At 46.5% G+C, this 57671-nt stretch carries 39 protein-coding genes, 3 rRNA genes and 2 riboswitches (2 of these 44 cut by a window edge); of the genes, 28 read left to right on the forward strand and 14 right to left on the reverse strand.

The genetic code is table 11. The annotated features are described in order from the left end of the window. The 3 genes from ACETMN_RS04540 to licT all read right to left on the reverse strand — a co-directional run. Positions 1-171: the 5' portion of a glycoside hydrolase family 1 protein gene (locus ACETMN_RS04540; RefSeq protein WP_091019625.1), read on the reverse strand. 1239 nt of this gene lie to the left of the window's left edge; 171 of the gene's 1410 nt are visible here — the first part of the coding sequence; it begins with the start codon at positions 169-171; the stop codon falls past the left edge of the window. 42 nt (positions 172-213) lie between these two features. Next, complete coding sequence (locus tag ACETMN_RS04545) at positions 214-2112, reverse strand: beta-glucoside-specific PTS transporter subunit IIABC (protein WP_091019623.1); 1899 nt, start codon at positions 2110-2112, stop codon at positions 214-216. Between the two features lie 184 nt (positions 2113-2296). Then, positions 2297-3157: a BglG family transcription antiterminator LicT gene (licT, locus tag ACETMN_RS04550; RefSeq protein ID WP_091019621.1), complete on the reverse strand. Its 861-nt coding sequence runs from the start codon at positions 3155-3157 to the stop codon at positions 2297-2299. 312 nt (positions 3158-3469) lie between these two features. On the opposite strand from licT, the gene ACETMN_RS04555 reads away from it, so the two are divergent. The 9 genes from ACETMN_RS04555 to ACETMN_RS04595 all read left to right on the forward strand — a co-directional run bounded on the left by ACETMN_RS04555 (position 3470) and on the right by ACETMN_RS04595 (position 13485). Next, positions 3470-3637 (forward strand): DUF3934 family protein, encoded by a 168-nt coding sequence (locus ACETMN_RS04555; RefSeq protein WP_074093608.1) that lies wholly within the window; start codon positions 3470-3472, stop codon positions 3635-3637. A 160-nt stretch (positions 3638-3797) separates the two neighbouring features. After that, positions 3798-4229 carry a MarR family winged helix-turn-helix transcriptional regulator gene (locus ACETMN_RS04560; RefSeq protein WP_179198640.1) on the forward strand — a complete coding sequence of 144 codons (432 nt, stop codon included), beginning with the start codon at positions 3798-3800 and terminating at the stop codon, positions 4227-4229. An 82-nt stretch (positions 4230-4311) separates the two neighbouring features. Further along, positions 4312-5487, forward strand: coding sequence for a YhgE/Pip domain-containing protein (locus ACETMN_RS04565; RefSeq protein WP_091019617.1), 1176 nt, complete (start codon positions 4312-4314; stop codon positions 5485-5487). Between the two features lie 700 nt (positions 5488-6187). After that, a 16S ribosomal RNA gene (locus tag ACETMN_RS04570) occupies positions 6188-7740 on the forward strand. A 343-nt stretch (positions 7741-8083) separates the two neighbouring features. Continuing rightward, positions 8084-11011 (forward strand): 23S ribosomal RNA (locus ACETMN_RS04575). An 81-nt stretch (positions 11012-11092) separates the two neighbouring features. Then, positions 11093-11209: ribosomal RNA gene (gene rrf, locus ACETMN_RS04580) — 5S ribosomal RNA — on the forward strand. The 16S, 23S and 5S rRNA genes sit together here, the layout of an rRNA operon. A gap of 188 nt (positions 11210-11397) precedes the next feature. Next, positions 11398-12021: a deoxynucleoside kinase gene (locus ACETMN_RS04585; protein ID WP_091016113.1), complete on the forward strand. Its 624-nt coding sequence runs from the start codon at positions 11398-11400 to the stop codon at positions 12019-12021. Further along, entirely contained in the window at positions 12018-12674 is a 657-nt protein-coding gene (locus ACETMN_RS04590; protein ID WP_091016111.1) for a deoxynucleoside kinase, read from the forward strand. Before ACETMN_RS04585 ends, ACETMN_RS04590 begins: the two co-directional genes overlap by 4 nt. Before the next feature lie 328 nt (positions 12675-13002). Then, entirely contained in the window at positions 13003-13485 is a 483-nt protein-coding gene (locus ACETMN_RS04595) for a hypothetical protein (protein WP_256975112.1), read from the forward strand. Between the two features lie 558 nt (positions 13486-14043). On the opposite strand, the gene ACETMN_RS04600 is transcribed toward ACETMN_RS04595, so the two are convergent. The 7 genes from ACETMN_RS04600 to ACETMN_RS04630 form a co-directional block, all read right to left on the reverse strand. Beyond that, positions 14044-14787 (reverse strand): MerR family transcriptional regulator, encoded by a 744-nt coding sequence (locus ACETMN_RS04600; protein ID WP_091016107.1) that lies wholly within the window; start codon positions 14785-14787, stop codon positions 14044-14046. Positions 14788-15111: 324 nt separating this feature from the next. Further along, a complete protein-coding gene (gene thiE, locus ACETMN_RS04605) occupies positions 15112-15777 on the reverse strand; it encodes a thiamine phosphate synthase (protein WP_411735831.1) in 666 nt (221 codons plus the stop codon). Continuing rightward, complete coding sequence (gene thiD, locus ACETMN_RS04610) at positions 15777-16589, reverse strand: bifunctional hydroxymethylpyrimidine kinase/phosphomethylpyrimidine kinase (RefSeq protein ID WP_411735832.1); 813 nt, start codon at positions 16587-16589, stop codon at positions 15777-15779. The genes thiE and thiD overlap by 1 nt, the downstream gene beginning before the upstream one ends. After that, on the reverse strand, positions 16586-17398 hold the full coding sequence (gene thiM / locus ACETMN_RS04615) for a hydroxyethylthiazole kinase (protein WP_411735833.1): 813 nt from the start codon (positions 17396-17398) through the stop codon (positions 16586-16588). Before thiM ends, thiD begins: the two co-directional genes overlap by 4 nt. A gap of 1088 nt (positions 17399-18486) precedes the next feature. Then, a complete protein-coding gene (locus ACETMN_RS04620; RefSeq protein ID WP_192132582.1) occupies positions 18487-19560 on the reverse strand; it encodes an ABC transporter substrate-binding protein in 1074 nt (357 codons plus the stop codon). 154 nt (positions 19561-19714) lie between these two features. Beyond that, the gene (locus tag ACETMN_RS04625) at positions 19715-20527 is read right to left on the reverse strand and encodes an ABC transporter permease (protein WP_411735834.1); all 813 of its coding nucleotides are present in this window, start codon (positions 20525-20527) and stop codon (positions 19715-19717) included. Next, positions 20514-21281: an ABC transporter ATP-binding protein gene (locus ACETMN_RS04630; RefSeq protein WP_411735835.1), complete on the reverse strand. Its 768-nt coding sequence runs from the start codon at positions 21279-21281 to the stop codon at positions 20514-20516. The genes ACETMN_RS04625 and ACETMN_RS04630 overlap by 14 nt, the downstream gene beginning before the upstream one ends. Positions 21282-21457: 176 nt before the next feature. Next, a riboswitch (TPP riboswitch) is annotated at positions 21458-21560 on the reverse strand. Between the two features lie 285 nt (positions 21561-21845). On the opposite strand from ACETMN_RS04630, the gene ACETMN_RS04635 reads away from it, so the two are divergent. The 4 genes from ACETMN_RS04635 (at position 21846) to ACETMN_RS04650 (ending at position 27659) form a co-directional block, all read left to right on the forward strand. Next, positions 21846-22544 (forward strand): aspartate/glutamate racemase family protein, encoded by a 699-nt coding sequence (locus tag ACETMN_RS04635; RefSeq protein ID WP_091016098.1) that lies wholly within the window; start codon positions 21846-21848, stop codon positions 22542-22544. Positions 22545-22675: 131 nt separating this feature from the next. After that, entirely contained in the window at positions 22676-23551 is an 876-nt protein-coding gene (locus tag ACETMN_RS04640; protein WP_091016096.1) for a radical SAM/SPASM domain-containing protein, read from the forward strand. A 265-nt stretch (positions 23552-23816) separates the two neighbouring features. Further along, on the forward strand, positions 23817-26651 hold the full coding sequence (locus ACETMN_RS04645; RefSeq protein ID WP_091016094.1) for an S-layer homology domain-containing protein: 2835 nt from the start codon (positions 23817-23819) through the stop codon (positions 26649-26651). A 339-nt stretch (positions 26652-26990) separates the two neighbouring features. Further along, positions 26991-27659: a pectate lyase gene (locus ACETMN_RS04650; protein ID WP_091016092.1), complete on the forward strand. Its 669-nt coding sequence runs from the start codon at positions 26991-26993 to the stop codon at positions 27657-27659. Between the two features lie 178 nt (positions 27660-27837). Here ACETMN_RS04650 and ACETMN_RS04655 read toward each other — a convergent pair whose 3' ends face one another. Continuing rightward, entirely contained in the window at positions 27838-28785 is a 948-nt protein-coding gene (locus tag ACETMN_RS04655; RefSeq protein WP_091016090.1) for a copper amine oxidase N-terminal domain-containing protein, read from the reverse strand. Positions 28786-28950: 165 nt separating this feature from the next. Continuing rightward, positions 28951-29061, forward strand: a riboswitch (TPP riboswitch). A gap of 267 nt (positions 29062-29328) precedes the next feature. Between ACETMN_RS04655 and ACETMN_RS04660 the strand changes: the two genes are divergently transcribed. The 10 genes from ACETMN_RS04660 to ACETMN_RS04705 all read left to right on the forward strand — a co-directional run bounded on the left by ACETMN_RS04660 (position 29329) and on the right by ACETMN_RS04705 (position 43462). Beyond that, entirely contained in the window at positions 29329-29922 is a 594-nt protein-coding gene (locus tag ACETMN_RS04660) for an ECF transporter S component (protein ID WP_091016088.1), read from the forward strand. Next, positions 29923-31500 (forward strand): ABC transporter ATP-binding protein, encoded by a 1578-nt coding sequence (locus tag ACETMN_RS04665; protein WP_091016087.1) that lies wholly within the window; start codon positions 29923-29925, stop codon positions 31498-31500. Continuing rightward, positions 31475-32269 carry an energy-coupling factor transporter transmembrane component T family protein gene (locus ACETMN_RS04670; RefSeq protein ID WP_091016085.1) on the forward strand — a complete coding sequence of 265 codons (795 nt, stop codon included), beginning with the start codon at positions 31475-31477 and terminating at the stop codon, positions 32267-32269. Before ACETMN_RS04665 ends, ACETMN_RS04670 begins: the two co-directional genes overlap by 26 nt. A gap of 101 nt (positions 32270-32370) precedes the next feature. After that, on the forward strand, positions 32371-34674 hold the full coding sequence (locus ACETMN_RS04675; RefSeq protein WP_091016084.1) for a PQQ-binding-like beta-propeller repeat protein: 2304 nt from the start codon (positions 32371-32373) through the stop codon (positions 34672-34674). A 131-nt stretch (positions 34675-34805) separates the two neighbouring features. Continuing rightward, positions 34806-35615, forward strand: a complete 810-nt coding sequence (locus tag ACETMN_RS04680) for a methionine ABC transporter ATP-binding protein (RefSeq protein WP_091016082.1) — start codon at positions 34806-34808, stop codon at positions 35613-35615. Next, positions 35612-36283 carry a methionine ABC transporter permease gene (locus ACETMN_RS04685; protein WP_091016081.1) on the forward strand — a complete coding sequence of 224 codons (672 nt, stop codon included), beginning with the start codon at positions 35612-35614 and terminating at the stop codon, positions 36281-36283. Before ACETMN_RS04680 ends, ACETMN_RS04685 begins: the two co-directional genes overlap by 4 nt. Before the next feature lie 46 nt (positions 36284-36329). Continuing rightward, on the forward strand, positions 36330-37187 hold the full coding sequence (locus ACETMN_RS04690; protein ID WP_091016079.1) for a MetQ/NlpA family ABC transporter substrate-binding protein: 858 nt from the start codon (positions 36330-36332) through the stop codon (positions 37185-37187). 517 nt (positions 37188-37704) lie between these two features. Beyond that, positions 37705-39663 carry a methyl-accepting chemotaxis protein gene (locus tag ACETMN_RS04695; RefSeq protein ID WP_411736399.1) on the forward strand — a complete coding sequence of 653 codons (1959 nt, stop codon included), beginning with the start codon at positions 37705-37707 and terminating at the stop codon, positions 39661-39663. A 71-nt stretch (positions 39664-39734) separates the two neighbouring features. Continuing rightward, positions 39735-40040 (forward strand): PAS domain-containing protein, encoded by a 306-nt coding sequence (locus tag ACETMN_RS04700; protein ID WP_036672654.1) that lies wholly within the window; start codon positions 39735-39737, stop codon positions 40038-40040. A gap of 194 nt (positions 40041-40234) precedes the next feature. Continuing rightward, the gene (locus tag ACETMN_RS04705; protein WP_411735836.1) at positions 40235-43462 is read left to right on the forward strand and encodes a response regulator; all 3228 of its coding nucleotides are present in this window, start codon (positions 40235-40237) and stop codon (positions 43460-43462) included. Positions 43463-43483: 21 nt separating this feature from the next. Here the strand turns inward: ACETMN_RS04705 and ACETMN_RS04710 are convergent, their stop codons facing one another. Together ACETMN_RS04710 and ACETMN_RS04715 are read right to left on the reverse strand one after the other, a co-directional pair. Further along, positions 43484-44158 (reverse strand): response regulator transcription factor, encoded by a 675-nt coding sequence (locus ACETMN_RS04710; RefSeq protein WP_091015985.1) that lies wholly within the window; start codon positions 44156-44158, stop codon positions 43484-43486. A 134-nt stretch (positions 44159-44292) separates the two neighbouring features. Beyond that, positions 44293-45156, reverse strand: coding sequence for a helix-turn-helix transcriptional regulator (locus ACETMN_RS04715; protein ID WP_091015984.1), 864 nt, complete (start codon positions 45154-45156; stop codon positions 44293-44295). A 138-nt stretch (positions 45157-45294) separates the two neighbouring features. On the opposite strand from ACETMN_RS04715, the gene fabF reads away from it, so the two are divergent. Further along, positions 45295-46533: a beta-ketoacyl-ACP synthase II gene (gene fabF / locus ACETMN_RS04720; RefSeq protein WP_091015982.1), complete on the forward strand. Its 1239-nt coding sequence runs from the start codon at positions 45295-45297 to the stop codon at positions 46531-46533. Positions 46534-46654: 121 nt separating this feature from the next. Here fabF and ACETMN_RS04725 read toward each other — a convergent pair whose 3' ends face one another. Continuing rightward, on the reverse strand, positions 46655-47884 hold the full coding sequence (locus ACETMN_RS04725; protein ID WP_133386829.1) for a nitrate/nitrite transporter: 1230 nt from the start codon (positions 47882-47884) through the stop codon (positions 46655-46657). Positions 47885-48308: 424 nt separating this feature from the next. Between ACETMN_RS04725 and nirB the strand changes: the two genes are divergently transcribed. From nirB to ACETMN_RS04745, 4 genes are all read left to right on the forward strand, one after another. After that, positions 48309-50486 carry a nitrite reductase large subunit NirB gene (gene nirB, locus ACETMN_RS04730; protein ID WP_091015981.1) on the forward strand — a complete coding sequence of 726 codons (2178 nt, stop codon included), beginning with the start codon at positions 48309-48311 and terminating at the stop codon, positions 50484-50486. A gap of 39 nt (positions 50487-50525) precedes the next feature. Further along, positions 50526-52658 carry an assimilatory nitrate reductase catalytic subunit NasC gene (gene nasC, locus ACETMN_RS04735; protein WP_091015980.1) on the forward strand — a complete coding sequence of 711 codons (2133 nt, stop codon included), beginning with the start codon at positions 50526-50528 and terminating at the stop codon, positions 52656-52658. 325 nt (positions 52659-52983) lie between these two features. Then, positions 52984-53409 carry a hypothetical protein gene (locus tag ACETMN_RS04740; protein WP_411735837.1) on the forward strand — a complete coding sequence of 142 codons (426 nt, stop codon included), beginning with the start codon at positions 52984-52986 and terminating at the stop codon, positions 53407-53409. Between the two features lie 24 nt (positions 53410-53433). Next, positions 53434-57671 carry the 5' portion of a DUF4132 domain-containing protein gene (locus ACETMN_RS04745; protein ID WP_411735838.1) on the forward strand. 733 nt of this gene lie beyond the right edge of the window, so only the first 4238 of its 4971 coding nucleotides appear in the window; its start codon is at positions 53434-53436; the stop codon falls past the right edge of the window.

Consider the following 57671-nt stretch of genomic DNA (forward strand, 5'->3'; position numbering starts at 1 on the left):
ATAGTGATCACTGGTTACCTTGAAGTCGGTTACACTTTCCACGTGATTGCCCATGTCGATGACAGAAGGGCCTTTGCCATCTTCATTCCAGGCTCCCTCAATCTGATAGGCAGAGGTTGAACCTCCCCAGAAGAAATCTTTAGGAAATGGTTTCAGTTGAGTATGTTTCATGGTTAGTTCCTCCTAAGTTGAATTCGTATAAGATAAGTTGTGTCAGACAACAAGAGTCAGCAGGACATCATTTTTCTGTACCTGCTCTTGATTCGTTTCGAACACATCCACTTCTTGCTGCGTTAGGGTTACAATGACAGGGGTTACGGTTTCGTATCCGGCTTCTTTGATCTTATCGATGTCAAACTGGATCAACAGATCGCCCTGTCTGACGATATCCCCTTCCTGAACGACAGGAGAGAAGTATTTTCCTTTCAGCGCTACTGTGTTGATGCCAATATGAATCAGAATCTCCGTACCTGCATTGGTTGTTAAACCAATGGCATGTCCAGTCGGGAAGAGGGAAGTGACAACACCGTCTACCGGAGCGACAACTTCACCAATCTCAGGGACAATCGCCAAACCTTTGCCCATAGCACCAGTCGAAAAGGCGGGGTCATTAATAGTACTCAGTGCTACGGCTTTACCTGTAAGTGGGCTATAAATTTGTTCTTTCTTGATCTCCGTTGTTTTGGTCTCAGGTATGACAGGAAGTTCTGCCGGCGTACTTTCAGCCGATGTGCTGGAGATAGATTCATTATTCTCGGAAGCTGTGTCTTTCGTTTTGCTTTCATAACCAAACATCACGGTTAATACCGCTGCTACCGCAAAGGAGCAGGCAATCGCAATTACGTAGACAACTGTTGGTGTATAGACGGGAATGGCAAATATATTATGGAACACATAAGCAGTCATTTTAACACCAAAGTGACCATTAATGGCACCGCCGATCGCACCTGCGATGACTACGATAGGAATTACACGTTTATAACGCAAGATCAGACCGTATACGATTGGTTCAGTTACTCCTGCAAGTAAACCGGTAAGGCTGGTCGAGCCAGCAAGGGTTCGCAGGGTTTTATTCTTTTTGGCTTTCAGGAAAATACCGAAGGCTACACCGATTTGTGCAAATACAGCTGCAGCAGCCATGGCTTCAATCGGATCGCCGCCAACCCCGATATTCTGTATCGTGATTGGAGTGAAGCCCCAGTGGAGTCCAAAGACAACCATGAAGGTCATGAATCCACCCAGTACAATGCCTGACAAAATGCCGCTGACGCCAATGAGCCAAGTTACGCCGGAGGAGATCCAGTCCCCTACCGTGGTGCCGAATGGTCCGAAGGCCATTGCAGACAAAGGAACCATAATCATCAAAGCAATCATCGGTACAAGGAACAATTGCAGGTCTTTCAAAATGATTTTTTTGAGTAACTTATCAAGAACAGCATAGATACTAATCGATATGAAGATTGGGAATACGCTGGCTGAATAATTCATCATGACAACCGGTATACCCAGGAACGATACATCTGAGCCCTTATCCATCAGCCCGGTGAAGCTCGGTTCCATCAGAGCGGCACCAATTACGCCAGCTACATAAGGATTGGCTTTCAGCTTCATACCCAGTGTGATGCCAAGGAAGATGGGCAAGAAATAAAATACAGCGTTGCCGGCAGCGGATAAAATCAAGTATGTGTCACTTGTATCCGACATCCATCCGAGCATGGTCAGGACAGTCAGCAAAGCTTTTAGCATACCTGATCCTGCCATAGCCGGGATTAACGGCGAGAAACTTCCGGATATAATTTCAAAAACTTTGGATAATAGCGAGGTTTTTTCCCCCGTGGACTCAGCCGATGAGGAGGAATCTCCTTCAAAATCCCGGTTTTTCATGATCTCCGCATATACATGAGCCACGTTACTACCGATGACCACCTGGAACTGGCCACCGCTTTCGACAACGGTAATAATACCATCGTGTTTTTCAAGCGTTTCGCGTTCGGCCTTTTTCGAATCTTTCAGGTCAAATCTCAGCCGGGTCGCACAGTGGACAAGACCATTGATATTGGCTTCTCCGCCGACGAGACGAACGATGTCATCTCCCATTTTTTTATGATCCATGTTCATTCTCCTTTGTTGTTAAGATTGCCTGAAAACAAAAAAATACCTAAACGAATGGCTATGATCATCGGAAAGATGACCTGTTGCCAATCATTTAGGTATCGCCTGCTTGAGCAGTAACAATCCTTGTCGTTAAGTTGTGAGACCTACTATATCTGACGCCGTAATCGTTTGCAAGCTTTTTTTATTCCGCGCCCAGCAACTCGTTACGAGAAGTGACACGTTGAATATGGATCGTCAAATACACCTTTTCATCAATGGACATGGCACTTTCAAACCTTTCTTCAAGGTACTGATTGATTAATTGGGTGCATTCAAATGCCTTGCTATATTTGTCCTTCACCTGCTCATACAGAAAGTTGTCTCCTGAAGCAAATTGCTCCTGTTCATTACTCAACATTCTCTGCACAAAATATTGAAGATGGGTAATAAACCGGGAATAATTAAATGAATTTTCATCCAGGGCGATGTGGTGATGGTTGGTCACAATGTTGAAGATATCATCAATAACTTCAGTGATTTCAACGGTTTGTTTCATGCCTTGAGCATCTTGACGAGCGTTTACAAAATGCATTGCAATAAAGCTGGCCTCATGTTCATCCATCTGGATGCCGAATTGTTCCTGGATCAGCTCCACAGCGTTCATGCCAATCCCAAATTCCTTCTTGTAAAACTTCTTGATCTGCCACAAAAGGGAATTCTTCAGCCCGACGGATTTACGGTACCGGGTAATGGCAAACTGAATATGATCGATCAATGATATATAGATATTATCACTAAAAATATCGCCCATTTCCTTTTTGGCATGGCCCACAATTTCGTCTGCTAACTTCAAATATTCAACCGATGTTTCCCCAATCAGATCAATGAGTTTTTGCGGTATTTTATCTGATTTCAGCACAAAGGTTTTTTCGATTTTATCCTCATCCACAGGCTGCCCGTTTTTCTTTTTGAAGCCAAGACCGTTGCCAATGACAACAAATTCGTGACCAACCTGGTTCTCAGCCCGGATGACATTGTTGTTAAAAATCTGACGGATGATCATATATGTGTTTCACCTCAATTGGTCGTAATAATAACAAAAAACCCAAACTAAGGCCTAATAGACAGCCTTGGTTTGGGTATCGCCTGCTTACCAGTAACAATCCCGAAGAAGACGCAGCTTCCTCTTTCAATTATGTCCACTATACCGCTTTCATAACAGAATAACAATACAATGATTTTTGGAAATGGACGTAAAGACGTGGATTTTTGGTATAATAAGAAATGCTGGAAGTGAATTAGATGGGCTGGGTTGCATAATAAGTTACCGAGGACGGTCATTTTTAAGCATATACAGGATTATTGGAGTGATAACATGAGCAATGCAAAAGGAAAAGGCGGCACCGGCCGTGGTACGGGTAAAAAAGGCTGGAACCGTTGGCAAGCCGCTGCAAACCGGGCAAAAAGTGCCCCGAAGCCTTATAAAAGTAAAGGTACAAAGAAGAAGGACGATACCGAAACTTCAAGTGGCAAGCCCGAGTAAGTATGGTTTGACGATGCCAGAGGAGAGAGCTGCCTGACTAACGGGTGGGTCTCTTTTTGCTTGGAAAAAAATTAAATTGACAGTATTGTAAATATGGTAATAATATAGAGCTTACGCAAATTAGATGGTAGTGCTACTATATAGAGAAAGGAGCAACAGCATGCCTGTTAATATGGATGAAAATCCACTTGGACTGATTCTGTCACGGACGTATCTGGCATACAAAAAAACAACAACCAGAAATCTGAGCAAACAGGATATTACTCCGGAACAATTTGCAGTTCTGAATGAATTGAGCAAGGCTGGAAGCCATATATCACAGAAAAAACTGGCTGAATTAACAGTGCGGGACCAGACAACGGTAGGCAAAATTATAGACAAGTTGATTCGCAAAGGTCTGGTGACAAGAGAAGAAGATCCACAGGACCGCAGAGCGGTTTTGCTTTGTTTGACGGCGGAAGGACTGGAAATGAATAACGTTCTTACACCAAAGGCAAAACAGCAAGAGCAAGAGGCACTCGCCGAATGTTCTCCTGAAGAGCTTGAAGCATTCATGAATGTGATGAATCGCATCTATGAAAAGATGAAATAAATTTTTTTGACCAAATATGTGCATGTGCATATATATATGTAGTGCAATTATTTTAATTTTAACTAACGGGAGTCGTGAACGAATGAAAAGCTTCAAAGATTTTCTTAAAGTGCCACAGACAAAAATAGGGTTGGTTTTTGCATTGATTGTTCCGCTGTTATTTGTTGTGATCTGGATGACAGGTTATCATCAAGCCACGGAGAGAGTGGATCAACTTCAAGTTGCTCTCGTGAACGAAGATGGGACACAGGGAACAGAGGTGCAGAAGCAGATTGAAACGCTAGCGCCTTTCCATGTCAATGTTCTGGGATCTGCCGAGGAAGCTGAGCAACAGATGAATGCAGGTAACTATGCGATGATTATTGTTATTCCGGAAGGATTCACTGACCAGATTGAAGGAGGTACAGAGGCGAGCTTGTCCTTTTATATCAATCAGGGAAATGCGGATGTAGCCAAATCCATTGTGGAACATGCCGCGACCGGAATGACCGCACAAATGGGTCAAGGGATTCTGGAATCCAAGGTTCAAGTGACACTCAATAATGACAGTATAAACAGCGATGAACTGAGTGCAGCTATTGGACAAGCGATGGAGAAGATGAATGAAGGGCCTGTGAAGGCTGAAATTAATAAAACGAACAGCGTGAGTGATTTTGCAACATCGATGCTGCCCATGATTCTGGGTTTTATCACCTACATTGCTTCGATGACCATGAACATTCAGTTCAATATTACGTCGAATATCATGAAGCGTACCCATTCCAAATGGGAAATCTTCTGGGGACGGCAATTGCTGTTATTGTGTATAGCTGTGATTGTTCCCCTAATTGTGGATACAGTAGCTCTTCAGTTCACGGATGTTGCGAGCTCCTTCGGCGCTTTGTATCTGTATCATGTGCTGGTGAGTCTGGCTTGTATCTGTTTTACACAAATGAGTTTTGCCCTGTTTGGTAATGCAGGCCCTCTATTTAATGTTGCTATGGTTCCGCTCCAGTTGATGACAGCAGGAAATATCATTCCAGCCGAGATGCTGGCGCCATTCTACCGTTATATAGGAAACTTTCTGCCCGCTTCCAATGGGGTACAGGGATTTATGCGTTTGATCTATAGTGGAGAAGCAGTGGGGGGATACATGGTTCATCTTCTGTTGATCTCGATTATTACGTGGGGAATTACGTTGCTGCGAGTTGGCATGCAAAAAGCAGGTAATGGACAAATGACGATGACGCCTCCAGCATCAGCACAGGCACAACATTAAGAGTTTCCTTCTATATATAATGTAATAACACACAAGAAAGTGGTTCACGTATAGTTTTATGCGTGCATCACTTTCTTTGTGTATCTTCTATAATAGTTCTACTTATACTCGTGGCAACTTACAGTACCCCCAGTAATTTTACATGACCTTGATAAAAGGACAACCTAAATTGAGCGTACTTAATGAAGCTAAAATATATGAGAGGAGATGTAGGCTAATGAGTTTAAGTCAATTAGACTTGTATGGTGATATATGAATGGGGAGAGTGTCGTTTAAGCTATAATAAACTTTACACTGGGATAGAGGAGAGCAACGCAGTAAAGGTAGTTGATTTGTAGTAAATGAATTTTATTAAATTAAGTGTTGTAATTAATATCTGTACGTGATATATTATTAATCCGGTCAAGAAAACACAGTTTACACGGTGCGGCAAGCGAATGAAATAAGCTTCGAAAGAAACTTGAAAAAAGAGCTTGCAAAGTTGGTTCGGACATGATATTATATAAGAGTTGCTGAAGAGAACGGCGTTCGGTAACGAAACAGGTTTGATCTTTGAAAACTGAACAACGAGTGAGTGAACATTCTGCTTGCAGAATGAACGCAAAAGTTGGAAACAAGCCTTGGCTTGAATCGACTGGAGCACAAATGAGATTTTTAATCTCGTCAGATTCAAAATGAGCTTATCGCTCTTTTCAATACTTTATTGGAGAGTTTGATCCTGGCTCAGGACGAACGCTGGCGGCATGCCTAATACATGCAAGTCGAGCGGACTTGAAGAGAAGCTTGCTTCTCTGATGGTTAGCGGCGGACGGGTGAGTAACACGTAGGCAACCTGCCCTCAAGTTTGGGACAACTACCGGAAACGGTAGCTAATACCGAATAATTGTTTTCTTCGCCTGAAGGAAACTGGAAAGACGGAGCAATCTGTCACTTGGGGATGGGCCTGCGGCGCATTAGCTAGTTGGTGAGGTAACGGCTCACCAAGGCGACGATGCGTAGCCGACCTGAGAGGGTGATCGGCCACACTGGGACTGAGACACGGCCCAGACTCCTACGGGAGGCAGCAGTAGGGAATCTTCCGCAATGGGCGAAAGCCTGACGGAGCAATGCCGCGTGAGTGATGAAGGTTTTCGGATCGTAAAGCTCTGTTGCCAGGGAAGAACGCTTGGGAGAGTAACTGCTCTCAAGGTGACGGTACCTGAGAAGAAAGCCCCGGCTAACTACGTGCCAGCAGCCGCGGTAATACGTAGGGGGCAAGCGTTGTCCGGAATTATTGGGCGTAAAGCGCGCGCAGGCGGTCATTTAAGTCTGGTGTTTAATCCCGGGGCTCAACCCCGGATCGCACTGGAAACTGGGTGACTTGAGTGCAGAAGAGGAGAGTGGAATTCCACGTGTAGCGGTGAAATGCGTAGATATGTGGAGGAACACCAGTGGCGAAGGCGACTCTCTGGGCTGTAACTGACGCTGAGGCGCGAAAGCGTGGGGAGCAAACAGGATTAGATACCCTGGTAGTCCACGCCGTAAACGATGAGTGCTAGGTGTTAGGGGTTTCGATACCCTTGGTGCCGAAGTTAACACATTAAGCACTCCGCCTGGGGAGTACGGTCGCAAGACTGAAACTCAAAGGAATTGACGGGGACCCGCACAAGCAGTGGAGTATGTGGTTTAATTCGAAGCAACGCGAAGAACCTTACCAGGTCTTGACATCCCTCTGACCGGTACAGAGATGTACCTTTCCTTCGGGACAGAGGAGACAGGTGGTGCATGGTTGTCGTCAGCTCGTGTCGTGAGATGTTGGGTTAAGTCCCGCAACGAGCGCAACCCTTATATTTAGTTGCCAGCACTTCGGGTGGGCACTCTAGATAGACTGCCGGTGACAAACCGGAGGAAGGTGGGGATGACGTCAAATCATCATGCCCCTTATGACCTGGGCTACACACGTACTACAATGGCCGGTACAACGGGCTGCGAAATCGCGAGATGGAGCCAATCCCAACAAAGCCGGTCTCAGTTCGGATTGCAGGCTGCAACTCGCCTGCATGAAGTCGGAATTGCTAGTAATCGCGGATCAGCATGCCGCGGTGAATACGTTCCCGGGTCTTGTACACACCGCCCGTCACACCACGAGAGTTTATAACACCCGAAGTCGGTGGGGTAACCGCAAGGAGCCAGCCGCCGAAGGTGGGATAGATGATTGGGGTGAAGTCGTAACAAGGTAGCCGTATCGGAAGGTGCGGCTGGATCACCTCCTTTCTATGGAGAATCGTTTCCTGCAACGGAAACATTCAAATATAAGTCTTCAGGAAGCATGCTTCCGAAGCGAGCTTTACTTCGTAAAGCTTTTAACTCACTCGTTGCTCAGTTTTGAGAGCTCAAACTCTCAAAATAGCTTGCTTTTGCATGGAGCTTGTTCTTTGAAAACTAGATATCGAAACGAAACAAACGCGAATTAGAACATTCCTTTTTAGCTGAACTTGTGTTAAACAAGTTTAATAAATTGGTACTTAATTGCTTTTGCGATGGTATTGGATGGGAGTGACTTTTGGCTTTGCGCAAGCAAAACAAGGGAAACGAGCAGTCAAAACCGGAGCAAACTGGTTAAGCTACTAAGAGCACACGGAGGATGCCTAGGCGCTAGGAGCCGATGAAGGACGTGGCGAACAACGAAACTGCCTCGGGGAGCTGTAAGCAAGCTTTGATCCGGGGGTGTCCGAATGGGGAAACCCAGCTGGGGTAATTTCCAGTTACTCATAACTGAATACATAGGTTATGCAGAGGCATACCAGGGGAACTGAAACATCTAAGTACCCTGAGGAAGAGAAAACAATAGTGATTCCGTCAGTAGCGGCGAGCGAACGCGGAGAAGCCCAAACCAGAGAGCTTGCTCTTTGGGGTTGTGGGACGTCTCACATGGAGTTACAAAGGAACCGGTTAAGCGAAGAGGTCTGGAAAGGCCCGCCAAAGAAGGTAAAAGCCCTGTAGTTGAAAGTCTGTTCCCTCCGAGACGGATCCCGAGTAGTGCGGGGCACGTGAAACCCCGTATGAATCCGGCAGGACCATCTGCCAAGGCTAAATACTTCCTAGCGACCGATAGTGAAGCAGTACCGTGAGGGAAAGGTGAAAAGCACCCCGGAAGGGGAGTGAAATAGAACCTGAAACCGTGTGCTTACAAAAAGTCAGAGCCCGTTTTAGGGGTGATGGCGTGCCTTTTGTAGAATGAACCGGCGAGTTACGTTCCCGTGCAAGGTTAAGGTGAAGAGCCGGAGCCGCAGCGAAAGCGAGTCTGAATAGGGCGACATAGTACGTGGACGTAGACCCGAAACCGGGTGATCTACCCCTGTCCAGGGTGAAGGTGCGGTAACACGCACTGGAGGCCCGAACCCACGCATGTTGAAAAATGCGGGGATGAGGTGGGGGTAGCGGAGAAATTCCAATCGAACTCGGAGATAGCTGGTTCTCCCCGAAATAGCTTTAGGGCTAGCCTCGGAAAACAGAGTCGTGGAGGTAGAGCACTGATTGGGTGCGGGGCCCGCAAGGGTTACCAAGCTCAGTCAAACTCCGAATGCCATAGACTTACTTCCGGGAGTCAGACAGTGAGTGCTAAGATCCATTGTCAAAAGGGAAACAGCCCAGACCATCAGCTAAGGTCCCCAAGTGTGTGTTAAGTGGGAAAGGATGTGGAGTTGCACAGACAACCAGGATGTTGGCTTAGAAGCAGCCACCATTGAAAGAGTGCGTAATAGCTCACTGGTCGAGTGACTCTGCGCCGAAAATGTAACGGGGCTAAACACACCACCGAAGCTATGGCTTGATGCTTTGCATCAGGGGTAGGGGAGCGTTGTATAAGGGTTGAAGGTGTACCGTAAGGAGCGCTGGACATTATACAAGTGAGAATGCCGGTATGAGTAACGAAAAGATCAGTGAGAATCTGATCCGCCGAAAGCCTAAGGGTTCCTGAGGAAGGCTCGTCCGCTCAGGGTAAGTCGGGACCTAAGGCGAGGCCGAAAGGCGTAGTCGAAGGACAACAGGTCGAAATTCCTGTACCACCGTAAGCCGTTATGAGCAATGGGGGGACGCAGTAGGGTAGTGACGCGGACTGATGGATGTCCGTCTAAGCAGTAAGGCTGATGTGTAGGCAAATCCGCACATTGTAAGGCTGAGCTGTGATGGGGAGCGAAAATTATAGTAGCGAAGGTCATGATCTCACACTGCCAAGAAAAGCCTCTAGCCAGGTGAAGGTGCCCGTACCGCAAACCGACACAGGTAGGCGAGAAGAGTATTCTAAGGCGCGCGGAAGAACTCTCGTTAAGGAACTCGGCAAAATGACCCCGTAACTTCGGGAGAAGGGGTGCCCCGGTAGTGTGAATAGCACGAGGGGGCCGCAGTGAAAAGGCCCAAGCGACTGTTTAGCAAAAACACAGGTCTGTGCGAAGCCGTAAGGCGAAGTATACGGGCTGACGCCTGCCCGGTGCTGGAAGGTTAAGGGGAGTGGTTAGGGAGTAATCCCGAAGCTGTGAACCGAAGCCCCAGTAAACGGCGGCCGTAACTATAACGGTCCTAAGGTAGCGAAATTCCTTGTCAGGTAAATTCTGACCCGCACGAATGGCGTAACGACTTGGGCGCTGTCTCAACGAGAGATCCGGTGAAATTTTAATACCTGTGAAGATGCAGGTTACCCGCGACAAGACGGAAAGACCCCATGGAGCTTTACTGCAGCTTGATATTGAATTTGGGTACGATCTGTACAGGATAGGTGGGAGCCTTTGAAGCATGAGCGCCAGCTTGTGTGGAGGCAACGTTGGGATACCACCCTGATCGTATCTAGGTTCTAACCTGGTACCGTAATCCGGTGCGGGGACAGTGTCAGGTGGGCAGTTTGACTGGGGCGGTCGCCTCCTAAAGAGTAACGGAGGCGCCCAAAGGTTCCCTCAGAATGGTTGGAAATCATTCGAAGAGTGCAAAGGCATAAGGGAGCTTGACTGCGAGACCTACAAGTCGAGCAGGGACGAAAGTCGGGCTTAGTGATCCGGTGGTACCGCATGGAAGGGCCATCGCTCAACGGATAAAAGCTACCCTGGGGATAACAGGCTTATCTCCCCCAAGAGTCCACATCGACGGGGAGGTTTGGCACCTCGATGTCGGCTCATCGCATCCTGGGGCTGAAGTAGGTCCCAAGGGTTGGGCTGTTCGCCCATTAAAGCGGTACGCGAGCTGGGTTCAGAACGTCGTGAGACAGTTCGGTCCCTATCTGTCGTGGGCGTAGGAAATTTGAGAGGAGCTGTCCTTAGTACGAGAGGACCGGGATGGACGTACCGCTGGTGTACCAGTTGTTCCGCCAGGAGCACCGCTGGGTAGCTATGTACGGACGGGATAAACGCTGAAAGCATCTAAGCGTGAAGCCCCCCTCAAGATGAGATTTCCCAGTATGTAAGACCCCTTGAAGACGACGAGGTAGATAGGCTGGGGGTGGAAGTGCAGCAATGCATGGAGCTGACCAGTACTAATCGGTCGAGGGCTTATCCAATAGCAAGTGATAATTCGCGTGTTTCGTTTCGAATCTAGTTTTCAGAGAACAACAACTCTGAAATGTAAGCACAGCTATGCGTTTGGTGGCGATGGCGGAGGGGTTCCACACGTACCCATCCCGAACACGACCGTTAAGCCCTCTAGCGCCGATGGTACTTGGACCGCAGGGTCCTGGGAGAGTAGGACGCCGCCAAGCAATAGGAAGAACACACTTGAATGATTTCAAGTGTGTCTTTTTTTTATTTTAATGTAATTAATAGTCCCGATTTGACTTGTTATATACATAAAATACTGGCGTTCCAATCCTTAAAGCTATGATACAATAGGTGAGGTCTATATAGAAAACGGAAACACGCATAAGTACGAGGAGGAAAAGTGAACACGATGAAATCAGCCCCGTTTATTGCCGTGGAAGGTCCGATTGGAGCGGGGAAAACAACGCTGGCAACGATGCTTTCCCATGAATTGAATCTTCCGTTAGTTAAAGAAATCGTAGAAGAGAATCCATTTCTGGCTTCCTTTTATCAGGATATCGACGAGTGGAGTTTCCAATTGGAAATGTTTTTTCTGTGTAATCGGTTTAAACAACTGGAAGACACGGGTGTTCATTATGTAGAGCAGAATACCCCAGTCATTTCAGACTATCATATCTATAAAAATATGATTTTTGCCGATCGTACCTTAAAGGGAACGAAACGGGATAAGTATCGTCAAATCTATCATCTGTTAACAGATGATCTGCCAAAGCCCAATCTGGTGCTCTATATTGAAGCTGAACTCAATACGTTGATGTACCGCATTAACAAGCGTGGACGCTCATTTGAGCAGGACATGGACCCGGTATATATGGAACAACTGATCGCCGATTACAAAACAGGCATGGACTATCTGGCAAATAGCTCAAATCCACCAGTAATCATTAAGGTTAATGCAGAGCAACTCGACTTTGTGGAACATCCTGAACACTTCAGGCAGATTGTTAATCAGGTAAAGGAGTATATCATATGAATAACTATGGCATTCCAGCGAATGCATTAATTACGGTAGCAGGTACGGTTGGGGTGGGTAAATCCACGTTAACGGCTGCGCTTGCACAGCGTTTGAATTTCAAGACTTCTTTGGAGCAAGTCGATCACAATCCTTATTTGGAGAAGTTCTATCATGACTTCGAGCGTTGGAGCTTCCATCTGCAGATTTATTTCCTGGCAGAGCGCTTCAAGGAACAGAAGAAGATTTTTGAACTGGGTGGGGGATTCGTTCAGGATCGTTCCATCTATGAAGATACGGGCATTTTTGCACAAATGCATGCAGATCAAGGAACCATGTCTGCTACCGATTTCGAGACATACAGCAGTTTGTTTGAAGCGATGGTAATGACACCGTATTTTCCACATCCAGACGTGCTGATCTATCTGGAAGGCAGTCTGCCTTCGATTTTAAACCGAATTACGGAACGCGGACGTGAGATGGAGATTCAGACGGATCGTTCGTACTGGGAGCACATGCACGAGCGCTATTCCGTGTGGATTGATCAGTTTACGGCTTGCCCTGTGCTACGTCTGAACATTGATGAGTATGATGTGCATGATCCGGCATCGGTGGATGCCATTTTGGCACAGATTGCAGCTGTCATTCAGCCTTCCAAGGAAGTACAAAGGTAAGATAGATAGAGCTTTTCAATGTAGTTTTCTCGGTTACATCGGTTATATCTATGATACAGATATGGACAACATCCCTTCTACGGCAATTATGCTGTTGGAGGGATGTTTTTTTATGTGCCAAGGGAATGATTATGAGATGTTTGTGGATAAAACTAAAATGATATATTCGAGCGAATAAGGAAATGGATGCTTAATATATCTTTTCTATTATATAAATACATGGTCACCAAAAGTAGAAAAATGTTGAATAATAGGTCTTTTTGTGGTTTCATAGGAAAGGTGAATTCTGGAAAAAAAGCATATGCATGACTCAGGAGGGAAAGACAACGTGGAAGAGAAACAAGGAGTTAAAATCGGTATGCCGATCATTGGTGGTTTAATTGCAGCCATTCTGGGAGGCATCGTATGGGCAGCTATTGCTGCAATGACCGAGTATGAGGTGGGACTAATTGCGATTTTGATTGGAGCACTCACGGGCTACGCAGTTGTGTTGTTCTCCAATAAACAAATTGCGACGGTACATAAGATTATTGCCGTACTGTTTGCGCTTGTTGGCATTTTGTTGGGGAAATATCTGACGGTCGTATATTTTACTTCCGAACTATTTGGTGATGTAAGCGTGATGGAACTTGTGTTTGATAGCGAGATGATCAGTGCGTTTGTGGAAACCTTTCAGGAGTACTTCAGTCAACCGATTGATTTGTTATTCATCGTGCTTGCGATTGTGTCTGCATGGCAGATTCCTGGCCGGATGGCGAGAACCAGTCTAGCTACGGATGCATCCTCATCGGACCACGCACCAAAAGCTTAATCAGATAGACGGTGGACGCTGGTAGCAAAATGAAGAACGTTTGACAGAAGAAACTTAATCATCTTCTTCCTAAGCATCTGGTGAAACGGTTATATCGAAGGACTGGGAGCAGAAGAAAGATGTAGTAAAGAGCAATCTACGTTAATTCATAAAGTACTCAGAGTGAGCAGCAGTTAGGCTTGTTCACATTGCGGCTGGGTTACTTGCATATACAAAAGGGACGATACGCTTGAGGGCGTACGTCCCTTTTGTGTATCCACCAGTTAGAAGGTAGGATATGGCTCATAACTGGTGCAACAACTCGGATCGATTTAAATTACTTAATACATAACCCTAGTATATATCCAACATTTTCATAAGGTTAATTACAAGAAAGATGTGGTCACCCCAGGAGGTAGGTTCAAATATCCCAAGGGTTATTTACTGCGTATAAAGCTGATGACGAGAATATTTCACCTTTACAGGACAGGGGTGTAACTTCCAGACTATCGTTTACAGTGTACATCTGACAGCAATGAGAGTTGAATAATACTGAATGTGGTGGAAGACAGGGCTATATTATTTGTTTTGCTCAGCAAAAACAGCCATAGCATCTCTCATAAATACTGCCAAACCATCGCCAAACTGATCAATATTACGCGTGAAGCGTTCATCGTCCACGTACATCTGACCAAGTCCTCTGAAGGCTTCAGGTGAGTAGCTTCCCATTTGGTTTAGCCAAGTGTACCACTCTTTGATGCCAGACTGTGCCTCCGCAGATGCTGGTTCTGTGTGACGAAGTGAAGCCAGATGTTTGTAGATCTCGTTCATTTGATCTGATAGAGCCTTCTGATCTGTGGTTGATTTACTGTGCAGCTTCTGATTTGCGTGATCGACGGCATGGTCTCCCCAACGTTCCCGCGCTTCTTGTTCATACGGATTCTGGCTAAAATCAAATCCTTCGAATTGTTCTTTGGCTGTCATTTTAATTTCTCCTTTCACGTGTAAAACCGTTCTATCAATGGTAGCAATCATCTGGTCCAAGTGTCGGCGCTTCTCCAGCAGTATAAGTCGATGCATATTAAGTGCTTCTTCTGGATTGAAGGAGGGGTTGTTTATAATGTTTTTGATCTCCTTCAGAGAGAAGTCGAGTTCCTTGAAAAACAAAATCTGCTGTAACCGTTCCAGGTTGGCATCTGAATATAATCGATACCCGGCAGAAGTCACTTCGTCGGGGGTTAATAGTCCGATCTCATCATAGTGATGCAGTGTGCGCACACTGATCGAGGCAAGTTCGGCAACTTCTTTTACCTTCATGGCCATGTGTGAAACCTCCTTACAACACCGATTGTACAGTGTCACGTTACGTGAGAGTCAACCGTTGAAAATGAAAAAACAAGATGCGAGCATGGAAGCTGCATCCTGATCATGGATTGGTGACAGGTTGTGAATAGGTGTGAATAGATGTGATGAAATTATTGTATCATCCAGTCACTGCAGGGGAGCGGATGCGCTTCTAAGTCGAAGACATAGACTGCCGCACCGCAGGGGGGAGGCTCCTCTGTTATGGAGAGGAGAGCTATCGGTTATGGGCCGCACCATGTATTCGGTGCAGCCCATGGGGCTGGCAGTGCAGGGAGAGCAGGGCTACGCCTGCATCCCGAGCACTGCCGCAGCGAACTGCGCAGCCGCTGCGCGCACATCGGCCGCGCCCGCGATGGCGGAGATGACGGCTACGCCGTCGGCTCCAGCCGCCATCACGGCGGCCGTGGTATCGGGCGTAACGCCGCCGATACCTACAATCGGAACTGCGATGCCTGCGGCGCGCAGTTCCGCCACCCCTGCGGGGCCCAGCACAGCGTGGGCGTCCGCTTTGGAGCGCGTCGGGTACATGGGCCCGACGCCAAGGTAGTCGGCGCCCGCCTGCACGGCACGGCGCGCCTCATCCACAGAGTGGGCGGATACGCCAAGCATCCGCCCATCTCCAATGCGGGCGCGTACCAGCGCCGCGCCCGCATCTTCCTGGCCGACATGCACGCCGTCGGCCTCCACCGCTACAGCCAGCTCCACATCATCGTTCACGATGAACGGGACCCCGTGCTGGCTGCACACCTCGCGAAGCTGCATCGCAAGCGTGATGCTAGCTTCGCCAACCAGGACGCCAGTTCCCTTTTCGCGGAACTGGAACAGCGTGATGCCGCCAGCAATGGCCTGGCGCAGCACTTCTACAGGGTCTTGCGTTGTATTGACGCTGCCCATCACCAAATACACCTGCATCGCGCGGCGTACCGCTTCTACATCCCAAGGGCGCATCACTGCTCACCCCGCTGTCTGCGCTGATACGCAAAATGATTTGTCGGCCCATGCCCGGCCCCAATCCCCAGCTCATCTTCGATGGCTGCCTGAATGAATGCTCGCGCGGTCGTAACGGCAGCCAGAACAGGTGAACCCTTGGCTAACTCTGCGGTAATGGCCGCAGAGTACGTGCATCCTGTTCCGTGTGTATGACGTGTTACCACACGAACATTCTCCAGGTAATGAAAAGACTGCCCATCGTAGAGCACATCCACGATCATGCCACTTCCTTCATCATGACCACCTTTGACCAAAGCATACGTTGATCCCATCTGTACAATCCGTCTTGCGGCTTCTTCCCGCTGACTCAGACTCGTGATAGACATCTCGGTAAGCAGTTCCGCTTCCGGAATATTGGGTGTTGTGATCAGGGCATGGGGCAACAGCTCCGTAACCAGCGCTTGTACAGCTTCCTGCTGGAGCAGAGGGGCACCGCCTTTGGCGACCATCACAGGGTCGATGACCAGATTAGACCAACGGTAATGCTGCCATTTCTCAGCCACTAGACGAATAATTTCGGCACTATATAACATGCCGGTCTTCGTTGCGGTTGGTTGAAAGTCTTCACCCGTCGAGTCCAATTGCTGGGCAATGCCATCGTAAGGGATGGGAAAAACGCCCTGCACACCTGTGGTATTTTGGGCAGCAATAGCGGTGATAACGGTCATGCCGTATGCGCCAAGCTCCTGGAATGTTTTCAAATCAGCCTGAATTCCTGCACCGCCCCCGTTATCGGAACCTGCAATGGTTAGCGCTTGAGCAATGCTCATACTACACCTCCACGGATCTGACGGATTTGTGCGCGCTCTGCCAAGAGGTCGGGCGTTACTTGTGCCAGTTGATTCAACAATTCAATCTGGAAGCTACCCGGCCCCTGATGAGCCGTCTTCTCTGCCGCCAGTTCAGCCGCTACGCCATAAAAAGCGAGTGCTTCAACAACACTGCCTGGAAGATCGTCTTCGGATTCCGCTATGGCTGTAAAAGCGCCAATCACCGAACTGAGCAGACAGCCAGCACCTGTGACCTGAGTGAGCAAGGCATGACCATTACTCGTAAGGAATGTGGATTGTCCATCAGTAATGATATCTTCTTTTCCGGTAATGACCACAACACAGCCAAGTTTATGCGCTGCCCGCTCCGCAATTCCAATCCGGTCACCTTCACCTGATCCTGCGTCCACACCTTTAATACTCCAGCTCTCACCGATGACATTGGCGACTTCCGCCACATTGCCGCGCAGCACCGTGAGGCGAAGCTCACGAACGAGCATCTGCACGGTTTCTGTACGATAGGGGGTTGCGCCTGCGCCGACGGGATCAAGCACCACAGGCACTTGATGTGCATTAGCCGATTGGCCTGCGAGACGGATCGCCTGAACGACTTTGTCATCGAGTGTACCAATGTTGAGTACCACGGCTCCTGACATCTTGGCGACATCAGCGACCTCTTCATGGGCATAGGCCATAAAAGGGGATGCACCCAGTGCGAGCAGACCATTGGCTGTAAAAGGAGCAACGACAAGGTTGGTAATATTGTGTACCAGCGGATTTTGCGTACGAACACGTTCCAGATAAGACATATAATTTCCTCCTTGTTTTGAAGTAACCCCATCGGTGGAAGTCCGATATCTGGAGTCACTCAGCAGAATAATAGGATATGAGTCTCCTTGCCTGAGTATGGCGCAGAGTGTAATGACAACAAGAGGTATGAAAGCAGCGGTAAAATAGAAACGTAAAAATAAATCAATTTCATAAACTCACTAAAAATAGATTTTTGTAACTGGATATAGACAAACAGAATCTTCTTGCGCTATGTCTGTCCTTGATTGAAACAGCTAGAGGTTGCATACATATAAAATGTAAATGGACAGAAATGCTGCTGCACAAAAACGCAACAATATTAAAACGAAACAGTACAAAATACAGAATAAAGAAAGTGGAGCCAGGGCCTGTTTCCAAACTCAGGCAAGCGATACGTGATGGACGTAAGCGTTCAAATAGAGTCTTAAAGACCAACACCAAGACCAAGCTGGCAGCTCTTTTGGCGAATTCCTTGCGACTGGTCAGACGGTGTTTCTAAAGAACCCAGGACATCTTATTTGGCTGTCAAATCCTACTTTTGAAATCTAAGGAACGTCAGACACGTTATTTCCCAGAATCTCCTGACCAAAACGCTGCAAACAGCTATTTATTCTGATATAACATGTTTCAGGTTCTTTAGATTTCTGCAACCGCTCCAAATCCCTGAATAGGACGCCTCAGATTCGTTAGCGCTCGCCGCATGCTCTACTCCGAACACATTAAGGTGCGATTCAGCTCACGGTAGATTTGAAGATATGCGCTAATGTACATGACCAAATGCATAGCACCAAGCCGCACAGACGCATACAAGGTACCCGATCGCATATCATCTCATCCAAACGCATACAAGGTACTCGATCGCATACCAACAAGCCACCAAAACGCATATCAAGCTGCTCTGATGCACATCAAATCACTTTGGCTTGTTAAAAATTCCGATTCTCAGATGCTTGCTTCAGGGCAATTCCATTTCGCAAAACTTCCTGCATCCGATCCTCACGTTTCTTGCTAACTTTGCTTTTGATGACATTGCTTTCATTCCCTTGCGTTCAGTCACTTTTCCTTTATTCACGTTGCTCTCCTTTATTTACTCTCCTTGCAGATTAATAAAAGCATCCTCGGCTTTCACCGATTCAGGAATCAGATCCTGTTCAACGAGCCAAGCACGTACATTCTCCCATGATTCCATTTCCTGCCGACCAAACGGTTGGCCTTCTTCATTCATAAGTGGCAGTAGAATAGTAAGGCTTTTGGTTTCGACATCCGGGTCAAGCGGAGACGTTTGATTCTCATGAGCGAGCAGAATATTCAAGGCTTCTTCTGGATGCTCAGTCACATATTTTTGTCCTTCCTGGACCGCTTTGACGAACCGGGTAAGCTGTTCTTTTTTTGCTTGAATGCCAGCTTCACTCGCAGTCAGGACCAGTTCATAATAATCAGGTACGCCATAATCGACGGGGTTAATTGATTTCATGGAATGTCCTTCTTTCTCCAAAATCAATTGTTCATGGTTAATAAAACCACCCATAATCGCATCCGCCTGTCCGGAAGCCAGTGAAGGAATCAGATCGAATCCAACGTCGACCAGATTCATGTTATCTGGGTTGCCACCATCGTGGCTGATCATCGTACGAACCATCGCTTCATACAGCGGAATTGAAGAATACCCGACAGTTTTTCCGTCAAGATCTTTGGGTGAACTCACGTTGCCATTGGCTTCGGTCAATAGATGAACAAGCGGGTGCCGAACAACAGCAGCAATAGATCGTACAGGAATGGTCTCGCCACGCGCGAGCAAGATTTGGGGCTGGTAGCTTAAGGCCAGATCAATTTTACCGGCAGCAACAAGTTTGAGTGAATCATTGGTATCCGCAGGCATCTGAATTTCGACATCCAGACCTTGGTCTGCGAAGTACCCTTTTTCCTGAGCCACATAGATGAAGGAGTGTACTGCATTCGGGTACCAGTCGAGCATGATGGACAGTTTATCTTTGGCGTCTGATGCTGGTTCGGTTGCAGACTTGTCTGTTTGTTGTGCATTGGTTGCAGAGTCTGTTGTTGGCGTGTTACTGCTGGTATTCGTGGTGCTGCATCCACTGACTATCAGCAAAAGGCTAATGAGCATGATGGGAAGCAGGGAGTGTATGCCTTTATTATTCATAATGGAAGTTCCTCATTTCATTGTTTAAGGTTTGTAGGAGAAGAACAGCAGGATGTTAACGGACAACGTGATGATTGAAACATAACTGATGATATGTGCAAAAAGTGTTTGGAAATCATACTTCCTATCATTAAATCGGATTCACTCTCCAAGATTATCCGTTCTTTCTTTTGCCTCCATGACGGCGTGTGTTAAACCGTTTCTCCAGCCAGGCAATCAATATAAACAAAACGATCCCAAGCAGGGATAACAGCACAATAGCGGCAAACATCGCGTCCGTGTTCATGTTGCTGGACATACGGCGGCTGAAGTATCCGAGACCTTTGCTGCCACCGAGCCATTCGCCAATCGTTGCACCAACCACGCAGTACACCACAGACATCTTTAGCCCCGAGAAAAAAGAGGGAAGGGCAAGTGGAACCTGGAGTTTGCAAAAAATATCCCACTTGCTGGCGCCCATGGTGAGCAGCAGTTCACGCTGTTCTGGATCGCCTTGGCGAAGTCCATCGTAGGTGCTGACCACAATGGGGAAGAAGGCGATCAGGAACACCACGGCGACTTTGCTCCACAAGGTATAACCAAACCACAGGATGAATACAGGGGACAGGGCAATCAGTGGTATGGTTTGACTGATCACGATGAAGGGATACAAGGCCTTTTCAATCGATCGGTTCATATGCATTCCTGTCGCTAGCGTAATTCCAGTCACTATGGACAAGCCAAAACCAACAATAACCTCCATCAAGGTAGCAGGCAGATGTGTAGCCAGCAGGAGGTAGCGATGCTCATACAGGGAGCTGGCAATCGCCGTTGGGGCTGGAATGATGAAGGAGGGCACCCATCCCATACGCACAATCCACTCCCAGAAGACAAGTAGCAAGAGCAGGAGCCAAAGAAACAGACCATAACGGGCAAGCCAACGCCTTACGCTATCCTTCATGCAGTCTCCCAAGTTACCTTCTCGCATGCAATTGTTCCTCCAGTCGTCGTCTCATCTGAACGAGCGCCGGTTCATAGATCATGTCCGAATGTCTTGGACGTGGCAAAGGTACCGTCAAATCCTGTAGCTGTTGGCCTTGGCGCCCCGGAGTTAACAGGATAATCCGATCACTGAGCAGCAGCGCCTCTTCAATGTCATGCGTAATGAACAACACGGTTTTGCCAAAGCCCTCCCACAGTTCCAACAACCAGCGATGCATCTCCCGTTTGGTTAAGGCATCGAGTGCGCCGAATGGTTCATCCAGCAGCATGAGTTGGCCACCTGTCAGCAAAGTACGAAGCAGCGCGACACGCTGGCGCATGCCACCCGACAGCTCGTCTGGGTAAGCATTCGCGTAGCCGGATAGGCCAAATCTGTCGAGCCCAGCCAGAATGTCCGCGCGAATTCTTCCCTTATCCTGCCGCTCTGGAGCAAGTTCAGCGGGGAGCATGCAATTCTCCATGACGGTTCGCCAGGATAACAGGAGGTCCTTTTGTGGCATGTAGGCCACCTGCCCCAGTCGCTTTCCTTCAGGGACCCAAGGAATTTCTATGGTTCCATGGGTTGGCTCAAGCAGGCCTGCCAGCAGCTTGAAAAGGGTGCTTTTACCGGAGCCGCTGGAGCCGATAAGCGAGACGAATTCGCCGTTGGCTACACGCATCGACACATTGGAGAGCACGGGGGGATCCCTTTTTTCCGGGAAAGCGTAGCTCATGTTGTGAATGGTTATGTTATTATCCATCTCGTTTTGTCCCCCCTTGTTATTCCAAATTCAACTTCAAACTACGGGATCTTTAATTACACCTTCTGATCTGCCCGCAGAACGCGAAAAAGACCCACCCATTTCCGGAGAAATGAGTGGGTCTGTAAGTTCAATTCACATTAAATTTCATCATCAACATGAAAAAATCCGCTTACTGAAAGGCCGCTCCACTTCCCTCCGCTGGTATGATCCAGATCAGGTTCAAAGGGTCCGAATCATTCGATTCGTCTCAGCCGTAAGGCTCCCCTAGTGCAATGTTCAAGATATGCAGTTGTGTGTTCAGCATATATCACATGCAAGTGGAATGTAAAGGGGGCGCTTGGAAAGAATGTGAGTACTGATCTGAAAATGGTTCCGGTCAGATTATTCGGATTGTACAGCCAGATCATTCGGGTAGAAGCAATAATCCGTTGCCGGAATTGCTCCAGGTCCCTCTATTCCTCTTACTGGGGCAGGTTTATTTAATCAGATAGATACGGTACAATATCTATTAAATTTCTATATACTGCTTTCGGAATGTATTAAATGGAAGGGAGAGTGTATATGAAAACGATTGGTCTTATTGGTGGAATGAGCTGGGAGTCATCGTTAGAATATTATCGAATTATTAATGAAGAAGTGAAAAATAAATTGGGAGGATTGCATTCAGCCAAATGCATTTTATATAGCGTGGATTTTGAAGAAATCGAGCGTTATCAAGCTGAAGGTGATTGGGAAAGTGCTGGTGAATTATTAGGGAATGCTGCTCAGTCTTTGGAAAAGGCAGGAGCAGAAATGATTGTAATTTGTACAAATACGATGCATAAAGTGATTAAACATATTGAAGAAAAAGTGCGTTTACCCATTGTACATATTGCTGATTCAACAGCAAATCAAATTCATAAGTCCAAAATAAGTACGGTTGGTTTACTTGGCACTAAATATACGATGGAACAAGACTTTTATAAAAAACGAATTGAATTGAATGGTATTAAGGTTTTGATACCGAATGAAGAGGATAGAAAAGTTATCAATAAAATAATATATGAGGAATTATGTTTAGGGAAAATTGAGCCCTTATCAAGGGATTATTATAAAAAGGTGATCCAAAGGCTAGTTGATGATGGAGCTGAGGGGATCATATTAGGTTGCACCGAAATTGGATTATTAGTAAAAGTAGAGGATTCAGAAGTTCCATTATTTGATACAACACGTATTCATGCGATTGAATCTGTTCATTTGGCACTAGCCAAATCATTTTGACACAACCAGATAAACCAGTTCTCTGATTTACCTTGGCTCATGAACCCGATATAATAGGGATGGCCCGTATAGGCCGGATCACAAAATGCAGGTGGGATTGTTCTCCCTCCTAGGCAGAATGGGGACCCGAGTTGAAAACGTTCAAAAAAGTATATATTGAGATCACGAGTATCTGCAATCTGGCTTGCAGCTTCTGTCCACAGACGCAGCGTGCCAAAGGATTCATTGACCCTGAAGTCTTCAACAATATACTGGAACAAGTTAAACCACACACCAATCATATTTATCTACATGTCAAAGGTGAACCCTTGTTGCATCCCAAAATAGATCTGTTGCTCGATTCCGCACATGAGAAGGGACTCAAGGTGAACATTACAACGAATGGTACACTATTGCCCAAGACTCAGCATAAATTGCTTGGCAAACCGGCGCTGCGGCAGATGAATTTCTCCCTGCACAGCTTCGATGGGCATGAAGGTTCAACCGACCGTGACGGATACCTGAGCAACATTCTGTCTTTTGTTCACGAAGCGGTGAAGCACAATGTCATCATCTCATTCCGGTTGTGGAATCTGACGCAGGATAACTTCACAAATGCTCAGATGAATCGAAATCGGGAGACCCTTGAAGTATTGGAACGTGAATTCAATCTGGACTTCCGAATTGAGGAAAAAGTAGTTCCAGGCAGCGGGGTCAAAATTGCCCCGAATGTATACCTGAATCAGGACCATGAGTTCCAGTGGCCGAGTCTGGATGCACCTGAAGATGACGGCAAAGGCTTCTGCCATGCATTGCGTGGTCAGGCAGCTGTGCTTGTAGATGGAACGGTGGTTCCATGCTGTCTTGATGGTGAGGGTGTCATTAACCTTGGTAATGTGCACGAGAAGTCATTCTCGGAGATTATTGAGGGTGAACGAGCGAACAATCTGGTATATGGCTTCTCCAAGCGCGAAGCTGTGGAAGAGTTGTGTCGAAAGTGCGGTTATCGTCAGAGATTCGGAGCCTAGAATATATAAATTTATTTAAAAACGAACCTACCGAAAATATTTGTTTCGGTAGGTTCGTTTTGTCTTTATTGCGAAATTATTTAGATAATAAGAATTGAAATCAATTCAGGATAAAAACTTTTTTGTAAAATCATAGTTTATTAATCTTGTTTTTATGAATTTGCATGGTATTATTATCCTATTGATTAGGAGGTGAATTAGTTCTAAAGATTCATATATTAGTGGATTTACCTACCAGAAGCCTACTGAGGAGTGTGTTTTAGTTTTGAATTCAAAATGGAAAAAGTTTAATCACAAACTATCGTTAATGCTATCAACGTCGCTAATTGTTTCTATGTTATCTATCAATTTATCTGTATCGGCAGAAGTGGCTACATCTAAAACTTCTTTTACTGATATTGATAATTCGTATGCCAAAACGGAAATAACCAAATTAGTAGAACAAGGAATACTCACAGGATTTACTGATGGGACATTTAAACCCTCCGATTCGGTAACACGAGCTCAATTAGCAAAAATTATGGTCGGTGCCCTTAATTTAAAGCCTGATAATGTCGAAGAAAGTCAATTCAGAGATGTAAAGGAAGATCAATGGTATGCCGGATATGTAGGTGCACTTGTCAAATCTGGAATTGCTCAAGGTACCTCCAAAGATAGCTTTTCACCTAATAAAAATGTGACAAGAGAAGAGTTGGCTGTATTTTTTGTTAGAGCCTTTGGTTGGGATCATCAAGATGTAACGAGTCGAACATCCAAACCACAACTCTCCGATTTGGGTCAAGTATCTAACTGGGCGAAAGATTCTGTAACACTAGCCTATCAATCTGGTTTTATCAAAGGATTAGTTCAAAAAGATGGAACAGTAAAATTTAATCCATCAGGCATAGCAGATCGACAGGCGCTAGCTAGACTTGCATATGAGTTTGTGATAAATAAGTCTACATATGATAGTTACATGGCTCCTACCAAGACAGAGATTGATACTGAAGATTCAAATGAAGTAAAACCTGAAACAACAAAACCTTCTGAAGGTAACAGTAAGGGAAATAGCGGTAGCAGCTCCGGAGATAAAGGGAACGGAAGTAACAATGGTGGAAATAGTGGAGGCGGGGAACAAGTCCCTAGTAATAATCTCTCTGCTCCAGGTACATATACTCTTGGTAATGTAACTGGAAATGTAACCATCAGTTCTCAAGGTGTCGTTCTAAAAAACACCAAAGTAAATGGTAAGCTGAAGATACTTGAGTCCGTAGGAAACGGTGACGTGACTCTTGATAATGTTAGTGTCACGGGAACTACTGAGATTCAAGGCGGAGGACCAAATAGTATTCATGCAGTGGACTCGGTTCTTGCAACAGTGATTGTTGACAAAGCGGATGGCAGTATTCGTTTGGTCCTTGAAGGTGGAAGTGATGTTCAGCAGATTGAGATTAGATCTGGTGCAATCGTACAGAACGTCTCCACGGGTGATGTCGGACCGATTGAAATAGCAGAGTCGATACCCCATAATTCTTCGGTAGTGCTCAGTGGAAGCTTCGACTCTGTAATGGTTCATGCAGAACAAGTTTCAGTGGAGTTCGGAGATAACTCCACCATTGGAAATCTCGAAGTGTTCCAAGAAGCATTGAGTACAGTGTTTAAAATTAACCATGGTGCTGTAGTGAATCGGGCTATATTAAATGCAATCGTACAATTTTCTGGAGCAGGAACATTATCTTCAGCTCTGGTCAATGTAGAAGGTATTGATTTTAGCCAACTTAATCAACACCCAGCTATTGAGGTAGATCCTACAGTGACTAGTATAGTTTATTCACCTCAAGAAACAGAGTTCTCAGCAATTGATTCGACCCGTCAGATCGTCTTCACGGGTATCACTACCTCAACGATCAAAGATATCACTTCTATTGCAGAATGGAATGTCGAGGATAGCACCATTGCCATTATTGACTCAGGCAAGATTCAAGCTAAAGGCAACGGTACGACAGTGGTAAAAGCCAAATATGGAGATTTCGAAATCAATGTTCCAGTAACCGTTGCAGTCTATAACGAAGGAATAGTCTATCCGACACTCAAAGGGATTCAAGTTACAAATGGAAGTGCAAAGTTGAATTTTTCTGAGGGTTTGGATGTTTCTGAACTGACTGCAAATGATTTCGTAGTTCGTGCCTATTTTGATGGGGCGGAACAACAATTGAATAACTTGCAGTACCGCAATGGCGAATTTACTTTTGATGCTATTGATAGCTACGGAGCCACATTGTACATCACTGTGGAGTCAGATGTTAATAAAACACATTTTGCAGGAAGCCAAAGTGGTGCAATCAAACTTACAGGATTCGGTGGTCACATCAAGGATGTAGCTGGAGCACCGGTTGCAGATTTAAGTATTTCGTTTAGAAAAGGCTTGGATAACAAAACAGGTGAAATTGTCGGTACTGTCAAAACGAATACTCAAGGAAACTACTATATCAATCTTCCCCCAGGCATCTACACAGGTGAACTTGGAGGTGGAGATACAAAATATATTACAACTTATCTCATTGGTGTCTCGGCAGTAAATGTAGAGAATAAACGTGAGAATCAAACTGCTATTGAAATACCTACACAAGATGAAACACGCTTTGTGTTAACTTGGGGTAAAGATCCAGTGGATCTGGATTCACACCTCGTAGGTCCAGCAGGTGATGAGGGAATGTTCCATACGTACTACTCTGATAAACAATATTATAATAATGGCGAACTTATGGTTGATTTGGATTTGGATGATGTAACGTCTTACGGACCTGAAACGACAACCATTCGTCATTTACTTCCTGGAACGTATACATTCTATGTTCATCATTTTTCTGGATCAAGCACAATCAAGAAATCTGGTGCCAAAATTGACGTGTTCCATGGTGCTGTAGCCACTCCAAGTGCAACGTATACTGTAGCAGATGCCAGTGGTAATGAAAGATACTGGGTCGTTCTCAGAATGATCGTTTCTGAAGAGGGTGTGGTTACTTATGAAACAGTAAATGAATTTACCAATCTCGATCCACTCACTTCACTTCAACCATCGGATGAAATTAACGAAGATGAATTGGAAACTCTAGAGTAAATAGAGTACTTAGATTAGTTTTAAATCTATCATGTAGAAACCCTGTCTATAAAAAGACTAAGGGTTTCTTTTTTTTGTATGAAATTTTGGTGGCTTAAATAGAGCATATCCGAAGTTGATATCGGTACATAACAAGTAGACATGATAACTCAAAGTATGTTGAAACATCAGGCTCTATGCTGGAAAATACAAACGTGATCTAATGATTATTCTAGTTGCCTTCCTTATTTGGTAGGATTAGGTTGTGGGTCGGACAGAGGTGCACCTCTGACGATCTTCCAGGACAAGCTCAGGCTTGTACAATATCAAATAACGAGAGAATAAGGGAGGAATAAAGTTATGAAAAAAATGTTGACGTTGTTGCTGTCCGCTGGTTTGGTTGCTTCTATATTTGGTGCCGTTCCGGCTGCGGCTGCACCTACCGTTGTAAATTCAACCATTGTGGTTCCAAAGGGCACGACCTATGACGGCCAAGGTAAAACATTTGTAGCCAATCCTTCCACACTGGGCGACGGATCTCAAGCAGAAAATCAGAAGCCAGTCTTTCGTCTGAAGGCAGGGGCCACGCTCAAAAACGTAAACATTGGATCACCAGCTGCTGATGGTGTTCATTGTTATGGCAACTGTAATATATCGAATGTGGTCTGGCAGGACGTGGGCGAGGATGCACTGACATTGAAGTCTGCCGGAACGGTTAACATTACCGGTGGGGCAGCGTATAAGGCTTATGATAAAGTGTTCCAGATGAATGCAGCTGGAACAATTAACATCAAAAATTTCCGTGCAGATGATATTGGCAAACTGGTTCGCCAAAATGGTGGAACTTCCTTCGCAGTTAACATGACGCTGGATAACTCCAACATTTCCAATGTAAAAGATTCGATTATGCGTACAGACAGCAGCACATCACAAGGGAAAATTACGAATACCCGTTATTCCAAAGTACCAACGTTGTTCAAGGGGTTTGCTTCAGGGAAAACGAGCCAGTCAGGGAACACGCAATATTAGACAGGAGATTGAATCGCGGGAGTTGGTAAAAGTTTAAGCTCCGCTTGTAATTTGAAGTTAAAATATAACGCCAAAAAGAGCGTCCCAAGGTCATTGCCACAATGACTTTGAGGGCGCTCTTTGTAATGCAGATGTGATAATATTTCTGCTGAGCAATGTCTTATAGAGGATGCTCAGACTATTTCTCTCCCGGAACTTCAACGATGACTTTGCCTTTCTCGGGGACAACAGAACCGGTATCAATAGAGCCCAATTTGTTCATGATCTCGTAAGAGGTTTCTTCAAGCATGCGAGAGTACTTGAATGATACGAGTGTTTGACCTGTTACGGAAGGACGAGTCCCTGCTTCAGCAACGGCTTTGTTTTTAATAAAGAACAGGTCACCGATGGTTCCGGCATTTTTGCTGATGTTAGCCTGCCATTGTAGCAGTGCACTTCCATTTTTAAGGATATAATAACTGATCAGATCGTTATCCTCAACAACGAAGAAACGATCTTTTTTACCTTGCTCAAAGATGTATTCAATGGATGAATCCACCGGACCCAAAGGATTGCGAATGTACAGACGTGCTTGTCCCAGTTCAGAGAAGCGTGGCAGATGCAGTGCGGCTTCACGCGCCACAGTCAGATCGGAACTGTTATATTCTTTTACAATCGTAGCGTCGGTAGTGTAAATGTAGGCTTCCTTGGCCTTCTGGTTCCACTGCACCTTGGCACCAAAAGCTTCACCGATGGCACGGAGCGGAAGCATCGCTTTACCATTCACCAGAATCGGCGCTGAGGATAATGTCGCATTCTGACCGTTTTTCTTCATTGTTTTGCTGTTAGATGTAAGGACATACTTATCGCTGCCTGTGCTAATGCTGATCTCTTTTGTTTTGTTATTGTAACCAAACGTATAGTTTCCGAGGAATTGAAGCTCCGTCAATGCCACGTACGTAATACCCTGCCGTATGACAACATCATATTGAGCTTGAACATTGTTAATATAAGCTGTGGGTTTAGTTGCTGCGGCTTCCGCCATAGTGGATGAGAGTAAGGCAGGTGCCGTGCCTGCGGTGAGTATCGAAGCGGCAAGGACCATTTTCCATGTTTTAAGCTGCCAAACAGAATTGTAATCTTTCATCACTATCAATCTCCCTTCTAATGTTTAAGACGGACTACATAACCTAAATGTTTCATATTATGGAAATTTAACCATCAGATTCTTTCCCCTGTTACCCCAAATGAAGCATGATGATTTTTCTAGGGATTGCCACAAATACCCATCTGATGTACATTAGAAGCAATGAAATAAGTGAACCGGGAGCTCAATGAAGTTGGGCTGAGAGAGTGGCCTTGTGCCGCTGACCGTACATCTGATCTGGGTAATGCCAGCGTAGAGAACATGGATTTGCGATATGTAAGGGTGAATTGTGAGAATGAACGTGGATGAACAACAGAACTCTTTGAACTGTGGTGGTGTATCTGCCATGACGGAGGGGCGCTGGTTGATATTCCATATTTTTGACATCCACCCAATACATCATTGTGAGGATTGTACACTGTACGTAAGGCCTGCCCGGAACCGGGGAGGCTTTTTCGTTTATTTTTAGAGGTTGTTCAACCAGTCTTTTTGAACACACACTTTTACAACCCCCACAGGGAACAAAGGAAGGACGTAGAGAACATGGCAACAACAGCAGGCAACAAGCGATTGAAACTAACGGATATTCTGGTAACCATCGTGATCGCAGTAGTGTTTGGGGTGATCTACAAGATATGGGGACCTACATATGACTTGATGAAACCCTTTGGTGTTCATGCGGAGCAGATGATCTACGGCATGTGGTTTATGGCGGGCACGTTTGCTTTTGTTATCATTCGTAAACCTGGCGTGGCTATTCTAGCCGAGGTTGCGGCTTCAACGGTAAGTGCTTTTCTGGGCAGTGAATGGGGCATGTCCACACTTGTATACGGTCTGTTGCAAGGATTGGGAGCCGAGATATTCTTCGCCGCATTTTTGTATCGTAAAACCAACCTGTTTGTCACCTGTCTTGCAGCCATAGGAGCCGCAGCGGCTTCGCTTTTGCTGGATTATCAGTACGGGTATATTGATTCACTCTCGGCCTGGAATTATACGTTATTTATCGGATTCCGCTTCATCGGAAGCATCTTGATTGCAGGAGTGTTTGCTTATTATCTCGCCAAAGCATTGGAACTGACCGGTGTAACACGCTCAATCAGACCAGTATCCAAACAAGATTATGAGGCGCTGGATTAGATGAGCGTAGAGGGGAATTCGCAAGCGGTAAGTGTGACAAATCTAAGATGCAAGTTCCCGGGAGAGAAAGCCTTGGTATTTCAAGGCTTGTCTCTTTCTGTGCGTCAAGGGGAGAAAGTGCTGTTGCTTGGCCCAAGCGGCTCCGGTAAATCGACGTTATTGCAAATTCTGAGCGGTTTAATTCCACGTTCAGTTGAAATTCCGATGAAATGTGATGATATTCAGGTTCCCGCCAGAGCAGGAGTAGTCTTTCAGGATCCGGATACCCAGTTCTGTATGTCCTTTACGGATGAAGAGATCGCATTTGTTCTGGAAAACCGAAATATTCCGCGTGAAAAGATGCCAGGGCTGATTGAATATTATCTGAAACAAGTGGGGTTATCCTTTGAACAGAATCGTGTATTGATCCAGTCCATGTCTCAGGGGATGAAGCAGCGTCTCGCGATTGCTTCAATGCTTGCCATGGACCCGGAGGTATTGTTTTTGGATGAACCCACTGCACTGCTGGATGATGAGGGTACTTCCCAAGTGTGGGATACCGTTAAACGGATCGCCAGTGACAAAACGATCATCATCGTTGAACACAAAATAAACGAGATTGTGGATATGGTCGACCGCATCATTGTCTTATCACCTGAAGGAAAGATTGTGGCGGATGGGCCAGCACAGCAGGTATTCACGGATGAACGGAGCAAGTTGAGGGATTATGGAATCTGGTATCCAGGCGTGTGGGAAGAGCATGAGCAGGAGAGGGCAACAAAAGAAGAAAAGGGAAGTGCTTCTGGAGAGCTTCAATTGTGTGTGGACCAAGGCATCTCAAGTTTGGAAGCACAGCAATCGTCTGGTTTATCCGATACACCGGGTATATCCCCCATATCTCACGTCTCATCCATATTACCTGTATCACCCGCCTATCAGCCTGCACTGGACTTGCAGCAGTTCACCGGATGGCGTGGGAAAACACCTTTCATTCAGGTGGAGCAGGCCAAGGTATGGCATGGAGACTGGATTGGTATTGTCGGAGCTAATGGAGCAGGCAAGAGTTCATTGTTGTTATCTCTGATGAATATCCTGAAAACAACAGGTCATTATGAGGTGGAAAGTCAGCCTTCTGGCAAAACGGAACAGCTTGCAGATCGAATCGCGTTTGTATTTCAGAACCCGGAGTTTCAATTTGTAACCAACACCGTCGCGGAAGAAGTGGAATTCTCATTGCTGGGGGGCAGGCTTACAACGGAAGAAAGACATGCCAGAACTACTCATATGTTAAATCAATTTGGACTAGTCGACTTGTCCGAGCGCCACCCCTATCAATTATCGATGGGGCAGAAACGACGTTTGAGCGTGGCATCCGCATTGGTCAGAGAGCAGCGAATTCTGTTGCTGGATGAACCCACTTTTGGACAGGATGCCCGCAATACGTTTGCCATGTTAGCACAGCTGGAGCAATTGCGGAGAGAGGGAACAGCCATTGTTATGGTTACCCATGATCGTGAAATTGTAAAAAGATATTGCACCCGAATCTGGACGGTGGATGAGGGGAGGTTATCTGATGCAACTGTCGTTTCCTCACCGTGAAACTTGGCTTCATAACGTCAATCCGGGATTAAAGATGATCATTCTGACGATGATGTTTGTCATCGTTATCCTCATTCACAATCTGAATGTAATGGCCAATGTTGCGGTGGCGATGATGTTATTACTGTGCTGGACAGGTCATCCGTGGTACAGATTGATACTGTATGCATCACCATTTATTCTGGTTTTTATCTCCACGTCTACAGGCATGATGATGTTTGGTAAGGGTGAGACCACATGGTATAAGTGGGGATTGATCCACATAACCGAAGAGAGTTTCTATCGCGGTATACACTTGGGTTTTCGCTCGCTGACTATGGCCGCGGCTGGGTTACTCTTTGGTCTCACGACCAAGCCAGTACGGCTGTTTTATTCCCTGATGCAGCAGTGGCGGCTTCCCGCAAAATATGCCTATAGCTTTCTGGCCGCAATGCGCATGATCCCGATTTTGCTGGATGAATTCCAGACGCTCCGTTACGCTATTCGTATTCGTGGAACACAGCAACGTGGCTCTCGCTGGAACGTGTATGGTACACTCAAGCGTTACGCTATTCCGCTGCTGGCACAGAGCATTCGCCGTGCACAGCGAATGGCGGTAGCGATGGAAGCGAAAGGATTTACGGATGGCGCGAGCCGAACATATTACATTCAGATTGGCTATTCGCGAGCTGATCTGTGGTTTGTATTTTATTATATGCTCACCTTAACAGCTGCTTATTACATCGGGGTTACCTTTCCTTATCATGCTGCGATGGTGGATGTAAGGTAATATTGGGAGATAGATAGAAATATATTGAGGTAAACGGTAACTTTTTCCTTTTTACTGCGTCTCTATTGGAAATAACTTCTAATGGATGGGGATGAACGAGAGTGAAGACGGGTCCTGGCTGGCAGAGAACGGGGTACAAATGGATTACCATGACTGGATTAACAGCTGTGCTGTTGACGGGATGGATGCTGCTGGATTCACAAAAGGTAGTGCTTAGAGGACAAGCTTCGGTTACAACGCCCCAAGCTTTGGGGGTAAGTCCCCAAGCCTTATCAACAAAGTCGGCCTATAAACAAGGAGAATCCGTTACGCTCATGAATGATATCCCCCTGTTTCAAAACAGGAGGGACAGCAGTGTGGCTCCTGACCAAATGAAGATTGAATACTATACAACAAAAAACGAGAAGTATACGTTGGCATCGGTTCGTGGCGAGTGGGTGCAGCTTAAGTCATCCGATCATGGAGACTTTTGGCTGCCAAGTTGGTATGCCCTGAAGGAGAGCAGAAGCATGACGGAAACAGCTCCCCAAAACTTCACGCTCCGATCAGGCAGTAAGCTGTATCTGGCTCCGGATAGTTCTACAACTTGGTCTAGTGAGAAAGCGCTAACAGATAAGGCTGTTATTGTTGCAAAGTGGAAAGGCTGGTATGGGGTCTCCATTGCCCCACGAGTCTGGAATAAAGAATCCTTCACGTATCGGCCAGGACTCTTCTGGATCAAGTCACAGGCTATAGAACAGCGGATGAATGTGGCGGATGGTTGGTTCCAACAGGATACATCGCTGCCAACTTCGGTTATACGCCATCTGACAGATATTAAGCTGAACAAGGCAACCACCTCCAAACAAGTGGCTGGGTGGTTAGGCGAGCCGGATTGGAAAGAGAGTTCAAGCAATCTAAATTTCACGGGTTATTCAATGAGTATTGGACAGACCTGGAGATATGAGCGGGAAGATGCGCAATTTCTGGTCACATTCAACAAGAATGGCAGACTGGTCAGAACACGCTGGAATTTAGCACAGGATAATCAAAATGCTGTTGTTTCCGATTGGAACATCAGTCGGGCGGATGAATATGGGTTCACAACAAAAATCTATGGCACAACACTGCCAACGACAATCCCTTGGAAACCGGTATGGACCAACCAGGGGGATATTAACTACACTTTTTTACAAGTAGCCACGGATGATGTGCTCCTGATGAAAGGAGATGACGGTGGATTTAGCGGGGATTACTACGAAGGTTCCATATATGCTCTTGACCGACATTCGGGCCAGCAATTATGGGGGATTAATGGGGGCTTTGGAAGACAGCAGGCACAGGTGGATGCAGAGCGCAAAAACGTTACAATCTACACCGATTATGACCCTGATAAGAAAAAATACGTGGATCGTATTCGTCATCTGAACTTGAAGAACGGAAAGGTCATGTGGACGTATACTCCTAAGCAAAATTTTAGACTAAATGGCATCACTGCTGCGAAGAACGTTGTGGTTGTAGATAACCCGGTTGTTGAGAGCTCAAGCAACAGTTGGTTAACGGTTCTGGACAGTGCAAATGGAAAAACATTGTGGACGCGAAAACTGGCTACGGGTTATGAATTATTGAACAAGAGTGCAGATGACCCCTATGTGTTGTATTGGGAAAAGAATAAGCTGGTTGCAGCCGATCCGCAATCGGGCCGAATTGTATGGAGCTTGAAGGCCAAACGATCCACCATAGAACAATTTGTGAATGATCCATATTTTGATGGAATCGAACGTCGGGATCCCTTTGCAACCACGAATGCTGAAAGATGGCTATCACTAGACAATCAGTGGCTTCTGCTTGATCTGAACACGGGGAAAAAGCTTGCCCAATTTCCTGCTCGGGCAGGACAGAGATTTGAGGAGCTGAATGATGGCATGGTGTTGATCCGTGAGAACAAAAACGGCGATCATTACGGAGAATATGAAGATTTTACAACCACCCTGTATGATGCCAAGACAGGCAAAACACGCTGGACGCTCAAGGGCAAGATTGAACGAGGACTGGTGGAAGAGGATCAGTTGTATGTGATTAAGAATGGCTATCCGGCGGCAGTGGATTATAAAACGGGGGAGACACGTTGGAATGCCAAAGATGCGATTGCAACACTAAGGCATCCGACGAATCAGGGAAGTTATCTGGTCATTGATGATCAGTTGCTGCTGCCCATGGATGAGAATTGGTTGGTATTGAATAAAAACAATGGAGCCTTGTTAGGTCGTGTACATGACGTGGTGATGGGAAACCCGGAGCATCGCGACCGGGATGCGAAGAATGGAACGATCAACCGGATCGGCAATGAAGTGTATGTGGGTTCGTCCAACGGACGTTTTCGCGTGTATGAAGCCAGCCGCCTTCAGGAGGCAATCTCACCTTAAAAGCTTGTCTCATCAGGGATGTTGATTTATTATAAATGAACAGGATTGCTCGCGCTCCGGTTATCGGCTGTGCGGGCTTTCTTCATGTGTTCTTGAAGAACCATGCATGATCATTCACGGGAGGACTCTCCATGATCTCATTATATGGTGTAAGCAAACGTTATATCGAGCGCGGTTCCCGTGCAGATCAGGGATTCGAAGCATTAAGCTCGGTGTCCCTCGAAGTGGGACAAGGAGAAATACATGGCATCATCGGATCGAGTGGTGCAGGCAAATCCACACTTCTGCGGATGCTCAACGGACTGGAAAAGCCGGATGATGGTGAGGTTGTTGTGAATGGGCAGCACTTGACCCAGATGAATGAGCGCACGCTGCGTCTTGCACGAAGGTCCATTGGCATGATCTTTCAACACTTCAATCTTGTCAGTAACCGAACGGTGAGTGGCAATGTCTGTATGCCGCTGGAACTGGCAGGGATGTCCCGTACACAGCGAGTCGAACGCGGACTTGAGGTGCTGCGGTTTGTTGGACTGGAAGACAAGGCAGATCAATATCCTGCTCAGCTTAGCGGAGGACAGAAGCAGCGTGTGGCGATTGCGCGAGCGCTGGCCAGTCGTCCGGATGTGCTACTCTGTGATGAACCAACCTCTTCGCTTGATCCACAGACCACGAACGGTATCCTGGATGTGCTGCGACATATCAATGAAACGCTGGGCGTGACCATTGTTGTAGTAACGCATGAGATGGAAGTGGCTCGCAGACTATGTCACAGGATATCCGTCATGAAGGATGGGCGACTCGTTCGTACGTTGTCTAAAACGGAAGTGAGCAGTATCCCCGCTCCGCAGCCTGATCTGCTGACCTCCTTGCTTGCGGGTGACGAATACGGGATGACAGGTTCGTCTCTGTTCCGTCAGGCAGAACAGGAGGACAAGTCATGAGGTTACCTGAGTCTGTGCTGAAATATCAGCATGAGATATGGCAGGCGATTGGAGAGACTTTTGTCATGGTGGGCATCTCCATTGCGGCAGCTGTTCTGATCGGGTTACCTCTGGGTACTCTGCTATACTTATTCCGGAAAGGACAACGGTATCAGAATCAAACGCTGTCCTTTGTACTCGGTAGTGTCGTCAACATCATTCGTTCGTTTCCATTCTTACTGCTGGTTGTATTCATGATTCCATTCACACGGATTGTTGTGGGAACGTCCATCGGTACGCTAGCGGCAACCGTGCCACTCTCGGTCATTGCGATTGCCTACTACGCCAGACTGGTGGAACAAGCGTTGCTGGATGTACCGAGGGGAGTGGTTGAAGCTGCTGCTTCCATGGGGGCATCGACGATGCAACTCGTGGTGAAATTCTTGTACGTGGAGGCACGATCTGGTCTTGTACTGGGACTCACGACAGCTACGATTAGCTTCATCTCTTACTCGACGGTGATGGGTATTGTAGGTGGCGGCGGGGTTGGTGATTTCGCCATTCGCTACGGTTATCAGCGCTTCGAAACGGAGATTATGGTATTTACGATCATCATTATGATTATCCTGGTACAGATGATCCAATTCACAGGTAGCAGACTGTCCCACTGGCTGGATCGCAGATCCTGAACGGTCGGACCGTGCATTATTACGAATAACCAATACAGATTATACGATGAGGGGTAGACATGAAATGAAAGTAAAGATGATGCTTATGTTGCTTGCAGTAATGCTGGTTGTAGCTGCTTGTGGCAAAAAAGAAGAAACACCTGCGGCTGAAGGAACAAAGGAAGACACACAAGCTGCACAAGAAGTTACGTTGAAAGTAGCTACGTTGATTCCACCGATGACAGATGTGCTGGATATTGTTAAACCGCTTTTGAAGGAAGATGGCGTCAATCTGGAAGTTGTTGTATTGTCAGATAACGTCCAGCCAAATACGGCACTGGCGAACAAGGAAGTGGATGCAAACTTCTTCCAACACGTGCCTTACATGACCCAGTATAATGAAGCGAACAATGCCAATCTCGTGGCTGTACAGCCTATCTATAATGCCATCTATGGCGGCTACTCCAAAAAGTACAAAACGATTGAGGAATTGCCAGAAGGTGCAACGATTGCAATTGCAAACGATCCTTCCAACATTGGTCGCTCTCTTGTGATGCTGGAGCAGAACGGGTTGATTAAGCTGAAAGAGGGCGTAGGTTTTAACGCCACACAGGCAGACATCACCGAGAATACAAAGAACTTCAAGTTTGAGGAAGTGGACTTGTTGATGCTGGCTCGTATGATGGATGATGCTGATCTGGTAGCCATGACACCGGCATATGCCAGTCCGCTCGGTCTTACACCGAAAAAGGATGCATTGTTAACCGAGAAGGATGATTCCCATTTTGCGATCACCATGGTTGCTCGTGAGGATAATAAGGACTCCGAAGCGATCCAGAAGCTGGCTAAACGTATGGCGGGTCCAGAGGTCAAAGCCTTCTTCGAAGAGAAATATGCAGATATTGCGATCCCGGCATTTGAATAGAGAATACGTTGGTCCAATGTAAATAACCTTTAGATCTGAGCGATAACGCTTGGATCTTTTTTTGTCATCTGCATGCTTATTAATAAGTATTTAGAAAGTTAACAATTTGGTCATATCCCCGGAACACTTTATTTAATAGTTTTTTCGTATAATTTGTTTGAAAATAGTTATTTTAATTTGACACATGTGTCAAATATATCGTTTAATTATATAAACCACGTGGCCATAGAATTATATACTAAGAGATTTGTTCAAGTTTTTAGTGTAAAAAGTGTTTTTTTTACAAGAATTGAGACCTGGTTTTTTAAAAAGATAGTTTACAATCTGTGAGAGCTTTACAAGAGCTATATAAGTTGTATGAATCATTTAACGATTGGAAGGTTGTTCTGTTAACGGAGTGGCAAGTGTAAATAATCTCTAGTTCAACTTATACGTAGACCAAGTAAAACTAAAATTAATCTGGAAGAGGTAGAGTAAATTGTCCCAAAAAAATAGCAAATCGACCTGGTTCAACAAGATGAATAAGAACTTTAAGACCAAGCTGGTGGTGTCCTTTGTTGCTTTCTTAGCCATTCCTTCGTTAAGTATTGGATTTTTATCGTATAACAGTGCGAAAGATGAAGTGGAGAAGCAAATTTTACATAGCGCGATGGAAAACGTGAACCTTGCCAGTGCAACGATAGATCTTTCGATCAATGCCAAGCGGAACCACATTGAATACTATGCGAATACACTTGCAGAGCAATTACGACAAGAAGATGCCGAGGTTCGGGTTGTGAACGAATTGAAGGGGTATGCAACGCAGAACACAGATATCATCACCATAGGTGTAGGCACAGAGGCAGGTGTGTATCTGATGTCCTCTGATGCAGAAATGCCTGAAGATTACGATCCCCGAGTGAGACCTTGGTATACGGAAGCGATGAGAAATCCGGAGCAGGTCATTGTTACAGACCCTTATATTTCTACCGAAACAAAAGAGATCACCATTACGATTGCAAAGGCACTGGAAGACCAATCTGGTGTGGTTCAACTGGATCTCGATCTGTTGGACATTAGTCAATTGGTTAGCGGAATTAAATTAGGTGAACAGGGGTATCTGATTCTATTGGATACCAGCGAAAAGTATATCTACCATCCCACGGTAGGACCCGGAACAGATGCAACAGAGGATTTTTGGAAACCGGTGTATGCGAATGAATCGGGCAACTTCAACTATTCCCTTGATCAAACGGATAAAGTGATGTATTACGCTACAAATGCATCTACCGGATGGAAGGTCGCTGGGACCATGTTCTCTTCTGAGGTAGACGATGCGGCTGCACCAATTTTGAATCGAATGATTATTGTTATTGTCTCCTGCCTCGTCGTTGGTATTGTGATTATCTTGCTTGTGATGCGATCCATCATTAAACCGATTCGTCAGTTGAAGGATCAGGCGATCCAGGTGAGTGAAGGGGATCTAACCCAAACCATTACTAGCACAAGCCATGATGAGATTGGTGAACTGAGTGATGCCTTTGGCAAAATGCAGAGCAATCTGCGTGTGCTGATTCAAAATGTGGAGAACAGCGCCAGTCAGGTAGTCATCTCATCGGATGAAATGACTCAGAGTGCGGAATCAACCAGTGCAGCCAGTGAGCAGGTAGCGCGAGCCATTCAGGAAATTGCAAGTGGTGCGGAGAAACAGACCGAAGGTATTGAACATAACCATCAGGCCATGAATGAAATTACGATTGGTATTACAAGAATCGCCGAACGTTCCATACATGTCGCTGATTTGGCGAAACATATAACCGTACAAGCAGAAGAAGGCGGCAACACCGTCAAGCAGACGGTGAGTCAGATGCAATCGATTCAAGAGACGGTAGAACAGACAAATCAATTGATTCAGGCGTTATATGAACGATCACACCAAATATCAGCGATCACGGAGTTAATCGGAAATATAGCCAAACAGACAAACCTGCTCGCGCTGAACGCATCCATTGAAGCTGCTCGTGCAGGTACACATGGCAATGGATTCGCCGTTGTAGCAGCAGAGGTTCACAAGTTGGCAGAGCAATCCGGGCAGTCCGTCAATGAAATCACCGTGCTGACTACGGCGGTTCAGGAAGATATGGCTGCTTCCGTTCGCATGATGGAGAAGGTGACTTCAGAGGTTGGAGAGGGCATGGACATCTCTACAGAAGCGATTCGGAAGTTTGAACGTATTCTGGATAGCATGCGGGAAACGACACCTCAGATTGAAGAGATTGCTGCCACGTCGCAAGAGATCACAGCAGGTGTGCAGGAAGTATCAGCTGTATCCAATGAGTTGGCAGGCATTGCGTCTGGCAACGCCACAACTTCCGAAGAAGTGGCCGCTTCCTCAGAGGAGCAACTGGCAGCGATGGAGCAGATTTCTTCATCGGCTCGTGGCTTGTCTACCCTGGCTGAAGAGCTGCAGCGCCTGATTAGACAGTTTAAGTATTAAACGGGATCGTAGAAGAGAGTATCACACAGGGACAGCATCACATCATGTTTCATTAGAGGGAGTGGACAACCATGCAACTGGAACTCAAAGCCTTCTTACTGCTAACGGATGCGGTCATGATTACAGATGAGGAGGGTGTGATTCTGGATGTGAATTCCGTTTATGTAACCAAAACAGGATTCTCACGGGAGAGCACCATAGGTCAGCCTGCCCGATTGCTAATGGATACCCACTGGAGAGGAAATCAGACCTGGTCCGGCGTAGCCAAACTGATGAAGGCCGATCAGGAAGTGTGGGAAGCCCAAGTTACGATTACATCGGTTCATTTGGATGATTCTCTTTTTTATATCAGCATATTTAATGATGAATTTTCATGAAAAAAAATTGTTGTTTGGTGATAAGGGTATGTTAGCTGAAAGTAGTAATTATTTTCAAAAAAATGGTCAATATCTTCAATTGAATAAGGGAGTCCGGCATACTATGATTTGTGTACTGGGGAACTGCGACCATGAATCTGACAACATTCATTGAATGCATGAAATCCTGAAGTCGTAATGTGGACGGTGACCATTTGCTACGCGATCTTGTATTAAATTTCACGCTAATTTTGATCTTTGTTTTCCTAATTCATCACTATCTGAACCATACAAATGCTACCCGTTCAACATCCATCACGACTCGGATTATTATTGGTATTACGCTGAGCATGTTGGGCACGGCGCTCTATTATTTCTCTATTGTGCTTGAGGATGGTACATTGTTGAATTTCCGGGCCAGTGTGTATCTGCTTGCTGCTTATTTTGGTGGGAGTGGATCTGCTTTCGTTACTTTTGCATTCATGTGGATTTTTCGGATTAATATGGGGCGTAATCCCTTGTTGGAGAACTGGCAGTATGCGTTGACAGAGTTGTTATTTGTTGTAGCCATATGTCTGATCTTTAAGTATATCAGGGGATTTATGCAGAAGTGGTTGTCCGGAGCGTTGCTGCTGATTACTGTGTATGAACTTTCTGTACTAAAGACCTATTCTCCTTCTCTGTTAATGATGGGGCAGATTCTCTTTTTTCAATGTATCTGCCTGCTGTCCGTTATATTATTCCTGTATTATCTGAACCAAAATCATCGATATAGGAGATTGGTCATTCAGAGGGATCAGGAAATGCTGGAGATGCTTCGTATGCAGCCGGGTTTTACTTTTAAAATCCGAAAACAGAACGGAAAATTCGAGTATCTTGTGCTTGAGGGAGAGATGCTCTCCCAACTGGGCTTGGATATGAGTAGTCTGAAGCAAGATTACAAACTGGGCACATTGGATATTTTACCTCAGGAGAAGGTAGAGTTTCTGCGAAAGCAGTTTAACCGGGCATGGGAAGGGGAATCTTTTTTTTACGAGATTGAGCATGAAGGTTACTATTCGCTGGTGAAAGTTCGCCCTCTGCTAGAAGAGGGTGTGGTGAAATATGTCGTGGGATATGGACTTGATATTACGGAACACAGAGCGGTTAAACGAAGGATTCAAGAAAGTGAAGAGCGATATCAAACACTTGAGCGAGTGTCGGCAGACTGGTTTGTCGGTTTGGATAACAACAGATGTATAGTGTCGGTTAATCAGAAATTTCTGGATATTCTCGGTCTCGGAAGGCAGGAAGTGATTGGGCGTCAGCTTGAAGAATTGTTGTTCATTGAGCAGCTGGAGAACTGGTTATTCGTTTTCCAAAAAGCCTTACATCACAATATAGCACAGGATACGGAACTGAGTTTCATTATTGGAGAAGGTCATGAGCAGCATGTTCGTGTTCACCTATACCCTGTTAGAGTATTAAACTCGAGTGAGAAAATTAAGGCAGTCATTCATGACATTTCGGATCACTATAGACGTGTTAAGGCTGACAAAGCAAGCCAGGCGAAGAGTGAGTTTCTCGCATTCATGAGCCATGAGATTCGTACCCCACTGAGCGGCATTATCAACTTTTCGTTGTTGCTTCAACGAACAGATCTATCTCCACAACAAAAGGATTATTTGAGTAAAATCAATGCGTCCTCCCAAACCTTGCTTGCCCTCGTAAATGATATTCTTGATTTTTCAAAAATAGAGGCAGGCAAGCTGATGTTGGAGAAGGTCTCTTTTTCACCAGAGGAAGTGATCAAACGTGTGGCAGATCAGATCGGTGTGGCTATTGGGCACAAAGATATCGAAGTGATCTTTACAACCGATCCCGATCTGCCATTAACGGTAATTGGTGATCCGTTCCGACTTGAACAGGTGATATTGAATCTGCTCAGTAATGCGATTAAATTTACGGAGCATGGATATGTAACGCTTCAGGCAGAGGTACTTTCATTGGAGGCGGAGCGAGTTCATGTCCGTTTTGAGGTAGAGGACACGGGAATCGGAATGTCACCCGAACAATTGGAACGACTTTTTGTCCCGTTTACTCAAGCGGAACCCTCGACGTATCGAACATATGGTGGCTCTGGTCTTGGGCTGGTCATCTGTTACCTTCTGGTCACCTCTTTGGGAGGAAGCTTGCGGGTGGATAGTGTGCTGGGAGAGTACAGTCTGTTTTCATTCGACTTGATATTTGAACTTGCAGATTCGGAAGAAGAAGAGAGTTTTTCCCTGCAGACATACCCTCTCCTATATGGTGCGAATGATGTGGTTATCATTGAAGATGATGAACGGATGGGCGCAAATCTGAAGCAGCTGCTCTATTCATTCGGTATGAATCCGAAGCTGTATACTTCCTTGAACCATATGATGGAGAGTGATTGGTATACTCCTGAAGCCGAAGGGACAAGTTCGATGTTGATCATGTTGGATATGGATATAGAAGACACAGTTAACAGTTCGTTATGGGACAGTTTCATGAAGCGAATGAATCGAACCAAATTTCAAATGGTGGGTTATACCCATGCTTTTAGTGAAAATGCCCTGTGGAGTGAGGAGAGATCCTTTCGCCCGGATCTCATGATGATCAAACCGATTACACGTCTGGGATTATTCGAAGTATTACTTGCACTTCAGGGTGAAGGGCCATTGGAGAAAAAGCGGATGATAGAATACGATGAATCTTATTTGCTTAAATCCAAAGGGCACATTCTGATCGCTGAAGATCATGAAATCAATCAACTGGTCATTCGGGCCATGCTGGAACATACCGGATTCAAGGTGACGCTGGCAGATAGTGGCACAGAGGTTTTGAAGAAATTGGATGAACAAACATGGGAACTGATTCTGATGGATCTCTATATGCCAGATATGAACGGAATTGATGCAGCAAGGCACATTCGCAAGATGAGGAAATATGATCGTACCCCTATTATTGCGCTTACAGCGAGTAGTTTAAAAAGTCACCATGAATTATATCTTGAAGCAGGCATGAATGCCATACTGACTAAACCCATACATGAACAGCAGCTCGCAGACATTTTGGAAATATGGATTGATCTAAAAGGCATAAGAGATATCAATGGAATTGATGCAGATAAGGCGATCAGACAGATGGACGGCAAGCCCCATATTCTGCAATATGCGCTCACGAAATTTAGGGCGGAGTATGACTCGTTTCAGAATAAACTGGCGATTCAACATCAGCAACAGCAGATTGCTGATGTCATTCGTAGTGTTCATTCTCTTCGAGGCGTAGCTGCGAATCTACATGCGGTGGACCTGATGTGTGTGGTTCTCCAATTGGAATCGCTCCTGTCCCGTCCGTTAATCAAAGATGAGGAACTGCGTTCGGAATTGGAGAAGGTACAACAGGAAATTGATAAAATTACCGAGTCCCTGCCATGGTGATCGGAATGAAGCTGTGTTGTTTTAAGGTGTGAACTTATATCCGACCCCCCAGATGGTTTGAATGTATTGGGGGTTTTTTGGATTGTCCTCAATTTTTTTGCGAAGCTTGGTAATGTGCACATCGATGGTGCGATCATTAATGTAGGCATCAATACCACGAATGGCTTCAATCAGGGCATACCGACTGTAGACCTTGCCAGGATTGAGGATAAACAGCTTCATGATCTCAAATTCGGAAAATGTCATCTCCACGCGCTGGTTATTCAACAGAACGATTCTTCGGGCCAGATCGAGAGATATTCCGGTTTCCTGTTCAGTGACAACAGAGCTGTTCAATATGGAGTAGCGGCGCAATACGGCCTCAATACGTGCCTTCAGCTCCTGCATGCTGAAAGGCTTACATACATAGTCATCAGCCCCATCTGTTAATGATCGAATCCGCTCAGAAACCTCGGTTAACGAAGAGATGACAATGATGGGGATTGCTGTATGCTGGCGCATGAGAGAACTAGGATTCTTATTACCCGAATCAGGGAGCATCAAGTCAAGAAGCAGGATATCAGGCCGCGCTTGAAGCTGTAGAAGACCATCTCTTGCGTTATCGACACGGATAACATCATACCCTTCACCTTGCAAATACAAGGATAATGTATCGCCTAACATGTTGTCGTCCTCTATGATAAGCACTTTCGTCATGATATTCCTTTCTGAACCCCCTTCTTGTAGAAGGACTAAGATCCATGGATTACTTCATATACCTGATATTTAAAACATGCAACATGAGGATGTCAAGGCTCTAACATGACGCCGAGAAGGTGAGAGACTCCGATTTAATGCTTGCCAAGATGTGGATCAGCTTCACGCTCGATCAGGCGCATCAGTTTGCGCTCGGTAGCGCTCTCTGGCGCAGGGGTGTAGACACTGCAACGCAGATCGGAACTACCCTGAACCTGCAATGAAGTCAGATCAAACAACATTTTGCCTGCTTTGGAATGCCTGAATTCGATTAAAACGTCCGGAGCACTGCTGACGCTGCTTTGTTTCCAAAGGGTATGAAAATCGGGATGTCTGTTCATCATGTCATCCAGAAATAAATTATACCATTCATCATCAACGTACTGGCCATAGTAAGCACGAAAAATCGCCAGAAATCCGCTCACAAAATCCTCCCAGTTCACCGCGAGCCTGCGAAACTCTTTTCGATCAAATAACAGACTGATCATATTCCGCTGTTCGGGGGCAATCTGTTCAAAATCCATAAAAACATGCCGGGCTGCATCATTCCAGCCGACAATGTAACAACGCCGATCCGAGATCACGGTAGGACAGTGATGAAGTTCTTGCAGAATTTTCTGCAAGGAAGGGTGAAGTTGAACCGGTTCTTCTTCCAGTGTGGGCAGCTCCGAGTGATGCTCCATGGCGAGCGAAAACAGATACTTTCGTTCATCTGCAGTAAGCCTCAGTGCTGAAGCAATGTTATCCAACACGGAATGGGATACCTGAATATCCCGACCTTGTTCAAGCCAGGTATACCATGTTGTACTCACTCCTGCCAGTTGGGAAACCTCTTCTCTCCTCAGCCCAGGCGTTCTTCTCCGACTTCCAGTGGGTAAACCGACCGATTCGGGAGAAATTTTGGAACGCTGTGTTTTCAGAAAAGTGGACAATGCCTGTAACCTGATATCGTAATTCAATCCATCACCTTCAATCCTCGTTATCATGGTAGTCATTATACTATTATAATTGACAACTTGTAATAGGATATTCAAAAGTGCACTATTAGTGGCAGAGCGTAAGAGTAAGGTAGACAATAGCGCTGAAGGAGGATGGATATGGAACGAGTCGTGATTACAGGTATGGGAGTCATCTCTCCTTTGGGAAATGATGTACATACATTCTGGAATGGATTAATTGAGGGTAGATCAGGTGTATCACCTATAGAACATTTTGATACAGCTTCGTATAAAACCAGAATCGCTGGCGTGGTCCGTGATTTTGATGGTGAAGAGCGTTTTGGACGCAAGGAAGCAAGGCGTATGGATCGATTCGTTCAATTTGCTGTTGCTGCTGCGGATCAGGCTGTATCGCAATCGGGTCTTGTGATGGATGAACTGGACCGTGAACGGGTAGGTGTATATATTGGTTCAGGCATAGGCGGCATCCAGACATTGATGGAACAAGGCAAGGTCCTGTCAGATCGGGGACCTGCGCGAGTCAGCCCAACACTGGTACCCATGATGATCTCCAATATGGCTGCGGCTATGGTCAGTATGAGGTTTGGTTGCTGGGGACCGACATTATCGCCAGTAACAGCTTGTTCCATTGGCAATACAGCCATTGGAGAGGCTTTCCGGTTAATTCGTCATGGCGGAGCCGATGTCATTATTGCTGGGGGGACAGAAGCGGCTGTAACGGAAGTGTCACTGGCAAGCTTCGGTAATGCGACAGCGTTGTCTACACGAAATGAAGAGTTCCAAGCAGCCAGCCGTCCATTTGATGCAGGGAGAGACGGTTTTGTCATGGCGGAGGGTGCTGGAATTCTGGTTGTGGAATCACTGTCTCATGCTCTAGCAAGAGGGGCGAATATTCTTGCCGAAGTGATTGGATATGGTGCCAGTTCAGATGCGTATCATATGGTAGCTACCCACCCGGAAGGACGGGGTGCATATCTGGCGATGAAAGCATCACTGAAAGAGGCTCAGATTGGACCTGAGGACATTGATGTGATTAACGCTCATGCCACCAGTACGGAGGCAGGTGATCTGTCTGAGACAAGAGCGATTAAGCAACTTTTCGGGACAGGTGCCTATGATATTCCGGTCACAGCGAATAAGTCCATGACAGGACATATGCTTGGTGCAGCAGGCGGTGCGGAGGCGATATCACTTATTCAAAGTCTGCGGCATGGCATCATTCCGCCAACTATCAATCAAGAGCAGAGAGATCCCGAATGTGATCTGGATTATGTACCAAACGAGGCAAGAAGAGCAGAGTTGCGGATTGGGATGTCTAATTCCTTTGGTTTTGGCGGTCATAATGCGGTTATTGTTCTTCAAAAATATTCATCTTAAGTAGAAAGGCAGCCGTAACCAAAGGAACAGCGCTGCCTGATGGGGCAACGCTGTTTCTTTGGTTACTTATGGATCACTCGTAAACACTGTATCTTGGTTAACGGCCGAGTGGTTGTACGCCTCAGGAAGAGAGGGATGTCGAATCGGCCATGCCTTTGTTACCTCGGCTCAGCCAGCTTACACGCCAGCGGGATTGCATGAAGAGAACCAGGAACAGGGAAGCTGCTGCAATCAGGCTAAGAATGACAAAACCTGGCGTGTAGGATTGATAGCTACTGTACAGTTGGCCCAGAATCAGCGGCAGTGCATACCCGCCCAATCCGCCAGCGGCACCTACAATACCTGTCATCAGGCCAATCTCATTACCGAATCGTTGGGGAACCAGTTGGAACACAGAGCCATTTCCGGCTCCCAGACACATCATACCGAGGAACAACATGACTACCACAACAGGAAGCGGTGGCATGAAGGATACTCCGATTAACATGATGCAGGCTCCTGTGTACAGGAAAGTCAACATACGGGTTCCGCCAATTTTGTCCGCCAGATAACCCCCTACAGGCCGGAAGAAACTGCCTGCGATTACACAGAAGGTGGTAATGTCTGCGGCACGAACAGGAGAGAGCCCATACTGGGTGTTGAAGAAGATGGTGAGATAGTTACATAATCCAACGAAGCCACCAAAGGTCACACAATAGAAGGCACAGAATACCCAAGCATCTTTTTGTTTAAGCAGACTTCCGTATTGGGACAATTTCTTGGGTTCAGGCCGGTTCGGGCTATTTTTGGCAAAGATAGAAAAGAGGATGAATACAATAGCGATCGGTATAATAGCAAGTCCGAACACAACTTCCCAGCTGCCAAAATGCGTAGCCAAGCGATTGGCAAACAACGTTGCGAGTACGGTTCCGCTGTTACCCGCCCCGGCAATACCCATCGCCAGACCCTGATGCTCTTTGCCATACCATTGGCCTGCCAGAGGTAGCGCAGCAGCAAAGGAGGCGCCTGCGACACCGAGCAAGAGTGCCACCACGTACAGTTGGCTTAAAGAGTCGACCCATAACCAGCCGAGTAATAAAGGAACTAAGGTGACGAGCATCCCGATCTGTGCGGTCAGTTTCGGACCAATATAATCAGACATGAACCCAAGCACAAGGCGCAGGATGGAGCCGCCGAGAATAGGCAATGCGACCAGATTGGCCTTTTCCAGCGGAGTCATCGGATAATCCAATGCAATGACAACTGCGAGTGGACCCAGCATTCCCCATATCATAAAACTGATGTCAAAATACATAAACGCCCCGAAAAGGGTGGGCTTATGCCCGCTTTTCCAAAAACTTTTGCTCTCCATCATCCATCATCGCTCCTCATCCAATTGAGATCTTCGTGATTTGTCTATGTGCTTGTTAAGGCAGAAAAAGGCCGCAATTCGTCCAGATCTGAACGATTTGCGGCCCCGTTGCCGACAGGCGGTACACGTCATTGTGTTCCCGCATCTGAGTTGATCACAGCACTGTGATTTTGATTCAAATTATAATCAAGAGAAAATATATATGTCAACAAAAATTACATGTAATTTTAGATAATTCGTTTTTTAATCGTTATTCGCATTTTTGTGTTAATTTAGTTGACATTAGATTCAGATTCCCTTAATCTGAATCTAATATGAATCTACACAAAGGCGTGTGGATTCCGGAGGCAACGGTGCCCTTTTCCGAATCATGGAGAAGGGATTTTTCTGTTTATTTTCAGGTGAGATAGATAGGGGGCAGCCCATGAGTAGAAGCAAACTGGTGATTATCGGGAATGGCATGGCTGGAATGAAGTGTGTCGAAGAGATTATCGCACTGGAGCCTGATACGTATGAGATTGTAATCTACGGTAATGAACCCCGTCCCAACTACAATCGGATCATGTTATCGAAAGTATTGCAGGGTGAGCATTCGTTACAGGATATCATTATCAATGATTGGAGCTGGTATGCCGAGCATCAAATCCGGCTATGCGCAGGTGAAACGGTGCACCGCATTGATACCCGTAGAAAATATATAGAGACTGAATCCGGATTAAAAGAAACCTATGATGTCCTGATTCTGGCGACAGGGTCTTCACCTTTTATCCCACCGATTCCGGGGATTGATAAAGAGAGGGTCATGTCCTTCCGAACGATTGATGATTGTACGCGCATGTCTGATTATTCCAAAACATATCGCAAGGCCGCAGTCATTGGTGGTGGATTGCTTGGGCTGGAGGCTGCACGCGGGTTGCTGCATCTGGGCATGGAAGCTGTGGTGGTCCATAACGCGCATTACATTATGAACCGGCAGTTAGATGAGAAGGCTGCCGCGATGCTTCAACAGGAACTTGAAGGGCAGGGTATGTCCTTTCTTTTGAACAAAAATACACAGAAAATTACCGGACGATCACAGGCGCAGGGGCTGCTCTTCACAGATGGTTCCAAGCTTGAAGCTCAGGTTGTCATTGTCGCTGTAGGGATTCGGCCAAATGTGGATCTGGCCAGACGAAGTGGAATCGCTACGAATCGGGCAATCATGGTAGATGACTATATGCGCACCAGTGTACCGGATATATATGCAGTTGGGGAATGTGCCGAACATCGGGGAATCAGTTATGGTCTGGTGGCTCCTTTATACGAACAGGGGAAGGTGCTCGCACGTACGCTCTGTGGACAGGAAACACCTGAATACAAGGGTTCAATTCCTTACTCACAACTGAAGGTATCGGGAGTTGATGTTTTCTCGGCGGGTGAGATTGGCGGGGAAGGCATGCAGACTGCAATTCAACATCTGGATGGTATTCGAGGCACATATAAAAAAGTGCTGATGCAGGCTGGCAAAGTGCGCGGTGCCATTTTATTTGGAGATACAGCGGAAGGAACGGCTTTGCTTGGACTGGTGCAACGAGGTGCGGATGTAGCGGAATTGGCTCCGCGTGAAGGGGCCCCGGACCCGGCTGAGATGGCTGCTGCGGCATTACCAGATCAGGAGACCGTATGTGCCTGTAACAATGTGACCAAAGCTGCCATTATGAAGGCGATTCAGGAACAGGGCCTCGAGACGGCAGATCAGGTGAAGGAACAGACGAAGGCTTCTGGTTCATGCGGTGGCTGTCGCCCGATGGTGGCTGCACTGTTGAAACATACGCATAACCTGAAAAATAACGGGGGTACTGGAGTGGAAGCCACACCAGATAAACCTGCTCCAATGCCTGTGTGCAGTTGTACGGCGCTTGGGCATGCAGAACTGAAGGAAATACTGGCTGACATCGATGTTCTGGAGACAGGGCTACCAGACATATTTTTAATCTTGCAGAAGCTGGGTTGGGGTTCGGAACATGGTTGCTCGGTATGTCGCCCCGTAATTCATTATTACTTACAGGTATCCGGTGGAACGATAGTTGCTCGAGAGATCGAAGGTCACTCAGAGGTTCAGGTACGCTGGGATGATCAGATCCCGCTTTCATCCTATGCAAGAGATGCCAGGGGGTTGGCTGCACAGCTTCGTACGAGTTGGATCGGTGCTGCGATGCCGTCGCCGGTGAATATGGGCGTCGCACCAGGGCACGGTTCGTTGGTGAGCGCACTGGTGCAAGATATTGGCTTGCTGGCTTCACCAGCTGGGTGGGAGATCTATGCAGGCGGTCATGCAGAGCATCCGGTCAAACAAGGTGGCTTGCTCGGGGTCGCTGAGACAGAGATGCAAGCGGCCACACTCGCATCAGCCTGCCTTCAATGGTATCGCCAAACCGCCTGGTATGATGAGCCGTTATGGGCATGGACGGAACGATTGGGATTCATGTCGATTCGGGAAACGCTGCTGGATGACCAACTACAGAAGGAACTTGTTGCGATTCATCATCATGAGCGGGATGTGGCTTCAGCATCCCCTATGAAGCAATTTCTTGAATCTCCCGCGGTGCAGGGCACCGTCTGAAACGGATCAGTATTACAGCTGAAAGGCAGGGATGGGAAAATGGAATTATCGATAACTTCGGAAATGGCGGTATCCAAGCTGTATGTAAAGGAGACCCAGTGTCCATATTGTAGTGTGCAGTGCAAGATGACTGTTGAAGAACTGGCTGCACCTGTTGCAGGACAGCGTCGTGGTGAGTATACGGTTCAGGGTGTTCCGAATGAAGCCTCTCGGGGCAGGTTGTGTGTGAAGGGCATGAATGCGCATCAACATGCGCTCAGTGGTCAACGATTAATGCATCCGCTCATTCGTCGCAATGGTGAGCTTGAACCCTGTTCTTGGGAAGAGGCCATTCAGACCATCGCAGAGCGGTTTCAGGACTTGAAAGATTCATACGGAGCAGATACGGTCGGAGTCTACGGAGGCGGATCTTTGACAAATGAAACAGCCTATCTGCTCGGTAAGTTCGCCAGAGTTGCATTGGGGACGAAATACATCGACTATAATGGACGGTTCTGCATGTCAGCTGCGGCTTCAGCTGGAAGTAAAGTGTTCGGGATGGATCGTGGATTGACGTTCCGTCTGTCCGATATTCCCAAGGCAGGTTGCATAGTACTCGCAGGTACCAATATTGCGGAATGCCAACCTACCCTGTTGCCCTACTTCAATAAGGCCAAGGAAAACGGGGCCTTCATTATCGTTATTGATCCACGCAAGACGGCAACCGCTGCCATTGCCGACCTTCATTTACAGGTGAAGCCTGGCATGGATGCACTGCTGGCAGATAGCATGTTGAAGGTGATTACGGATGCCGGATTGGTGAAGCCTCATTTTATAGAAGAACGAACGCATGGTTACGAGCAATTGATACAAGGGTTGGCTGATCTACAACTCGAACAGGCGGCACAAGCATGCGGGGTTGATCTGGCGTTGATTCGTCAGGCGGCGATGGCATACGGTGAGGCAGAGACAGGCATGATCATGACAGCACGTGGTGTGGAGCAGCAGACGGATGGGCATATGGCCGTCAGGCACTTTCTGAACCTGGTGCTCGCGACTGGCAAAATTGGCCGAGAAGGATGCGGATATGGTGCCATCACAGGTCAGGGGAACGGGCAAGGCGGACGGGAGCATGGGCAGAAGGCTGACCAACTACCAGGCTATCGATCCATTGAAAATGAAGCCGATCGTGCCTATGTGGCATCCGTCTGGGGTGTGGAACCTGCAAGTTTGCCAGGCAAAGGGGTATCCGCCTACGAGATGATGGAGAAGGTCCATGATCAGGAGATTCGGGCGTTGCTTGTAATGGGCTCCAACCCGGTCGTATCCAACCCCAATGTGCGTTTGGTGGAGGAAGGTCTGCGCAAGCTGGACTCTCTGATCGTGGCAGATATGTTCCTGTCGGAGACAGCACGCATGGCTGATCTGGTTCTCCCGGTTACATCTTATATGGAGAATGAAGGTACACTGACCAATCTGGAGGGGCGTGTTCTGCTCCGTGAACAGGGGCGACCTGCGCCGGGAGAAACGCTCGATGATTGGGATATATTATGCCGGATTGCCGCGCAATTGGGTAAAGCTTCTTATTTTGAATATGACACTTCTGAGGATATCTTTAATGAGCTTCGGGTGGCGAGTCGTGGCGGAGTGGCTGATTACTATGGCATTACCTATGAGCGTTTGCGTAACGAGAAAGGGGTATACTGGCCGTGTTCTGCCCTGGAGGATCAGGGAGAAGGACTGCTGTTCGGTGAACGATTCGCTCACCCGGACGGCAAAGCGGCATTCACGTTTGAATCCAGCCCGGGCTGGAATGATATATCTTCGGAGTTCCCCTTGATTCTCACCAATGGGCGTGTGTTACCTCATTATCTTACAGGGGTGCAGACACATCGAAGTCCGGCACTGGCAGCTCGTGAATTGGAGAACTTTGTTGAACTTCACCCGGCTACCGCTGCCCGTTATCGTATTCACGATGGAGAGTGGGTTGAGATTCAATCGACGTACGGAAGCTTCACGGTACGTTCGCGCATCAAGGATTCGATTCGGGAGGATACCTTGTTCGTGCCGATGCATTGGGGCGGCATTCAGAATGTGAATCGGGCCACCAGACCAGAGCTAGATCCGTTCTGTCGGATGCCTGGGTTCAAGACAGCAGCAGTAACCATTCGACCGTTGCGTCTGGCGAGATGATTCATAAAATTACAGATTACCGGTGACATAAACTGTTCTAATATTAGCTTAGCGGCTGCGCAGTCCATATTTATATGACACTGTGCGGCTTTTTTTGCGTATATGTACGCAAGTAGGCCATAGTTCCGTGGTTCCACGTAAACATGAGGATTGGCTCATGAATATGGATTGAATTTTAGTTATGATGTTCATCAGGGGTACATATGTACGTATTTTTGGTTTTATTTTGAGATAGATCGTCATTTCGAGTTTAGGTTATTACGCATCGTGGTATAGATATCGGGGCTTATGGAAGTTTCTTCAAATAGGGCAGGACAGAGGGGGCATGACAGTGAACGTATGGATAACGGTAAAAAGTCTGGGTAAGCGCAAGCCGGTACTTGCCAAGCAAGCTGCCGAACTTCCGGAAACAACTCATACGTTAAGGCAGCTCATTGAGAACATGGTGGCTCTGCAATTAAAAGCGCTTCAGGACAAGAAACAACAGACTGAATTGCTCTCCTACCTGATGCAGGATGATATTGAGGCGCAGGGAGCGGCGGGAAAAGTCGGGTTTGGCGCAGTATACAATGAGGGTGTTCCTGATCTGAATGTTGCGATGGAGACAGCTATAACCGCCTATGAGGATGGGTTGTACAAAGTGTTTCTCAACGATGAAGAATTGCAGGAACTGGATGAGTCACTTGTTGTAAAAGACGGAGATAACGTGGTATTTATTCGTTTTACAATGCTTGCCGGACGTCTGTGGTAGAGAGTGATGAAGGAGGAGAACAGGATGAATCAGGAAGAGCAAGTACAGGTGTATATGGATGGATTGCAGGAAAGAGCCAAGTCGTTAACAGGGGTACAGCTTGAGCTGGCAGGTTATGTTCTGGAGATCGCCGGGTCTACGTATTTGCGTGGAGACGAAAAGATGTTTCTGAATACTGACAAGTTGCTTGAAAGGTTGGCTGCAGAAACGCAGAAACCATTATTCGAGCCACTATTGGATGTGCTACAGCATCTGGCGAGCGAGTCATTGGTTGCACGATTCCGTTATATCGCAGAGCGTGCGACTCGTTTCCCATACAGTAACAACTATGAACGTCGGCCTTTCCGCACATCCGATCCGGAGCAGCATGTAGAACAAGTCATCCGTAAACTGATGGGATTGTTCCGTATGGAAATGAAAAATTTCTCCCTGGAAGAATATGTGTCACTTCGTGAGTACAAGCTGGATTATCTCCATGAGATCCGTTGGGTTCTGGCGGATTGTATCGCTTATGAACTGGATCATCAGGGCGGAGATATGAAGCAGGCGCTGCATGATATTATCTATGGTGACAATCAGACGGCGTTGTTAACCCATGAAATGATCAAAGGCATATTCATGAGCGATCAGGCGGATGCCTATCAGATGGTGGGTGAGCTGCTCGTTGCAGCAAGGTTGCAGGAAGGGCTGCGCCAAAGCATTGTGGAGCGGATGGATGAAGGGACACTGGAAGCCTATATTTACATATTAAAAATCATTATCGACAACAACCTGATTCGTTTCAGTTCCGTGGTAAGAGCGCTTGCCGTATGGACGGGGATCGGCATAGAAGCAGCCAACCAGCGTGTTGCCTCACAGTTGATTGAACAGGCCTATCAGGCGCTTGTGCAACCAGAAATACGCGAGGCCTGGCAACAGGAAGCTAACGCCAACAAACTCTTTATCAGTCTGTGGGCGACAGCGGTCATTGAAGAGAATGAATTGAAGAGCAAGATCATCGAGATTATGGATCAAGGTCAGTTATATCAGAAGATTGTTGCCCAATATGTACTGGCTAACAGCCAGAACCGAGAGCTTCGTTTGGACATTGCACGTCGTTATCTGGAGGCGCAGGATACCGAGTTGATGCACTGGATTGTGAGCAATTATGATGCGATGTATATGTACAACTGGAGTTTCGAGAATGGAGAGAATCAGCGTAGCGTCTACGTGTGGCCATTACCTGCTCTGGGAGATAAGACCTTGCGGCGTAAGGACTTTGATCGGTTCAAACAGATGCTGGCTGCCATTCCAAAAGGTGGGTCAGGTGGACCATCGGGTGTACTTGAGTATGTTCACTACCAGATCGATACGGATGATGTAGTGAAGAAAATGTTATATTTGGCTGCATATGATATGGACCCGGAATGGATCGGGGAGGTCATCGCAATCAAGGACCGATTGAGCCCGGAACTGCGCGGAGAACTGCTGTCCCAGTTTGTTCAGCATCCTGATAATGAGGTACAAAGACAGTTTGTGTTTGAGAGTTTGTCTGATAAAAGCATCAGTAATCGGGAGAGTGCACTCGCCAAAGCGAAGCTGCTCACGTTGACGGTTGATGAGATGAAACAGATGGAGGCGTTGATGAAGCTCAAAACAGGCTCACTTCGTCAGAAGGTCATCCATGTATTGTTACTACAACCCGTGGACCAATTGGCGGTCTCGCTGAAGCGACTTTTGGAGGCCAAGAGTGAACTGCAGCGCTTGGGTGCGCTCGAATTATTGACCGAGATTGCGGCGGATCCAGAGCGGATAGATCAGCAGGAGCAATTGCAGCCATTGGCGCAGCTGATTGAGACACCCACTGCCAAGGAGCAGAAACTGCTGGATAAGCTGACCGATCAGGGGAGTCGTTACACAGCCTCTAATGGATTTGGTTTATTTGATCCGAAGCGACGTGAGCCATTGCTGGATGAGAAGCGTGATCTCAAGGGCCATAATCCGAAGGATATCTTTACACTCTCTCTGGATAAGACCAGACCATTTCTGGAGGGACTTAGTGAATTAGTGCATGAACACAGGGATTATGAGTACCAGGTGGAATACTACGCTGGCTACAAAGACACATTGTTAATCGGAGCGAGTCTTCGCTCCAAGGTTCCGTATGGAGAGCGGAATGAAATGAAGCAAATGGAACAGTTTCCGCTTCATGACGTATGGGAGAACTATATTCAACATGCCGGGTTTAGCAGTGTGGAACTGATGCAGTTGTATATGGGTATACAGCTCGGGGATTTCAATGACAAATTGAGCGACCATTACAGTTACTTCCATGATCAGTATGGCTATGAAGAACTGCAAAAGATTCCGTTACTGGAAGGCTGGCGCAAGACGTTTGCTGAACAGACCTATCCTCTGGATGACATCGAAAAGCTGCAGCAGATGCTGGATTCGTTGACGTATAAAGATCAGGTAGTGGCACTGATATCGGCGGCATTTTTGGATAGCGATCCGATCGACACGTTTGAGATAGCTGAGAAAACCTGGGCCTCCATCATCGCGAGTATGCCTGCTGATCGACTCGAGAAAGAGTCAGGTATGCTTCATATTCTGACTGGACCTTGGAATTATGTAGTTCGTGGCAAAATCCATGACGATAACAGCTTCAAACGTTTCTTCCAGACAGCTTACCAGTTCACTAGTCTTGTAGAGAGTAGCCAACCGCTGTCTTTACTGTCACTTGAAGATTTCCTGCGTGCGTACCAGTTGAACCTGATTGATGAACAGGAGATATATCGACAGGTGCTGGTCGGTGGGAATCGTCTGATGTTTATTCGGAACTTAACATCCACTCGTACAGAAGGGATCGCAAGTGATCCGAAGCTGATTCACTTACGGGATACGGTCGTTAATCGGATTCTGGAGATCGAGCTGACTAGAGGAGAACTCTCTACAGAAGTAAGTACACTTGCCATGAAACTGGAACGAATTGAAGGCATGGAACACTGGGTACATCTGGTCTCGGCAATGGATCAGGATACATTTGTCCGTGGATATATCTATAGTTATGGAGACAACACAACACGTAAAGAGACGTTTAGCTATCTAATTCAGAATTGTCATCCACGAGATGGAGAAGATGAAAATCGTCTTGGAGAATTGCTCCAGAAGTATCCGGTTAATGAGAAAAAATTGCTGGAGGCAGCCATGTACGCCCCGCAGTGGATGGAGATTGTTGCGAAACATTTGGGATGGGAAGGTCTTCGCAGTGCAGCCTGGTACTTCCATGCTCATATCAATGAACGCTTTACTGCGGAGAAAGAAACCATCGTGGCCCACTATTCTCCAATCTCACCACAGGACTTTAATGAAGGTGCGTTTGATATCGCTTGGTTTGAAGAAGCCTATGCTGCTGTCGGGGAGGAACGGTTCAATCTGTTATACGATTGTGCCAAGTACATTTCCGGGGGATCTAACCACCGCAGATCCCAATTGTTCGCAGATGCTGCACTGGGTAAGCTTCGACTGGACGATATGCGTGATTCCGTGTCAGACAAGCGAAACAAAGATCATTTGTTAACCTACAGTTTGATTCCATTCGCGGCTAATCGGGAACAGGATCTGCGTGAGCGATACGACTTCATTCAGAAGTTTCTGATGCAGAGCAAACAATTCGGTGCACAACGCCGTGCCAGTGAAGGTCTGGCATCACAGATTGCACTGGGCAATCTTGCTCGTAATGCAGGTTATGCCGATGTTACGCGGCTGATGTGGGACATGGAAGCACGTAAGTTGGATGAGATGAAATCTTTCTTTGAACCTCATGCATTGGATGCTGACACGACAGCGCAATTGGTCATCGATGAGGAAGGCCAACCCGAGATGGTTATCGTTAGCAAAGGTAAGACACTCAAATCTGTACCTGCCCGGTTCAAAAAAGATGGATATATCGCTGAACTGAAAGAGCTCAAATCGGATCTGGTGGATCAATATCGCCGGGCACGGCAGGAGCTGGAACGTTCGATGACTGCTGGAACGTCCTTTACACGTGAGGAAATTGCTAGTCTGATGCAAAATCCGGTTATACATCCGCTGGTAAGAACACTTGTATTCCAGTCCGGTGACAAGACGGGACGATTCGATGTAGCATCCAATGGTTTGGTTGCTCCAGGGCCGGAGGGTACGAACCATGCACTAGCGGAACAGGATCAACTGTTTATTGCTCATCCGCTTCATCTGTATCAGAGCGGAAGCTGGAGTGAATTCCAGCGGGATCTGTTCAC

The sequence above is a fragment of the Paenibacillus sp. M2 genome, from assembly GCF_046713495.1.
Lineage (GTDB): Bacteria > Bacillota > Bacilli > Paenibacillales > Paenibacillaceae > Paenibacillus > Paenibacillus amylolyticus_B.

What these genes read in the sequence shown, in the direction of transcription:
- ACETMN_RS04545 (WP_091019623.1), bottom strand. Translation starts at nt 2,112, where the DNA reads ATGGATCATAAAAAAATGGGAGATGACATCGTTCGTCTCGTCGGCGGA.
- licT (WP_091019621.1), bottom strand. Translation starts at nt 3,157, where the DNA reads ATGATCATCCGTCAGATTTTTAACAACAATGTCATCCGGGCTGAGAAC.
- ACETMN_RS04555 (WP_074093608.1), top strand. Translation starts at nt 3,470, where the DNA reads ATGAGCAATGCAAAAGGAAAAGGCGGCACCGGCCGTGGTACGGGTAAA.
- ACETMN_RS04560 (WP_179198640.1), top strand. Translation starts at nt 3,798, where the DNA reads ATGCCTGTTAATATGGATGAAAATCCACTTGGACTGATTCTGTCACGG.
- ACETMN_RS04565 (WP_091019617.1), top strand. Translation starts at nt 4,312, where the DNA reads ATGAAAAGCTTCAAAGATTTTCTTAAAGTGCCACAGACAAAAATAGGG.
- ACETMN_RS04585 (WP_091016113.1), top strand. Translation starts at nt 11,398, where the DNA reads ATGAAATCAGCCCCGTTTATTGCCGTGGAAGGTCCGATTGGAGCGGGG.
- ACETMN_RS04590 (WP_091016111.1), top strand. Translation starts at nt 12,018, where the DNA reads ATGAATAACTATGGCATTCCAGCGAATGCATTAATTACGGTAGCAGGT.
- ACETMN_RS04600 (WP_091016107.1), bottom strand. Translation starts at nt 14,787, where the DNA reads ATGGCCATGAAGGTAAAAGAAGTTGCCGAACTTGCCTCGATCAGTGTG.
- thiE (WP_411735831.1), bottom strand. Translation starts at nt 15,777, where the DNA reads ATGCGCCCTTGGGATGTAGAAGCGGTACGCCGCGCGATGCAGGTGTAT.
- thiD (WP_411735832.1), bottom strand. Translation starts at nt 16,589, where the DNA reads ATGAGCATTGCTCAAGCGCTAACCATTGCAGGTTCCGATAACGGGGGC.
- thiM (WP_411735833.1), bottom strand. Translation starts at nt 17,398, where the DNA reads ATGTCTTATCTGGAACGTGTTCGTACGCAAAATCCGCTGGTACACAAT.
- ACETMN_RS04620 (WP_192132582.1), bottom strand. Translation starts at nt 19,560, where the DNA reads ATGAATAATAAAGGCATACACTCCCTGCTTCCCATCATGCTCATTAGC.
- ACETMN_RS04625 (WP_411735834.1), bottom strand. Translation starts at nt 20,527, where the DNA reads ATGCGAGAAGGTAACTTGGGAGACTGCATGAAGGATAGCGTAAGGCGT.
- ACETMN_RS04630 (WP_411735835.1), bottom strand. Translation starts at nt 21,281, where the DNA reads ATGGATAATAACATAACCATTCACAACATGAGCTACGCTTTCCCGGAA.
- ACETMN_RS04635 (WP_091016098.1), top strand. Translation starts at nt 21,846, where the DNA reads ATGAAAACGATTGGTCTTATTGGTGGAATGAGCTGGGAGTCATCGTTA.
- ACETMN_RS04650 (WP_091016092.1), top strand. Translation starts at nt 26,991, where the DNA reads ATGAAAAAAATGTTGACGTTGTTGCTGTCCGCTGGTTTGGTTGCTTCT.
- ACETMN_RS04655 (WP_091016090.1), bottom strand. Translation starts at nt 28,785, where the DNA reads ATGAAAGATTACAATTCTGTTTGGCAGCTTAAAACATGGAAAATGGTC.
- ACETMN_RS04660 (WP_091016088.1), top strand. Translation starts at nt 29,329, where the DNA reads ATGGCAACAACAGCAGGCAACAAGCGATTGAAACTAACGGATATTCTG.
- ACETMN_RS04665 (WP_091016087.1), top strand. Translation starts at nt 29,923, where the DNA reads ATGAGCGTAGAGGGGAATTCGCAAGCGGTAAGTGTGACAAATCTAAGA.
- ACETMN_RS04670 (WP_091016085.1), top strand. Translation starts at nt 31,475, where the DNA reads ATGCAACTGTCGTTTCCTCACCGTGAAACTTGGCTTCATAACGTCAAT.
- ACETMN_RS04680 (WP_091016082.1), top strand. Translation starts at nt 34,806, where the DNA reads ATGATCTCATTATATGGTGTAAGCAAACGTTATATCGAGCGCGGTTCC.
- ACETMN_RS04685 (WP_091016081.1), top strand. Translation starts at nt 35,612, where the DNA reads ATGAGGTTACCTGAGTCTGTGCTGAAATATCAGCATGAGATATGGCAG.
- ACETMN_RS04690 (WP_091016079.1), top strand. Translation starts at nt 36,330, where the DNA reads ATGAGGGGTAGACATGAAATGAAAGTAAAGATGATGCTTATGTTGCTT.
- ACETMN_RS04695 (WP_411736399.1), top strand. Translation starts at nt 37,705, where the DNA reads ATGAATAAGAACTTTAAGACCAAGCTGGTGGTGTCCTTTGTTGCTTTC.
- ACETMN_RS04700 (WP_036672654.1), top strand. Translation starts at nt 39,735, where the DNA reads ATGCAACTGGAACTCAAAGCCTTCTTACTGCTAACGGATGCGGTCATG.
- ACETMN_RS04710 (WP_091015985.1), bottom strand. Translation starts at nt 44,158, where the DNA reads ATGACGAAAGTGCTTATCATAGAGGACGACAACATGTTAGGCGATACA.
- fabF (WP_091015982.1), top strand. Translation starts at nt 45,295, where the DNA reads ATGGAACGAGTCGTGATTACAGGTATGGGAGTCATCTCTCCTTTGGGA.
- ACETMN_RS04725 (WP_133386829.1), bottom strand. Translation starts at nt 47,884, where the DNA reads ATGGAGAGCAAAAGTTTTTGGAAAAGCGGGCATAAGCCCACCCTTTTC.
- nirB (WP_091015981.1), top strand. Translation starts at nt 48,309, where the DNA reads ATGAGTAGAAGCAAACTGGTGATTATCGGGAATGGCATGGCTGGAATG.
- nasC (WP_091015980.1), top strand. Translation starts at nt 50,526, where the DNA reads ATGGAATTATCGATAACTTCGGAAATGGCGGTATCCAAGCTGTATGTA.
- ACETMN_RS04740 (WP_411735837.1), top strand. Translation starts at nt 52,984, where the DNA reads ATGACAGTGAACGTATGGATAACGGTAAAAAGTCTGGGTAAGCGCAAG.